This window comes from Allobosea sp. CRIB-10 (genome assembly GCF_900112185.1).
In the GTDB taxonomy this organism is placed as follows: Bacteria; Pseudomonadota; Alphaproteobacteria; order Rhizobiales; family Beijerinckiaceae; genus Allobosea.
Map to the genome: position 1 here is coordinate 1 of NZ_FOKP01000017.1, position 55008 is coordinate 55008.

58 protein-coding genes and 1 pseudogene (1 of these 59 only partly in view) are annotated in these 55008 nt (G+C 67.5%); 30 read left to right on the plus strand and 29 right to left on the minus strand.

The features are described from left to right. The 3 genes and pseudogenes from BMZ69_RS31250 to BMZ69_RS19700 form a co-directional block, all read left to right on the plus strand. Positions 1–82: pseudogene (locus tag BMZ69_RS31250) on the plus strand (IS5/IS1182 family transposase); the annotation flags it as partial. Between the two features lie 256 nt (positions 83–338). Further along, positions 339–983: an acyl-homoserine-lactone synthase gene (locus BMZ69_RS19695; protein ID WP_175506887.1), complete on the plus strand. Its 645-nt coding sequence runs from the start codon at positions 339–341 to the stop codon at positions 981–983. Further along, on the plus strand, positions 976–1263 hold the full coding sequence (locus BMZ69_RS19700; RefSeq protein WP_092159771.1) for a hypothetical protein: 288 nt from the start codon (positions 976–978) through the stop codon (positions 1261–1263). Before BMZ69_RS19695 ends, BMZ69_RS19700 begins: the two co-directional genes overlap by 8 nt. Positions 1264–1365: 102 nt before the next feature. Here BMZ69_RS19700 and BMZ69_RS19705 read toward each other — a convergent pair whose 3' ends face one another. The 17 genes from BMZ69_RS19705 to hslV form a co-directional block, all read right to left on the minus strand. Continuing rightward, positions 1366–1785 (minus strand): helix-turn-helix domain-containing protein, encoded by a 420-nt coding sequence (locus BMZ69_RS19705; RefSeq protein ID WP_092159773.1) that lies wholly within the window; start codon positions 1783–1785, stop codon positions 1366–1368. 103 nt (positions 1786–1888) lie between these two features. Then, positions 1889–3487 carry an apolipoprotein N-acyltransferase gene (gene lnt, locus BMZ69_RS19710; RefSeq protein WP_092159775.1) on the minus strand — a complete coding sequence of 533 codons (1599 nt, stop codon included), beginning with the start codon at positions 3485–3487 and terminating at the stop codon, positions 1889–1891. Next, entirely contained in the window at positions 3484–4479 is a 996-nt protein-coding gene (locus BMZ69_RS19715; protein WP_092159777.1) for a hemolysin family protein, read from the minus strand. Before BMZ69_RS19715 ends, lnt begins: the two co-directional genes overlap by 4 nt. After that, positions 4476–4955: an rRNA maturation RNase YbeY gene (gene ybeY, locus BMZ69_RS19720; protein WP_244543444.1), complete on the minus strand. Its 480-nt coding sequence runs from the start codon at positions 4953–4955 to the stop codon at positions 4476–4478. Before ybeY ends, BMZ69_RS19715 begins: the two co-directional genes overlap by 4 nt. A 116-nt stretch (positions 4956–5071) precedes the next feature. Next, positions 5072–6163, minus strand: coding sequence for a PhoH family protein (locus tag BMZ69_RS19725; RefSeq protein ID WP_244543454.1), 1092 nt, complete (start codon positions 6161–6163; stop codon positions 5072–5074). Between the two features lie 156 nt (positions 6164–6319). Beyond that, positions 6320–7675, minus strand: a complete 1356-nt coding sequence (miaB, locus tag BMZ69_RS19730; protein ID WP_092159783.1) for a tRNA (N6-isopentenyl adenosine(37)-C2)-methylthiotransferase MiaB — start codon at positions 7673–7675, stop codon at positions 6320–6322. A gap of 126 nt (positions 7676–7801) precedes the next feature. Beyond that, positions 7802–8599 carry a lysophospholipid acyltransferase family protein gene (locus tag BMZ69_RS19735; protein ID WP_092159785.1) on the minus strand — a complete coding sequence of 266 codons (798 nt, stop codon included), beginning with the start codon at positions 8597–8599 and terminating at the stop codon, positions 7802–7804. Positions 8600–8685: 86 nt separating this feature from the next. Continuing rightward, positions 8686–9183 (minus strand): GNAT family N-acetyltransferase, encoded by a 498-nt coding sequence (locus tag BMZ69_RS19740; protein WP_092159787.1) that lies wholly within the window; start codon positions 9181–9183, stop codon positions 8686–8688. Between the two features lie 189 nt (positions 9184–9372). Next, positions 9373–10056 carry a tRNA (adenosine(37)-N6)-threonylcarbamoyltransferase complex dimerization subunit type 1 TsaB gene (gene tsaB / locus BMZ69_RS19745; RefSeq protein WP_092159789.1) on the minus strand — a complete coding sequence of 228 codons (684 nt, stop codon included), beginning with the start codon at positions 10054–10056 and terminating at the stop codon, positions 9373–9375. Between the two features lie 34 nt (positions 10057–10090). Then, a complete protein-coding gene (locus BMZ69_RS19750) occupies positions 10091–10657 on the minus strand; it encodes a NifU family protein (protein WP_092159791.1) in 567 nt (188 codons plus the stop codon). A gap of 93 nt (positions 10658–10750) precedes the next feature. After that, positions 10751–11245, minus strand: a complete 495-nt coding sequence (locus BMZ69_RS19755; RefSeq protein ID WP_092159793.1) for a universal stress protein — start codon at positions 11243–11245, stop codon at positions 10751–10753. Positions 11246–11331: 86 nt separating this feature from the next. Beyond that, on the minus strand, positions 11332–12393 hold the full coding sequence (trpS, locus tag BMZ69_RS19760) for a tryptophan--tRNA ligase (RefSeq protein ID WP_092159795.1): 1062 nt from the start codon (positions 12391–12393) through the stop codon (positions 11332–11334). Between the two features lie 51 nt (positions 12394–12444). Next, entirely contained in the window at positions 12445–14028 is a 1584-nt protein-coding gene (gene murJ / locus BMZ69_RS19765) for a murein biosynthesis integral membrane protein MurJ (protein WP_175506888.1), read from the minus strand. Between the two features lie 7 nt (positions 14029–14035). Continuing rightward, complete coding sequence (locus tag BMZ69_RS19770) at positions 14036–14254, minus strand: hypothetical protein (RefSeq protein WP_092159799.1); 219 nt, start codon at positions 14252–14254, stop codon at positions 14036–14038. A gap of 177 nt (positions 14255–14431) precedes the next feature. Then, positions 14432–15739, minus strand: coding sequence for an ATP-dependent protease ATPase subunit HslU (gene hslU, locus BMZ69_RS19775; RefSeq protein WP_092159801.1), 1308 nt, complete (start codon positions 15737–15739; stop codon positions 14432–14434). After that, on the minus strand, positions 15739–16239 hold the full coding sequence (locus BMZ69_RS19780; protein ID WP_092159803.1) for a GNAT family N-acetyltransferase: 501 nt from the start codon (positions 16237–16239) through the stop codon (positions 15739–15741). The genes hslU and BMZ69_RS19780 overlap by 1 nt, the downstream gene beginning before the upstream one ends. Beyond that, a complete protein-coding gene (gene hslV, locus BMZ69_RS19785) occupies positions 16236–16805 on the minus strand; it encodes an ATP-dependent protease subunit HslV (RefSeq protein ID WP_175506889.1) in 570 nt (189 codons plus the stop codon). The genes BMZ69_RS19780 and hslV overlap by 4 nt, the downstream gene beginning before the upstream one ends. Before the next feature lie 42 nt (positions 16806–16847). On the opposite strand from hslV, the gene BMZ69_RS19790 reads away from it, so the two are divergent. Genes BMZ69_RS19790 through hisH form a run of 4 tightly spaced genes read left to right on the plus strand, consistent with a single transcriptional unit; the run spans position 16848 to position 19091 of the window. Then, complete coding sequence (locus BMZ69_RS19790) at positions 16848–17294, plus strand: hypothetical protein (protein WP_092159807.1); 447 nt, start codon at positions 16848–16850, stop codon at positions 17292–17294. 58 nt (positions 17295–17352) lie between these two features. Further along, a complete protein-coding gene (hisB, locus tag BMZ69_RS19795; protein WP_092159809.1) occupies positions 17353–17940 on the plus strand; it encodes an imidazoleglycerol-phosphate dehydratase HisB in 588 nt (195 codons plus the stop codon). 12 nt (positions 17941–17952) lie between these two features. After that, a complete protein-coding gene (locus tag BMZ69_RS19800; protein ID WP_092159811.1) occupies positions 17953–18438 on the plus strand; it encodes a DUF2628 domain-containing protein in 486 nt (161 codons plus the stop codon). Next, on the plus strand, positions 18435–19091 hold the full coding sequence (gene hisH / locus BMZ69_RS19805; protein WP_092159813.1) for an imidazole glycerol phosphate synthase subunit HisH: 657 nt from the start codon (positions 18435–18437) through the stop codon (positions 19089–19091). The genes BMZ69_RS19800 and hisH overlap by 4 nt, the downstream gene beginning before the upstream one ends. Here hisH and BMZ69_RS19810 read toward each other — a convergent pair whose 3' ends face one another. Further along, positions 19092–19364: a hypothetical protein gene (locus BMZ69_RS19810; RefSeq protein WP_092159815.1), complete on the minus strand. Its 273-nt coding sequence runs from the start codon at positions 19362–19364 to the stop codon at positions 19092–19094. It lies immediately after the preceding gene. A 288-nt stretch (positions 19365–19652) separates the two neighbouring features. On the opposite strand from BMZ69_RS19810, the gene hisA reads away from it, so the two are divergent. The 8 genes from hisA (at position 19653) to BMZ69_RS19850 (ending at position 25358) form a co-directional block, all read left to right on the plus strand. Next, the gene (gene hisA, locus BMZ69_RS19815; protein WP_092159817.1) at positions 19653–20399 is read left to right on the plus strand and encodes a 1-(5-phosphoribosyl)-5-[(5-phosphoribosylamino)methylideneamino]imidazole-4-carboxamide isomerase; all 747 of its coding nucleotides are present in this window, start codon (positions 19653–19655) and stop codon (positions 20397–20399) included. Continuing rightward, a complete protein-coding gene (gene hisF, locus BMZ69_RS19820) occupies positions 20396–21160 on the plus strand; it encodes an imidazole glycerol phosphate synthase subunit HisF (protein WP_092159819.1) in 765 nt (254 codons plus the stop codon). The genes hisA and hisF overlap by 4 nt, the downstream gene beginning before the upstream one ends. A 5-nt stretch (positions 21161–21165) precedes the next feature. Next, positions 21166–21486 carry a phosphoribosyl-ATP diphosphatase gene (locus tag BMZ69_RS19825; protein WP_092159821.1) on the plus strand — a complete coding sequence of 107 codons (321 nt, stop codon included), beginning with the start codon at positions 21166–21168 and terminating at the stop codon, positions 21484–21486. Positions 21487–21539: 53 nt separating this feature from the next. Next, positions 21540–22514 carry a type I pantothenate kinase gene (coaA, locus tag BMZ69_RS19830; protein WP_092160041.1) on the plus strand — a complete coding sequence of 325 codons (975 nt, stop codon included), beginning with the start codon at positions 21540–21542 and terminating at the stop codon, positions 22512–22514. 33 nt (positions 22515–22547) lie between these two features. Next, positions 22548–23075 (plus strand): DUF1697 domain-containing protein, encoded by a 528-nt coding sequence (locus tag BMZ69_RS19835; RefSeq protein ID WP_092159823.1) that lies wholly within the window; start codon positions 22548–22550, stop codon positions 23073–23075. After that, a complete protein-coding gene (locus BMZ69_RS19840; RefSeq protein WP_092159825.1) occupies positions 23075–23524 on the plus strand; it encodes a YqaA family protein in 450 nt (149 codons plus the stop codon). Before BMZ69_RS19835 ends, BMZ69_RS19840 begins: the two co-directional genes overlap by 1 nt. Before the next feature lie 61 nt (positions 23525–23585). Further along, positions 23586–23936, plus strand: coding sequence for a RidA family protein (locus tag BMZ69_RS19845; RefSeq protein WP_092159827.1), 351 nt, complete (start codon positions 23586–23588; stop codon positions 23934–23936). 33 nt (positions 23937–23969) lie between these two features. Then, positions 23970–25358: a tetratricopeptide repeat protein gene (locus tag BMZ69_RS19850; RefSeq protein WP_092159829.1), complete on the plus strand. Its 1389-nt coding sequence runs from the start codon at positions 23970–23972 to the stop codon at positions 25356–25358. Here the strand turns inward: BMZ69_RS19850 and BMZ69_RS19855 are convergent, their stop codons facing one another. Then, positions 25359–26510: an aminotransferase gene (locus BMZ69_RS19855; protein WP_092159831.1), complete on the minus strand. Its 1152-nt coding sequence runs from the start codon at positions 26508–26510 to the stop codon at positions 25359–25361. It lies immediately after the preceding gene. Positions 26511–26769: 259 nt separating this feature from the next. Here BMZ69_RS19855 and BMZ69_RS19860 point away from each other — a divergent pair, with 259 nt between their 5' ends. The 3 genes from BMZ69_RS19860 (at position 26770) to BMZ69_RS19870 (ending at position 31021) form a co-directional block, all read left to right on the plus strand. Next, positions 26770–28248: a cobyric acid synthase gene (locus tag BMZ69_RS19860; protein WP_092159833.1), complete on the plus strand. Its 1479-nt coding sequence runs from the start codon at positions 26770–26772 to the stop codon at positions 28246–28248. 154 nt (positions 28249–28402) lie between these two features. After that, positions 28403–28999, plus strand: a complete 597-nt coding sequence (locus BMZ69_RS19865) for a TetR/AcrR family transcriptional regulator (protein WP_092159835.1) — start codon at positions 28403–28405, stop codon at positions 28997–28999. 54 nt (positions 29000–29053) lie between these two features. Continuing rightward, entirely contained in the window at positions 29054–31021 is a 1968-nt protein-coding gene (locus tag BMZ69_RS19870; RefSeq protein WP_092159837.1) for an SDR family NAD(P)-dependent oxidoreductase, read from the plus strand. Here BMZ69_RS19870 and BMZ69_RS19875 read toward each other — a convergent pair. Next, positions 30942–31874, minus strand: coding sequence for an NAD-dependent epimerase/dehydratase family protein (locus BMZ69_RS19875; RefSeq protein WP_092159839.1), 933 nt, complete (start codon positions 31872–31874; stop codon positions 30942–30944). The genes BMZ69_RS19870 and BMZ69_RS19875 overlap by 80 nt on opposite strands. Next, positions 31871–32890 carry an MraY family glycosyltransferase gene (locus BMZ69_RS19880; RefSeq protein ID WP_244543445.1) on the minus strand — a complete coding sequence of 340 codons (1020 nt, stop codon included), beginning with the start codon at positions 32888–32890 and terminating at the stop codon, positions 31871–31873. The genes BMZ69_RS19875 and BMZ69_RS19880 overlap by 4 nt, the downstream gene beginning before the upstream one ends. A gap of 80 nt (positions 32891–32970) precedes the next feature. Here BMZ69_RS19880 and mmcB point away from each other — a divergent pair, with 80 nt between their 5' ends. Both mmcB and BMZ69_RS19890 read left to right on the plus strand, forming a co-directional pair. After that, positions 32971–33435, plus strand: a complete 465-nt coding sequence (gene mmcB / locus BMZ69_RS19885; protein WP_092160045.1) for a DNA repair putative endonuclease MmcB — start codon at positions 32971–32973, stop codon at positions 33433–33435. A gap of 189 nt (positions 33436–33624) precedes the next feature. Further along, a complete protein-coding gene (locus BMZ69_RS19890) occupies positions 33625–33993 on the plus strand; it encodes a hypothetical protein (protein ID WP_139219118.1) in 369 nt (122 codons plus the stop codon). Between the two features lie 5 nt (positions 33994–33998). Here BMZ69_RS19890 and BMZ69_RS19895 read toward each other — a convergent pair whose 3' ends face one another. The 3 genes from BMZ69_RS19895 to BMZ69_RS19905 all read right to left on the minus strand — a co-directional run bounded on the left by BMZ69_RS19895 (position 33999) and on the right by BMZ69_RS19905 (position 36413). Next, entirely contained in the window at positions 33999–34412 is a 414-nt protein-coding gene (locus BMZ69_RS19895) for a group III truncated hemoglobin (protein ID WP_092159843.1), read from the minus strand. Then, positions 34409–34984 carry an ActR/PrrA/RegA family redox response regulator transcription factor gene (locus tag BMZ69_RS19900; protein WP_175506890.1) on the minus strand — a complete coding sequence of 192 codons (576 nt, stop codon included), beginning with the start codon at positions 34982–34984 and terminating at the stop codon, positions 34409–34411. The genes BMZ69_RS19895 and BMZ69_RS19900 overlap by 4 nt, the downstream gene beginning before the upstream one ends. A 79-nt stretch (positions 34985–35063) precedes the next feature. After that, positions 35064–36413 carry an ActS/PrrB/RegB family redox-sensitive histidine kinase gene (locus BMZ69_RS19905; protein WP_092160047.1) on the minus strand — a complete coding sequence of 450 codons (1350 nt, stop codon included), beginning with the start codon at positions 36411–36413 and terminating at the stop codon, positions 35064–35066. A gap of 184 nt (positions 36414–36597) precedes the next feature. Between BMZ69_RS19905 and phaZ the strand changes: the two genes are divergently transcribed. Beyond that, positions 36598–37899, plus strand: a complete 1302-nt coding sequence (gene phaZ, locus BMZ69_RS19910; protein ID WP_092159847.1) for a polyhydroxyalkanoate depolymerase — start codon at positions 36598–36600, stop codon at positions 37897–37899. A 50-nt stretch (positions 37900–37949) separates the two neighbouring features. Further along, positions 37950–38690, plus strand: a complete 741-nt coding sequence (locus tag BMZ69_RS19915) for a M48 family metallopeptidase (protein ID WP_092159849.1) — start codon at positions 37950–37952, stop codon at positions 38688–38690. Here the strand turns inward: BMZ69_RS19915 and BMZ69_RS19920 are convergent. The 3 genes from BMZ69_RS19920 to BMZ69_RS19930 form a co-directional block, all read right to left on the minus strand. Continuing rightward, entirely contained in the window at positions 38681–39697 is a 1017-nt protein-coding gene (locus BMZ69_RS19920) for an Lnb N-terminal periplasmic domain-containing protein (RefSeq protein ID WP_092159851.1), read from the minus strand. The two genes, BMZ69_RS19915 and BMZ69_RS19920, sit on opposite strands and share 10 nt — an antisense overlap. Before the next feature lie 35 nt (positions 39698–39732). Then, complete coding sequence (locus BMZ69_RS19925) at positions 39733–41343, minus strand: phosphoenolpyruvate carboxykinase (protein WP_092159853.1); 1611 nt, start codon at positions 41341–41343, stop codon at positions 39733–39735. 209 nt (positions 41344–41552) lie between these two features. Then, entirely contained in the window at positions 41553–42302 is a 750-nt protein-coding gene (locus BMZ69_RS19930) for a HugZ family pyridoxamine 5'-phosphate oxidase (protein ID WP_092159855.1), read from the minus strand. Between the two features lie 149 nt (positions 42303–42451). On the opposite strand from BMZ69_RS19930, the gene BMZ69_RS19935 reads away from it, so the two are divergent. The 8 genes from BMZ69_RS19935 (at position 42452) to tsaE (ending at position 53083) form a co-directional block, all read left to right on the plus strand. After that, positions 42452–43153 (plus strand): response regulator transcription factor, encoded by a 702-nt coding sequence (locus tag BMZ69_RS19935; protein ID WP_092159861.1) that lies wholly within the window; start codon positions 42452–42454, stop codon positions 43151–43153. Positions 43154–43217: 64 nt separating this feature from the next. Beyond that, the gene (locus BMZ69_RS19940) at positions 43218–45014 is read left to right on the plus strand and encodes a sensor histidine kinase (RefSeq protein WP_092159879.1); all 1797 of its coding nucleotides are present in this window, start codon (positions 43218–43220) and stop codon (positions 45012–45014) included. Then, positions 45011–45478 (plus strand): HPr kinase/phosphorylase, encoded by a 468-nt coding sequence (locus BMZ69_RS19945; protein ID WP_092159881.1) that lies wholly within the window; start codon positions 45011–45013, stop codon positions 45476–45478. Before BMZ69_RS19940 ends, BMZ69_RS19945 begins: the two co-directional genes overlap by 4 nt. A 633-nt stretch (positions 45479–46111) precedes the next feature. Further along, the gene (locus BMZ69_RS19955) at positions 46112–46513 is read left to right on the plus strand and encodes a PTS sugar transporter subunit IIA (protein WP_057189350.1); all 402 of its coding nucleotides are present in this window, start codon (positions 46112–46114) and stop codon (positions 46511–46513) included. A 17-nt stretch (positions 46514–46530) separates the two neighbouring features. Beyond that, entirely contained in the window at positions 46531–46863 is a 333-nt protein-coding gene (locus tag BMZ69_RS19960) for an HPr family phosphocarrier protein (protein ID WP_092160049.1), read from the plus strand. Positions 46864–47124: 261 nt separating this feature from the next. Next, positions 47125–48543 (plus strand): adenosylhomocysteinase, encoded by a 1419-nt coding sequence (ahcY, locus tag BMZ69_RS19965; protein ID WP_092160051.1) that lies wholly within the window; start codon positions 47125–47127, stop codon positions 48541–48543. Positions 48544–49028: 485 nt separating this feature from the next. Continuing rightward, complete coding sequence (locus BMZ69_RS19970) at positions 49029–51464, plus strand: sensor histidine kinase (protein WP_244543447.1); 2436 nt, start codon at positions 49029–49031, stop codon at positions 51462–51464. Continuing rightward, on the plus strand, positions 51461–53083 hold the full coding sequence (tsaE, locus tag BMZ69_RS19975; protein ID WP_092159887.1) for a tRNA (adenosine(37)-N6)-threonylcarbamoyltransferase complex ATPase subunit type 1 TsaE: 1623 nt from the start codon (positions 51461–51463) through the stop codon (positions 53081–53083). Before BMZ69_RS19970 ends, tsaE begins: the two co-directional genes overlap by 4 nt. 12 nt (positions 53084–53095) lie before the next feature. On the opposite strand, the gene BMZ69_RS19980 is transcribed toward tsaE, so the two are convergent. Continuing rightward, the gene (locus tag BMZ69_RS19980; RefSeq protein WP_092159889.1) at positions 53096–54319 is read right to left on the minus strand and encodes an SMP-30/gluconolactonase/LRE family protein; all 1224 of its coding nucleotides are present in this window, start codon (positions 54317–54319) and stop codon (positions 53096–53098) included. Between the two features lie 368 nt (positions 54320–54687). Continuing rightward, positions 54688–55008, minus strand: the final stretch of a protein-coding gene (gene hemW / locus BMZ69_RS19985; protein ID WP_244543448.1) for a radical SAM family heme chaperone HemW. The gene runs 882 nt beyond the window's last position; the window shows 321 of its 1203 coding nt (coding positions 883–1203); its start codon lies off the right edge, out of view; its stop codon occupies positions 54688–54690.

Below are 55008 nucleotides of genomic sequence, written 5' to 3' on the forward strand. Positions count from 1 at the left end.
CGCGACCCGCTACGACAAGCTCGCCAGGAACTATCTGGCCTCGCTCTGCCTCGCCGCTCTCGTCGCCTACTGGCTGCGTTGAGTCTCGACCATAGAGAGATGTCAGCGGCCTTGGAACAACGGCCGCCATGCCGGTTGCGGTGAGGTGAAACCCACCGACTGCGGCGTCGCATCGCGTGCCAATATCTCCAGGCGTGTCCCCTTCGAGGCCCGACCCCTTCTACGCTAGGAACAGCCATTCGATGCCGGCCGAAATCGGCCGCATCTTCCGGAATTCCGGAATATCCATGAAACCCGAAAGGAGCCAGCTTTCCCCCGTTGAGCGAGGGGAAGCGGCGATGATTCATGTTATCGATGCCGAAAACCGGCACCTCTACGGCGCCGAATTGGAGCAGCATTTCCGGATCCGGCACCAGATCTATGTCGGCGAGCGCAAATGGATGGCGCTCGAGCGACCCGATGGTCGCGAGGTCGATCAGTTCGACAATGAGGATGCGACCTATCTGCTGGCGCTCGAAAACGGGCGCGTGATCGGCGGCACGCGGCTTGTTCCGACGACATCTCCCCATCTGATGGCGGACGTTTTCCCGTTCCTGGCCGATGTCCGCGGCATCCAGCGCGGCAGCGATATCGTCGAATGGACGCGCATCTTCGTCGTTCCGGAGCGGCGTGGCAGCGACAGCAAGGTCCTGCATACGGTCCTAGCCGGCATGTTCGAGCATTGTCTGGCCCAGAACATCGCGGCGATCACCGTGGTGATGGAAACTTGGTGGATGCCGCGTTTTCTGGAGCTGGGCTGGGAGGTCCGGCCGCTCGGCCTGCCGACGATGATCGACGGCATGAACTGCGTCGGCACGATCATCACCGTGAGTGAGAGAGCTTATCGCCGCACTCTCGCCTTCAAGGATATCGAAGCGCCCGTCATCCTGTCGCGCCGCGCTGCAAGCAGGACCCCGGGCGAGCGGAGGATCTCGCATGGCTAGCCAGCATGACACCGGCAGCAGCCGGGACAAGATCGAATATGCGCTGGGCCTGCTCACCAACCTCTTGCGCAACCAGCCGGTGCACCAGGAATTGGTGGATGTCGCCTATCGCATGGACCTGCCGGATGAGCTCTGGCTCGCGATCCAGATCCTCTCCATGTCGGAGCCGGACCAGGTGAAGCTCAGGGACTTCCTGTTGGTGAATCCCAGTCCGCAATTGCAGCGGCTCAACCGGAGCACGCTCGTGCTGACCCAGGACGCGGCGCCGGCCCTCCACTGAGCCAACGCCAATCGAGGGAATCGCACTGTCTTTCCGGGCCCTTCGCTGCGCGAAGTCCCGGAAAGACGATGTGCCTCCGCGGGAGGCCGGCGATTCAGTGCATCACTGCTCGATGGTATCGATCGGGGCGTCGCCGAGCGACTCGACGAGATCGACGATGCGGCGGCGCACGCGCGGGCTCTTGATCCGTACGAACGCCTTGGTCAGTTGCACGCCTTCGCTCGTGGCGAGGAAGTCGGCGACATAGGTCGTGGCCGGTGCTTCGGCGAAGCCGTTCCCGATCGTGTCGTCGGTCGGGGCGCCGTCGAAGAAGAAGGCGACGGGCACGCCCAGCATTTTTGAAATCTGCTGCAGGCGGCTCGCGCTGATCCGATTGGTGCCCTTTTCGTATTTCTGGACCTGCTGGAAGGTGAGGCCGAGCGCCTCGCCCAGTTTCTCCTGGCTGACGCCGGCGAGCATGCGGCGCATGCGGACACGGCTGCCGACATGACGATCTATCGGATTTGGTACTTTTTTCAGCATGTTGGCCGGTCCCCTTTTTCTTTCCGTTCAGACCGTCGGCGGCCCGAAGGCCCGGTCTGACCGGCTGTTTGGCGGTCGCCCCGTAAGAAAGTTCCAAATGGGATCACCGTCGTCGCATTATTACTCCAGCGAGCAATAGGCTGGCAACTACACCCGCAAAGAAAAGGTCGCCGAAGCGGGAATAGGGCGTCGCGGCACCGGCACGGGGAAGGGAGGTGTCGAGCACGCCCGTTTCGCTGAGCGGCAGCGCCGCGCGGATTCGGCCGTAATGGTCGACGACCGCCGAGATGCCGGTATTGGCGACGCGCACCAGCGGCAGGCCTTCCTCGATGGCGCGCAGGCGCGCCTGGGCGAGGTGCTGATAGGGACCACTGGTCTGCCCGAACCAGCCGTCATTGGTGAGGTTGAGCATGAAGCCCGGCCGGGGGCCGCTCGGCATCGCCGCACCCGGGAAGATCACCTCGTAGCAGATCAGGCTCGCGGCGGGTGGCAGGCCGCGGATCGACAGGGGCGTGCGGCGATTGCCCGACGCGAAGCCACCGGGGACCGAGACGAACTCCGACAGACCGAGGGCGCGGATCAGCCGGTCGAGAAAGGGCGGCAGGTATTCGCCGAACGGGACGAGGTGCACCTTGTCGTAGCTGCCGGTGATCACGCCCTCGTCGTTCACCACCTGGATCGAGTTGTAGATCGGCGGCCGGCTCTCGCCCGGTAGCGTCTCGCCGGCGCGGGCCGCCCCCGTGATCAACGTCGTGTTCGGTGGCAGCAAGGCGGCGATCCGCGCCAGCGCCTGCGGCGTGCGCCCGAGCAGGAAGGGGAAGGCTGATTCCGGCCAGATCAGATGGGTCACATCCTGCACGCCTGAGGTCGACGGGCCGGTCGCCCGATCGCTCAGCGTCAGGTAGTGTGACAGGATCATCTCGCTGTTGCGTGGGCTGAACTTGGCGTCCTGGGGCAGGTTCGGTTGCATCAGCCGCAATTTCACCCCGTTCACCGCCGGAACCGGTTCGGCCGGCACGCGCCAGGCGCCGAAGCCGGCCATGACCGCCAGCAGAAGGGCGGCGAACACAGGTGCCCGCCAGCGTTCCGCATCGGTTTCGCCAGTGCAGAGCACGGCCGGTGCGGCGCCGATCGCGACCGCGAGTGCCGTCAGCCCATAGAGCCCGATCAGGCTGGCGCTCTGGGCCAGCCAGCTCGGTCCGGCCAGCATCATGCCGTAGACGTTCCAGGGAAAGCCGGTGAGGACATGGCCGCGCAGCCATTCGCTCAGTGCCAGCGCCGCGGCCAGGACGAGGATGCGCCCTGCCCCCATGGGCCAGATCGCCCGCGCCAGGGCAAAGCCCGCGGCCGGGAAGACGGCGAGGAAGGCCGGCAGGGCGACGACGCCGAGCGGCATCGCCCAGGCGAACTTGTCGGCCTCGACCAGGAAGGCGGCGCCGAGCCACCACAGCCCGGCGAGATGATAGCCGAAGCCCCACCACCAGCCGGCGCTTGCGGCCGCCCACAGACGTCCGCGAGCGGTCTGCGCGACCGAGCCGTCGATCAGCCAGACCGCGGCGGTCATCGGCACGACCATCAGAGGCCACAGGTCGAGCGGCGCCAGCGCCAGCGCCCCGCTCGCGCCACACAAGAGAGCGATCAGCCGGCGCGGCCAGCCCCAAGCGAGGATGACGCGGTCGGCCAGCACCGACAGCTTGGTCATGCGGCGTCCGGCGCGGCTGGCGGCTGCTCGGCCACTGCGGGGACGCGGCGATGGATGCGCAAGCGCTTGACCCGGCGCGGATCGGCGTCGAGCACCTCGAATTCGAGGTCCTCCGGCCCCTTGATCAGTTCGCCGCGCACCGGCACCCGGCCGGCCAGGGTCACGATCAGCCCGCCGAGCGTATCGACCTCCTCGGCGACCTCGGCGCTCGACAGGTCGATTCCCGTGGCTTCCTTCAACTCGTCGAGCGTGGCGCGGGCATCGGCGATATAGCGGTTCTCGCCGGCTGGAGCGATCGCAGGGGCTTCGTCGAGATCATGCTCGTCCTCGATGTCGCCGACGACGATCTCGACCAGGTCCTCGATCGAGATCAGCCCATCGGTGCCGCCATATTCGTCGATCACCAGGGCGATATGGGTGCGCGTCGCCTGCATCCGGACGAGAAGGTCGACCGCCGGCATGGAGGGCGGCACATAGAGCACCGGCCGCAGGATCTTGGCCTGGGCCAGCGTCATCGAGAGGTCGATGGCGCCAAGGCTCGGCCCGGTGCCAGCCTCGGCTTCGCCGCGCAGCTTCCGGCCCGGCTTGGCCCGGGCGGCGATGAAGTCGAGGAAGTCGCGGATATGGATCATCCCGCGGGGGTCGTCGAGCGACTCGCCATAGACCGGCAGGCGCGAATGGCCGGCGGTGCGGAACAGGGCGAGCAGGTCGCCGAGCGTCGCCTCCGAGGAGACCGCGATGACGTCGGCGCGCGGCACCATCACGTCGGCCACGCGGCGCTCGCGCAGGCTCAGCACGTTCGAGAGCATCGCCCGCTCTTGCGGGGAAAGGTCGGTGACCCCGCCGCCATCCTGCGCCAGCGCCTCGGTGATGTCCTCGCGGATCGAGCCGCCATGGCGCAGGCCGAGCCGGTCGAGGAACTGGCCGAGCCAGTGCGACAGGCCGCGGCCTGATGGTTCCGACGATGAGGTAGATCGTGTGTCGTCGCTCATGACGCTGGCGGGGGCTTCTTGGTCTTGGCCGCGGGGCGGGGCTGCATGGGTTCCGGCTCCGAGCCGGCATAGGGATCGGCGATGCCGAGCCGGGCGAGCGCCGCGGTCTCCAGCGCTTCCATGCGCTGCGCCTGATCCTCGGTCTCGTGATCCTCGCCGACGAGGTGCAGCAGGCCGTGGATCACGAGATGGCTGAGATGATCGCCGACGGATTTCTCTTCGGCCTGCGCCTCCCGGACGATCGTCTCGAAGGCGAGCACGATGTCGCCGATCACCGGGCTAGAGGCGATCCGCTGGGGCGGCGCGGCCGGGAAGGACAGGACATTGGTCGCCTTGTCGAAGCCGCGCCAGTCGCGGTTGACGATGCGGATGCGCTTGTCGTCGGTGAGCAGCAGGCTGAGCTCGGCGCCGGGCAGCGGCTTGACCGGCGCCAGCGCCAGTCCGACGTCGATGGCGGCGAGGATGCGCGGTCGCAAATCCTCGATCTCGCGCCACTTCCGCGATTGTATGCGAATATCGAGCGTGGGCCCGCTTGGGTCGGGCTCCGAAGTTTCGGTTCGCGGCGCTGAGCGCCGCGAACGAGGTCGGTCGGTCATCGCGGCCGCTCCCGCGACAGCATGCGCTTCAGCCCGTCGGCATCGCCCTCGACCGGCTGATCCGGCGCAGGCAGGGCGGCAAGCCGCGCCTCGCGCTCGTCGCGCTCCTTTCGGGAGGCGTCCTCATAGGCCATGACGATGCGGCGCACGAGCGCGTGGCGGACGACGTCGCCCTCCTCGAAGCGGGCATGGCCGACGCCCTCGACGCCCGAGAGCAGCCGCACCGCCTCGACCAGGCCGGAGCGCTGGCCCGGCGGCAGGTCGATCTGCGAGGGGTCGCCGGTAATGATCATGCGCGAGCCCTCGCCCAGGCGGGTGAGGAACATCTTCATCTGCACGGAGGTAGCGTTCTGCGCTTCGTCGAGCAGCACCACGGCATTGCTCAGCGTCCTCCCGCGCATGAAGGCGAGCGGCGCGATCTCGATCATGCCGGTCTGCAAAGCGCGCTCGACATGGCGCGCCTCCATGAAGTCGTTGAGCGCGTCGTAGATCGGCCGCAGATACGGATCGACCTTCTCGCGCATGTCGCCGGGCAGGAAGCCCAGGCGCTCGCCGGCCTCGACCGCCGGGCGCGACAGCACCATGCGCTCGACCACGCCCTGCTCGATCAGCGAGACGGCATGGCCGACCGCGAGCCAGGTCTTGCCGGTGCCGGCCGGGCCTTCGGCAAGGACGAGCTCATGGCGCTTGAGCTGGCGGAGGTATGCGTCCTGCGCCGCGTTGCGGGCCCGGACCGGGCCGCGCTTACGCGTCACCACCGCGTCGAATGCGGCTTTGCCGGCATTGTCGGAGGGGAAGAGCGAGCGCTGCGCATTGCTCTCTTCGATCGCACCGTCGACCTCGCCGAGATTGACGGCGGCGCCGGTCTTGGCGCGGGCATAGAGCGTGCGCAGGACGCGGCTCGCCTGCTCGGCGGTCTCGCGCGGCCCCTTGATGGTGACATGGTTGCCGTTCGGGGCGACGACGACGCCGAGACGCCGCTCCAGATGCGCCAGGTTCTGGTCGTAATGACCGAAGACCAGGCTGGCGGTCTGGTTGTTGTCGAAGGTGAGTTCGACTTCCGCGCCGGGCAGGCCGTCGCGCGTCAGCGCCTCGTCGCGGCGGCCGCCGCGCTCGGCTCTCGGATTGAATTGATCGGCCTGGGCCAATGCCATTGTCTCCACTGGGAATGAGTCGGACAGGCGCAGTCAAAAACCTTCACCACAACGCCGACGCCATCTTGACGCTACGCACCCCAACCGTCTTCAGGCAGCCAGATCCGGCTGCTCGACCGCGTGGCCGAACAGCGAATTCGAGCCGGCGCGTTCGATCTCGACCAGGACGCGATCGCCGATCCGGTGCGTCGCGCTCTCGATCTGGACCGCCTGCATATAGGGCGTCTTGCCGGCGAGCTGGCCGGGATGCCGGCCGGTCCGCTCGAGCAGCACCTCGACGGTGCGCCCCACCATGGCGTGATTGAACTCCTGCCGGTGCTGCTCGACCAGGGCCTGCAGCCGATGGAGCCGCTCGTCCATCACCGCGAGCGGGACCTGCTCGGAGAGCTCGGCCGCCGGCGTGCCGGGGCGCGGCGAATATTTGAACGAATAGGCCGAGGCGAAGCGGATATCGGCGATCAGCCGCAGCGTCTCCTCGAAATCGGCATCGCTCTCGCCTGGGAAGCCGACGATGAAGTCCGAGGACAACGCGATGTCGGGTCGCGCGGCGCGGATCCGGTCGATCAGCCGGCGATATTCGTCGCCAGTGTGCTTGCGGTTCATCGCCGAGAGGATGCGATCCGATCCGGCCTGCACCGGCAGATGCAGGAACGGCATCACCTGCGGCAGGTCGCGATGGGCTGCGATCAGCTCATCGTCCATGTCGCGCGGGTGACTCGTGGTGTAGCGGATGCGGGCTATGCCCGGCACCTCGGCGATCCGGTGCATCAATTGCGCCAGGGTCCAGACCCGGCCATCCGGCCCCTCGCCGTGATAGGCGTTGACGTTCTGGCCGAGCAGCGAGACGTCCTGCACGCCGGCCTGCGCCAGCCGCTCGACCTCGGCGATCACCTGCGCGACCGGGCGCGAGAATTCGGCGCCGCGCGTATAGGGCACGACGCAGAAGGCGCAGAATTTGTCGCAGCCTTCCTGCACGGTGACGAAGGCCGAGATGCCGCGGGCGACGATCGCTGCCGGCTTCGGCGCCGGCAGATGGCCGAATTTGTCCTCGGGCGGCAATTCGGTGTCGACGACGCGGCCACGCTTCGCCTGGGCGAGCAGCTCGGGCAGGCGGTGATAGGTCTGCGGGCCGATGACGAGGTCGACGGCCGGCTGGCGCCGCTGGATCTCGGCGCCCTCCGCCTGCGCGACGCAGCCGGCGACGACGAGCGTGGTCTCGCGCCCGTCCGCCTTGCGCTCGCGCTTCAGGTCGCGCAGCTTGCCGAGCTCGGTATAGACCTTGTGGGCCGCCCGCTCGCGGATATGGCAGGTGTTGAGCAGGATGAGGTCGGCGTCGTCAGGCGTCGCAGTCTCGACATAGCCCTGCTGGCCGAGGACGTCGGCCATGCGCTGGCCGTCATAGACGTTCATCTGGCAGCCATAGGACTTGATGTGGACTTTCTTCATCAACGCTGATCCGGCCTCAACCGCGTCTCCTTATCCCAATCGCCTCGTGGATGGGAATCATATCGCCGCCAGCAGTCACCACGCAATATCCGGGCCGCAACACTCCGCAGCCGATGCGAATCTGGCTCAGCCGCGTGACCGGCCGGTGACGGCCTCCTGCCTTGCGCGCCGGATCGAGATCTCGGCGAGGCGCGTCGCCTCCTTGCGCGAGAGCTTGCGGCCCATCCGGATCGGCTCGCCCCAGGCGAGCTCGACGTCGATGGCGCCGGAATTGATCATCGCCTGCAAATGCGGCGCGAGTTCGGTGTCGCCATACCAGGCCAGCGCCGAGCGCTCGGCCCGCCCGCCGCGCAGGCCGTGGAAGCCGGTATAGGTGATGCAGAGCGGATAGACCGTCGTCTCGGACTCGTCCGCGCCGCGCACGGCTTCGTGAGCGGCGCCGAGCAAGGAAGAGCGCAGCGGCACGATACGCGTGCCGTCGCCGGTCGTGCCCTCGGCGAAGAGCACCACCGATTGCCCGTCCTGCAGCCGCTTGCCCATCTCGCTGGCGACGCCGGCGGTGGCGCCGCGCCGCATCCGGTCGATGAAGACGGTGCGCTGCAGCGTCGAGAGCCAGCCGATCACCGGCCAGGTCGCGACCTCGGCCTTGGCGACGAAGGAGAGCGGCCCCGTCGTGCCGATGACGGGGATGTCGAGCCAGGAGATGTGGTTGGCGACGATCAGCCCGCCCTCTCCCGGCCGGGGAGCCTCGCCCCGAGCGGTGATTCGCACGCCGAAGCTGCGGCAGACCAGCTTCTGGAACAGCCGGGTGAAATAGAACGGCCGCCCGAAACGCATTGCGACGAGCTGAGGCGGGATCAGGACGAGCGTGCCGAGGACGAGCAGCGCGAGCCGCGCCATGGCGCCGGGACGGAGGCCTTTCATGCTGGGCCGTTCATTCTCTGAGTTGGCGCCCCGGTTTGCGATCCCGGCTATAATCGGGCTTGTCGCAGGCGTCTACGTCGCTCGGTTCAACCGAGATCGCGCCGCATCACCAGGGCCGCGACGCGAGTTCCGTCGGCCTTGGCGTAATAGCCTTCTCGGCGCCCAACGATCTCGAAGCCGAGCCGGTTGTAGAGCCCGATCGCCGCCACATTACCCTCCTCGACCTCGAGGAAGAGCCGCGCCGCCCCACGCGCCGCCAATTGCGCCATATGCGCGCAGAGCAGGCTCTGCCCGAGGCCGGACCGCCGCCTTCCGCCAGCGACGACGATGCTGAGGATCTCCGCCTCGTCCGCGGCCACCCGCGACATCACGAAGCCGCAGGGCTCGCTGGCGCTGCCGAGGAAGACGCCATCGCTGACGACCGCCCGGTCGGCGAGCAGCGCCGCGCATTCGCCGGGCTCCCACAGCCTTGCGAAGCCGCCCTGGTGATGCAGGGCTGCGACCTGGCGGGCATGGCGGACGTCGAGCGGGCCGGTGCGGGCAGGGCCGTCCTTCCGTCCGAGCAGGGAATGCAGCCAGCTCATCGTTCGTGTGCACCGCCGTCATTCCGCGGCGATCCGTCAGGATCGAGCCCGGAACCCATGAACACCGGATTTGCAGAATGGAGCATGACGGATGCAGCGCGATCTGGATCGAAGGCCGTGTTCATGGGTTCCGGGCCCGCCGCTGCACGACGCCCCGGAATGACGGAGGAGGTTCCGATACGGGCCATGTCAGCGCCGCGGCAGCCGGGCGCGGTCCTGCGGCGTCGTTTCCGGCGCCTTGAGATAGAGCGGGCGCGGCGGCGCGCTGTCGGGGTCGGCGATCATGCCGAGCCGCGCCACCCAGATCACGTCCGGCGCCTTGGCGTCGTCGACCACGAGCGCGTCGAGCCCGATCGCCCAGGCCTCGTTGGCGACGGCGAGCGCGGCCGAGCCGACCAGCGAGACCGGCCCGGCGCCAATGGCGCGGGCGGCGTCGCGATGGTTGACCTGGCGCACCGAGACGAGCTGCTTGCCCTGCGCGTTCAGAGCCTGGAACCAGACCTGGCCGTGCTTGGCATCGACCGCGGCGGCGACAACGCGCCCGCCCTCGCGGCCGATGAAGGGCGCGGCGCTGGCGGCCAGCGTCGAGACGCCGATCGCCGGGATGCCGGCGGCGAGCGCGATCGCCCTCGCCGCACTGATGCCGACGCGCAGGCCGGTATAGCTGCCGGGGCCGATGGTCACGGCGACGCGGTCAAGCGAGGAGAAGCCGCCCTCGACCTTGGCCATGACGCGCTCGATCATCGGCATCAGCGCCTCGGCATGGCCGCGCTCCATCGCGGTCTGCTCGATCGCGAAGGGAATGGGCTCGCTGCTGTCGAGCACGCAAGCCGAGCAGGCGCCGAGCGCGGTGTCTATCGCGAGAATGCGCATCGGGCTTAGGTCCGGTCTGCGATGCGGGCGGCGATCAAACCGCCTCGACCTCGCGCACCTGCGGCAGGAAATGGCGCAGAAGGTTCTGGATGCCGTGCTTCAGCGTCGCGGTCGAGGACGGGCAGCCCGAGCAGGAACCCTTCATCGCGAGATAGACCGTGCCGTCCTTGTAGCCGCGGAAGGTGATGTCGCCGCCATCGCCGGCCACCGCCGGGCGGATGCGGGTCTCGAGCAGCTCCTTGATCGTGTCGACCGTCGCGGCGTCTTCCTCAGCGAAGAACTCGTCCTCGCTCTCGGCGAGCTCGTCGACCGGGGCGCCATCGCTCATCAGCGGCGCACCCGACATGTAATGTTCCATGATCGCGCCGAGGATGGCGGGCTTGAGGTGCGGCCATTCGCCCTCGGCCTTGGTCACGGTGATGAAGTCCGAGCCGAAGAACACGGCCGAGACGCCCTTGACGCCGAACAGGCGGGTGGCGAGCGGCGAGCGCTCGGCCAGAGCGGGATCGCGCAATTCGATCGGTCCTTGCGGCGAGACGCTGCGTCCGGGCAGGAACTTCAAGGTGGCGGGGTTGGGCGTGGCTTCGGTCTGGATGAACATGGCTTTGTCTCCGGCGCCGGCGGGTCAAGGCCGCCGTTCCTGATCCCGATATAGGCCGGACGCTGGAATCATTCCAGCAGCTGGGCGCCCCGATCAGGCCAGCGCGTCGATTTCCTCGTCGTCGAGGTGGCCGGGCACGATCGCGACCGGGATCGGGAAGCTGCCGGCCCCCTTGCCGGCGAGCGCGCTGACCAGCGGGCCCGGCCCGTCGCGGCCGGTTCCGGCGGCGAGGACCAGCAGCGAGATATCCTCGTCGGCCTCGATCAATTTGACCATCTCGTCGGCCTTGACGCCGGTGCGCACGACCTTTTCGGGTTCGAGCCCGGCGAGCGAGCGCACGGAGGCGGCGGCCGCGTCGATCAGCTCCTGCGCCTCGGCCTCGGCGTCGGCCTGCACCATGTCGCCGACGCCGAGCCAGGTCTCGTCGGGGGGCGGAGTGACTACGCCGAGCAGCACGATCGAGGCGCCGAGGCGGGCGCAGCGCCGTGCCGCAAAGCGCACCGCCTTGGCGCACTCCTCGCTATCGTCGACGACAGCGAGGAATTTCGGGCGATGGCCCGTCTCATAGGACCGCCGTCTCTTGACCATTGCTGCTGCCTGCCGCCGTTTCAGGACATGTCATGGTGACAGGCGTCGCAAGGTCAGCGCAAGCCTCCCTCGCGGCACCTGCCGGATCAGCGCCGGCGCACGAAGCCGGTGATGTCCTTGACATCCAGCATGATCGGCGCGGCGATCGCGGCAGCGCGGTCGGCGCCGTCGCTGAGGATGGCGTCGATATGGCTGGGATCGGCGAGCAGGCGGCGCATCTCGCCGGCGATCGGCGCGAGCTTGCCGACCGCGAGCTCGACCAGCGCCGCCTTGAAGCCGGAGAACTGGCTGCCGCCGAACTGCCCGAGCACCTGCGCCTTGCTCTCGCCGGAGAGCCCGGCATAGATCCCGACCAGGTTCTCGGCCTCCGGCCGGCCCTCCAGACCCTTCTCCTCGGAGGGCAGCGCTTCGGGATCGGTCTTCGCCTTGCGGATCTTCTGCGCGATCATCTCGGCATCATCGGTCAGGTTGATGCGCGAATAGTCCGACGGGTCCGATTTCGACATCTTCTTGGTGCCGTCGCGCAGGCTCATCACCCGCGGCGCCGGCCCCTGGATCATCGGCTCGGGCAGCGGGAAATAGCCGAGATCGCCGGTGCCGAGGTTGAGCTCGGCGATGCGCTCGGCGAAGTCGTTGTTGAACTTCTGGGCGATGTCGCGGGTCAGTTCGAGATGCTGCTTCTGGTCCTCGCCGACCGGGACATGGGTCGCCTTGTAGAGCAGGATGTCGGCCGCCATCAGCACGGGATAGTCGTAGAGCCCGACCGAGGCGTTCTCGCGGTCCTTGCCGGCCTTCTCCTTGAACTGGGTCATGCGGTTGAGCCAGCCGAGGCGCGCGATCGTGTTGAACACCCAGGCGAGCTCGGCATGGCCGGAGACCTGGCTCTGGTTGAAGATGATGCTCGTCTTGGGATCGACGCCGGCGGCGATATAGGCGGCCGCGACCTCGCGTGTGGCGCGGGTCAATTCGACCGGGCCGCCCCAGACGTCGAGCCCCTGCGTGATCGCGTGCATGTCGACGACGCAATAGATGCAGTCATGGGTCTTCTGCATCGCGACCCAGTTCACCAGCGCGCCGAGATAATTGCCGAGATGGAGCGTCGAGGTCGGCTGCATGCCGGAGAAGACGCGGGGAGAGAAAGCGGCCATGGGGCGCTCCGTCGTCAGGGCGGAAAAGTCTTGAGTCGGGGGTCGATCCGCTCAGGAACGCGGCGTTCTGACGGAAGCGCCGCGAAGGCGCAAGAGCCGCGGCGGCAGAACCGCGTCGAAGGCGCCGAGCAGGAAGCCGGCGACGGCGTAAACAGCAGCACCTGTGCAGCACAGCAAGGCCAGGGCGCCGGCGCGCCACAGCCCCGGCTGGCTCGGGTTCAGCGCAGAGAGGAGCGGCCTGATCATGGCCTCGAGCGCAGCCACCATGAGCACCGCGGCGATGACGATGGCGAGGATCGTCCTGGCATCGGCCCAGCGCGGCCGCCACAAGCCAGCACGCAGCATATGCAAGCCAAGCAGTCCGGCTTGGACTATGAAGGCGAGGCTCGCTGCGAGCGCGCCGATCATCGCCGCATCACGCCAGCCGAGCAGGGCGTAGCCGGCGAACGCTGCGACAGCGACCGCGGCAAAGCCGGCAATCAGCGGCAAACGTGGCTGCCGGCGCACGAAATAGACCTGTCCCAAGACCTTGGCGGCGAGTGCGAAGGGCAGGCCGCAGGCGAAGGCGGCCAGTGCCGCAGCAGTGCGCTCGCGATCGGCGGCGTTGAACTGCCCGTTCTCGAACAGCACCGAGACGATCGGCTCGGCCAGCACATAGAGGGCCGCCGCGGCCGGGATCGCAAGCGCCAGCCCGAGCGCCAGCGCCCGGCCGAGCAGGGCGTCGTGGTCCGCCTGCGAGATCTCGCCTGCCATGGCCGAGAGCACGACCGTGCCCATGGCGACGCCGAAGAAGGAGAGCGGCAGCTGGAAGACCCGGTCGGCATAATACAGCGCCGAGACCGAGCCGGGCTCGGTCGAGGCGATCTGCGTCGAGATCAGGAGCACGAGTTGCGCCGCCGAGGCGGCGAGCAAGGTCGCGCCGCCCGTCCTGACCAGCTGCGTCATGTCCGGCGACCAGCGCAGGCCGGGCTGCGGCAGCCCGATGCCATGCAGGCGCCACAGGATCATGGCGAGATGGGCAAGGCCTGTGAGGCTGAGGCAGGCGGCGAGCAATGTCGCGCTGGCATGGCTGTTACCGCCGCGAAACAGCGCGAACAGCAAGGCCGCGAGCAGGATCGCGTTCATCAGGGCAGGCGCCAGCGCCGCCACGGTGAAGCGCCCCTCGGCGTTGAGCAGTGCCGCAAGCAGGGCTGCGAGCGTGGTCAGCAGCACGAAGGGCAGCATCAGCCGCGTGTAGAACGCGGCGAGCGCCAGCGTTTGTGGCTCGTCGGCGAAGCCGCCGGCCAGTCCGAGCACGACCCAGGGCGCGAAGATCTCGGCCAGAACGACGAAGCAGATCAACAGGAGCCCGAGCTGGCTCGCGGCCGCGCCGGCGAAGCGTTTCGCGTGATCCTCGCCGCGTTCGGCCTTGATCGCGAGATAGAGCGGCACGAAGGGCGCGTTCAAACCGCCTTCGCCGAGCACGCGCCGGACCAGATTGGGCAGGCGCAGCGCCGCCAGGAAGGCATCCGCCACCGGACCGGCGCCGAGCAGGCGCGCGATCAGTACGTCGCGGGCAAAGCCAAGCAGGCGCGACAGGATCGTCGCGGCGCCGACGACGAGCGAATCGCGGGCGAGGCGGGAGGACGTAGCCACAGGACGCTCAGTGTTCGTTGCGTGCAATGACCTCCGCCGCTGTCAGCGGCGTGTAGCCAGCATCAGAGGCGGCGAATGCGCGCTGGAGCTCTGCCCTGATCTGCTCGAAGGAATGGCGCCCGGGCTGCCTCACATCGCGGATAACAGTCTCATCGGTGTCGGCCGCGCCGGCATTCGTTGCGCCAGGCACATTGTGCTGATCAGTTGTGGCGGTGATACGCGGCATGGCTTGCTCCATCGTCTTGACGAAGCACGAAACGAAGTCGCGAGCCAGTGCGCAGGATCGAGAATATTGCCGGACGGACTAAGTCGTCATTGCGAGCGTCAGCGAAGCAATCCAGGGCGGCCGCGCGCCACGCCCCCTGGATTGCTTCGTCTCTGCGCTCCTCGCAATGACGACCTTTCACAGAATGAACCGGCTCAGATCGGCGTTCTTGGCGAGGTCGCCGATGCGTGCTTCGACATAAGCCGCGTCGATCGTCACGCTCTCGCCGCCGCGGTCGGTCGCAGTGAACGAGATCTCGTCGAGGATGCGCTCGATCACGGTCTGGAGCCGGCGGGCGCCGATGTTCTCGACCGTCGAATTGACCTCGACCGCGATGCGCGCGATCGCCGCGACCGCGTCGGAGGTGAAGTCGATCGTGACCTGCTCGGTCGCCAGCATCGCCACCGACTGCTTGATCAGGCTGGCCTCGGTCTCTGTCAGGATGCGTTTGAAGTCCTCGACGTCGAGCGGCGAGAGCTCGACCCGGATCGGCAGACGTCCCTGCAGTTCCGGCAGGAGGTCCGACGGCTTCGAGACGTGAAAGGCACCCGACGCGATGAACAGGATGTGGTCGCTCTTCACCGGCCCGTGCTTGGTCGCGACGGTCGTGCCCTCGATCAGCGGCAGCAGGTCGCGCTGCACGCCTTCGCGCGAGACGTCGGCGCCGCCGCGGCCCTCGCGGGCGCAGATCTTGTCGATCTCGTCGAGGAAGACGATGCCGTTGTTCTCGACCTCGCGGATCGCCGCCTGGACGATCGCGTCCTGGTCGATCAGCTTGTCGCTTTCCTCGGCGAGCAGCGGCGCGTAGGCGTCCTTGACCAGCACGCGCTTGGGCTTGCCGCGCTGGCCGAAAGCCTTGCCCAACATGTCGGAGAGGTTGATCGCGCCGATCGAGGCGCCGGGCAAGCCGGGCACTTCGAACATCGGCGCGCCCGAGGCGGCCGAGGCGATCTCGACCTCGATCTCCTTGTCGTCGAGTTCGTTGTTGCGCAGCTTGCGGCGGAACGAGTCGCGCGTCGTCGCGCTCGCCGTCGGGCCGACCAGGGCGTCGAGCACGCGCTCCTCCGCCGCGACATGCGCCTTGGCCTCGACATCCTTGCGCCGGCTTTCGCGCACCAGGCCGATCGCGACCTCGACCAGGTCGCGCACGATCGATTCGACGTCGCGGCCGACATAGCCGACCTCGGTGAACTTGGTCGCCTCGACCTTGAGGAACGGCGCATTCGCCAATTTGGCGAGGCGGCGGGCGATCTCGGTCTTGCCGCAGCCGGTCGGCCCGATCATCAGGATGTTCTTGGGCGCGACCTCCTCGCGCAGCGGCCCTTCCAATTGCTGCCGGCGCCAGCGATTGCGCAGCGCGATCGCGACGGCGCGCTTGGCGTCCTTCTGGCCGACGATGAAACGGTCGAGCTCGGAGACGATCTCGCGGGGGGAAAACGACGTCATCAAACAGGTTCCTGGAACATGATCAGCGCGGGGCCGTCGCCGGTCTCGCGGACTTCTAGGGGCGTAAAGCCCGCCTTCTCATAGGCGCGGATCGCGGCGAGATTCTCCGGATCGGGATCGATCACCACCCGCGGCGCGCCTTGCGCCAGCAAATGCCGGGTGAAAGCGCCGATGAAACGGGTGCCGTGGCCCTGACCGAGCATGTCGGCCTCGCCGATGAACTGGTCGATGCCGCGCGTGCCCGCCGGCTGGTCCTGCAGCGGATAGTCCGGCCAAAGGGACGGGTCCCAGCTCTGCTGATGGGCGAAGGGCCGCCCGTCATGGCTGACGATCAGCGCCTCCATGCTGGGATCGCCGAAGATGCGCGCGATCTCGGCTAGTTCCTCGTCGGGATCGCCCCACCAGCGCCGGACATGGTCCTGTTCGAGCCAGCGCGCCAGCATTGGGAAATCGTCTGGTGTCGCGGGAGCGAAGGCGTAGCCGTCGGCGACGAAATTCATGCGGTCTCCAGGCTCTCGATGACCAGGCTGTGATTGGTGTAGACGCAGATGTCGCCGGCGATCTTCATCGCCTTGCGCACGATGACCTCGGCATCGGCCTCGCCGTCGACCAACGCGCGGGCCGCCGCGAGCGCATAATTGCCGCCGGAGCCGATCGCCATCACCGAGCCGTGCTCGGAGGGCTCCGGCTCGAGCACGTCGCCGGTGCCGGAGATCAGCAGCGAGACCTCCTTGTCGGCGACGAGCAGCATGGCTTCGAGCCGACGCAGATAACGGTCGGTGCGCCAGTCCTTGGCGAGCTCGACGCAGGCGCGCAGGAGCTGCGTCGGGAACTGCTCCAGCTTGGCTTCCAGCCGCTCGAACAAGGTGAAGGCGTCGGCGGTCGCGCCGGCGAAGCCCGCGATCACCGCGCCCTTGGCGAGGCGGCGCACTTTCTTGGCGTTGCCCTTCATGATCGTCGGGCCGAGCGAGACCTGGCCGTCGCCGCCGATCACGACCCGGCCGCCCTTGCGCACCATCAGGATGGTGGTCGCGTGCATCACGGGGGCGTTGCTAGTCTCTGACATTGCGATTCGGTCTCGGATGAACGGTCAACAGGAACCGCCAAGATGTTCAGGCTGAAGCCCGGTATCAAGAGCGACCCGGTGAAACGCTGGAATCTCTCCGAACGCGTCTTCTTCGCCTGCGGCGCCTGCCACATCCTCGCCTACGCCTTTCTGGACGCCTATCCGGAGCACGGTTTCCATGCCGTCTGGATCAGGCCGGCCGAGAGCTTCACCGGCAACCACGTCTTCGTCACGAATGGCCGGACGGCCTTCGATTTTCACGGCTATCGCTGCGAAGAGGCCCTGGTCGCGCATCATTGGGCCAAGGGCCGGCTCTGGTGGCCAGGCTGGGACGGGACGCTGGTGCCCCTGCCCCAGGATGTGTTGGTCAGCGAAGCGAAATCGAAGACTTATGACGGGCTCTGGCTGCGCGAGCCCGGCCAGTTCCTGCACGACGCCTTGCCGCGGGCGCGCGCCTTCCTGCGCCGCTTTGGTCCGCCGCCGGGATAGCGATCCGCGTCCGCGCCTGCTAAAGCGGGCACGGTTTTCAGGCGTTACAGAGGTCAGCATGCGTTCGGGCGAAGTGAAGCGCCGCACCAACGAGACCGACATCGCGGTCAAGCTCGTGCTCGACGGCACGGGCAAGGCCGAGATTGCGACCGGTATCGGCTTCTTCGACCATATGCTCGATCTCTTCGCCCGCCATTCGCTGATCGACACCACCGTCAAGGTGAAGGGCGACACCCATATCGACGACCACCATTCGGTCGAGGATGCCGGCATCGCGCTCGGCGAGGCCTTGAAGCAGGGGCTCGGCGACAAGAAGGGCATCCGCCGCTATGCCGATGTCCACCTGCCGATGGACGAGACGCTGACCCGCGTCGCGGTCGACGTCTCCGGCCGGCCCTTCCTGATCTTCCGGACGCAGTTCAGGGCGGAGAAGATCGGCACCTTCGACACCGAGCTGGTGCGCGAGTTCTTCCAGGCCTTCGCCATCAATGCCGGGCTGACCCTGCATGTCGAGACGCTCTATGGCGACAATGCCCACCATATCGCCGAGAGCTGCTTCAAGGGGCTGGCGCGGGCGCTGCGCCAGGCGCTGGAGGTCGATCCGCGCGAGGGTGGCCGTGTGCCCTCGACCAAGGGCGCTTTGTAGGGGATCGCTGCCATGGCGTTCTATCAGGCTCTGATCCCGCCGCCGGGCGCCGGTGGCCTGCGCGAGGAGGTCGAGCAGGCTCGTCTCCTGCCCGAGAGCTTCACCTTTGCGGCCCTGATCTTCGGCGGTGTCTGGCTGCTGTTCAAACGGCTCTGGCTCGCGTTCATCCTCTATGCGCTGGTCTGGGGCGGGCTGGTTTATCTGCAGCGTCAGGTCGGCTTCTCCTTTCTCGCGGTGATGCTGTCGCATACCGCCCTTGCGGTCTTTCTCGGCTTCGAGGGCCAGAACCTGATCGCCCGCAAGCTGTTGCGGCAGGGCTGGCGGCTGGTCGACGTGATCGAGGCGCCGGATCTCTCCAGCGCCGAGCGTCGCTTCTTCGAGCGGGCTCTGCCGGCCGGCGCGTCGCCGCGCGTCGTCGAGGCGGCTCCCGCTTCCGCGCGCTTCGCGCCGAGCTCAGCGCCGGTGATCGGCCTCTTCCCCGAGGCGAACGGACGATGAGCCAGACCGTCACCATCGTCGATTACGGCTCGGGCAACTTGCACTCGGCCGCAAAAGCCTTCGAGCGCGCTGCCAATGAGGCCGGCATCGCCGCGACCATCCGTGTCACCAGCGATCCCGCCGAGGTCCGCGCCGCCGACCGCATCGTGCTGCCCGGCGTCGGCGCCTTCGCCGATTGCCGGCGCGGGCTCGATGCCGTCTCCGGCATGGTCGAGGCGCTGGAGGAGACCGTCCGGGGCAAGGGCCGGCCCTTCCTCGGTATTTGCGTCGGCATGCAGCTCATGGCGAGCCGCGGCCTCGAATACGTCACCACCGAGGGCCTGAACTGGATTGCCGGCGACGTCGCGCTGATCCGGCCGCAAGATGATTCCCTGAAGATCCCGCATATGGGCTGGAACACGCTGCACCCGCAGGACGAGCACCCGCTGCTCGCCGGCATCGAGACCGGCCCCTCCGGCTGGCACGCCTATTTCGTCCACTCCTATGCGCTGACGGCCGCAAAGCCTGAGGAGGTGCTGGCGCTGACCGATTATGGCGGCCCTGTCACCGCGATCGTCGCGAGGGACAATATCGCCGGCACGCAGTTCCACCCCGAGAAGAGCCAGAAGCTCGGCCTCAAGCTGATCGGTAATTTCCTGAGGTGGGCGCCGTAGCTAGCCAAACAGCTCGCCCTGATCCGGATCGCGCCTGACAACATGCAGCTTCGCGACATGAGGGTCTGTATTGGTGCGAGCGGCAAGCGATGGCAAATCTCTCCTGAAGCGATTCAATGCCTCAAGTCGAGATCCTGGAAATTTTTCTTCAGTCAAAATTTCGTATATACGACGGGGGTCGATATCAAACTGTGCAGAAATGCGTTTGATATACTCGCCTTTCCACTTCAAAAGCCAAATTTCTACAGCATCTTCATTCGTCAAAAGCGCCATTTTGGCCTCGCGAAGAACGCGAGGGCACCTTGACCATGGAGCAGAATTTTGATTCGATGAGATTGCACATCTGCTGCATCCCGTGGTGCCCACAAATCATTACGGGTCGGAAAGCCGGGTCTGACCACCCGGCTTTCCTTTTGATCGATTCGGAGTCTTCCCGCGGTCCGGCCGAAAGTCAAACAAAACAAATCCGGAACATCAGCTGTAACCAATTGATATATAGCTAGTTCCCTTTTTGTTCTGATTTGCTGGCGAGTTGTCCCCGTTGTCCCCAAAGGCAAGCTATTGATCCTCTTTCCCGCCATCGACCTCAAGGAAGGTCGCTGCGTCCGCCTGAAGCAGGGCGACATGGACCAGGCGACGATCTTCAACGACGATCCCGCCGCCCAGGCCGCGACCTTCGAGGCCCAAGGCTTCGAGTGGCTGCACGTCGTCGATCTCGACGGCGCCTTCGCCGGCAAGCCGATGAACGCGGCCGCCGTCGAGGCGATCCTGCAGGGCGTCCGCTTCCCGGTGCAGCTCGGCGGCGGCATCCGTGACATGAAGACGGTCGAGGGCTGGCTTTCGAAGGGCATCGCCCGCGTCATCATCGGCACGGCCGCGGTGCGCGATCCCGGCTTCGTCCGCGAGGCGGCGAAAGCCTTTCCGGGCAAGGTCGCGGTCGGTATCGATGCGCGCGACGGTTTCGTCGCCGTGGAGGGCTGGGCCGAGACCTCGGCCTTGGCCGCCGACGATCTCGGCCGCCGCTTCGAGGACGCCGGCGTCGCCGCGATCGTCTACACCGACATCGCCCGCGACGGCATGCTCCAGGGCATCAACTGGGACGGCACGATCGCGCTGGCCCATGCGCTGACGATCCCGGTGATCGCCTCGGGCGGGCTCGCCTCCATGGCCGATATCGAGCGCCTCTGCGCGCCCGACGCCGCGATCCTCGAAGGCGCGATCACCGGCCGTGCCCTCTATGACGGCCGGATCGACCCGGCCGCGGCGCTGGCTCGGTTGGCCAAGGCGGACAAGGGAGCGGCGGCATGACCCTGAAGACCCGCATCATCCCCTGCCTCGACGTCAAGGACGGCCGCGTCGTCAAGGGCGTCAAATTCGTCGATCTCGTCGATGCCGGCGATCCCGTCGAGGCGGCCAAGGCCTATGACGCGGCCGGTGCCGACGAGCTCTGCTTCCTCGACATCACCGCGAGCCATGAAGCGCGGGGCACCCTGCTCGACGTCGTCACCCGCACGGCCGAGGCCTGCTTCATGCCGCTGACGGTCGGCGGCGGCGTGCGCAAGGTCGAGGACATCCGCGCTTTGCTGCTGGCCGGCGCCGACAAGGTCGCGATCAACACGGCGGCGGTGACCAATCGCCCCTTCGTCAAGGAAGCGGCGGAAAAATTCGGCGACCAGTGCATCGTCGTCGCCATCGACGCCAAGCAGGTCACGCCCGGACGCTGGGAAATCTTCACCCATGGCGGGCGCAACGCCACCGGCATCGACGCGATCGCCTTCGCCCGCGAGGTCGTCTCGCTCGGTGCCGGCGAATTGCTGGTGACCTCGATGGACCGTGACGGCACCAAATCGGGCTACGATATCGGCCTGACCCAGCGCATTGCCGATGCCGTCTCGGTGCCGGTGATCGCCTCCGGCGGCGTCGGCGATCTCGACGATCTCGTCGCCGGCGTCCGCGACGGCCATGCCTCGGCCGTGCTCGCCGCCTCGATCTTCCATTTCGGCACTTACAGCATCCCGCAGGCCAAGGCGCATATGGCCGCTGCCGGCCTCGCGATGCGGCTGGACTGACGAAGATGGCCGATTTCACTCTCGCCGATCTCGAACGCATCGTCGCTGAGCGCGCGGGCGCCGCGCCGGAGGAATCCTGGACGGCCAAGCTTTTGGCCGCCGGTCCCGAGCGCGCCGCCAAGAAGCTCGGCGAGGAGGCGGTCGAGGCCGTGATCGCCGCCGTGAAGGGCGATCGCGACGAACTGATCGCCGAGAGCGCCGATCTGCTTTATCATCTTTTGGTCGTGCTCAGGTCCCGCGATGTTGCATTGCGGGACGTCTTGAGCCAGCTTGAGGCCCGTACTGCGCGCTCCGGCCTGGCCGAGAAGGCAGCGCGGCCCCGTTAGAAATCGAGGCGAGTGTCGCGTTGAACCTCGAAGCCTGGAAGACGGGGGGCATCATGGACCAGCGTCCGATCGCGGCGCCATCCGCCCCCGATCTGGTCTCGCCCTATCGCACGTTCTCGCGTGACGAGTGGGCGCATCTGCGCGCCGACACGCCGCTGACGCTCTCCGTCGACGATCTCACCAGGCTGCAATCGATCAACGACCCGATCTCGCTCGACGAGATCGTCGCGATCTATTTGCCGCTCTCGCGCCTGCTCTCGCTCTACGTCGCCGCGACGCAAGGGCTGTTCAAGGCGACGCAGCGCTTCCTGATGGCCGAGGCCGAGGCCAAGGTCCCCTATGTCATCGGCGTCGCCGGCTCGGTCGCGGTCGGCAAGTCGACGACGGCGCGCGTGCTCCAGGCGCTGCTCTCGCGCTGGCCGAACACGCCGAAGGTCGAACTCGTCACCACCGACGGCTTCCTGCTGCCGAATGCCGAGCTCGAGCGCCGCGGCCTGATGCAGCGCAAGGGCTTCCCGGAGAGCTATGACAGCGCCGCGATCCTGCGCTTCCTCTCCGAGGTCAAGGCCGGCAAGCGCGCCGTCAGCGCCCCCGTCTATTCGCATCTGGTCTATGACGTCGTGCCCGGAGAGCAGGTCACGGTCGAGCGGCCGGACATCCTGATCCTCGAAGGGCTCAACGTCCTGCAGGCGAGCCGCCTGCCGAGGGACGGCACCATCATCCCCTTCGTCTCCGACTTCTTCGACTTCTCGGTCTATCTCGACGCCGACGAGAACGACCTGCACCGCTGGTACGTCAACCGCTTCATGACGCTACGCCAGACCGCCTTCCGCGATCCGCGTTCCTTCTTCCGCAAATATGCCGAGATCGGCGAGGACGAGGCGCTCTCGATCGCCGAGAAGCTCTGGACCGGCATCAACCTGCCCAATCTGCGCGAGAACATCGTGCCGACCCGCCAGCGCGCCAGCCTGATCCTGACCAAGGGCGCCAGCCACCGCATCCAGCAGGTCTCGCTCCGGCGGCTGTAGCGCGAGGCCAAAGCCGCTGCGTCTGAAATCGCGATGACGACCTATGTCGCCCTGCTGCACTCGATCGTGCTCAGCCCCGGCAAGCGCGTGGTCATGGCGGACCTGAAGACGATGGCGGTGGAGCTCGGCTTTCGTGATCCGCGTACCTGGGTCGCCACCGGCAATCTCATCTTCGAGGGCGAGGATGTGCCCCTCACGGCGATCGAAAGCCGGTTGGAGGCTGGCTTTCGCGCCCGTTTCGGCAAGCATGTCGACATCATCCTGCGCAAGGCTGAGGCTTGGAAGCGGCTCGCCGCCCACAATCCCTTCCCGAACGGGAAGGGCCCCGATATCGGCATCCGCGTCATGCGAAAGCCGCTCGGCACCGACGCTTTGTCCATGCTCCGCGGGATCGCCGCGCCTGGCATTACGCTGGCCCTTGCTGACGGCGATCTCTGGATCGATTTCGGCGGCAAGCCGGAGGAGACGAGGCTGCTCTCGCATCTGACGACAAAAAAACTCGGCATCGGCACGCTGCGCAACGCCAACACGATCAAGGCGCTCGCCGCGATGCTGGACTGATGCCGCTCGATTTCGCCTCCCTCGGCCTGATGGCCGGCGCGGCCTTCGTCGCTGCGACGCTGCTGCCTGCGCAGTCGGAGGCCGTCTTCGTTGGCCTGCTGGCGGCGAAATCGGTCGATCCGGCGCTGCTCTTCATCGTCGCCTCCATCGCCAACACGGCCGGCTCGGTCGTCAACTGGTGGCTCGGCCGATTGATCGCGACGGGCGGCGTCGAGCGCCTCCCGGCGCGATTGCGGCCCGATCCCGTGCGCTTCGCCAAGGCGCAGGCCTGGTTCGCCCGTTTCGGTTGGCCGTCGCTGCTCTTCGCCTGGCTGCCGATCGGCGGCGACCCGCTGACCTTCGTCGCCGGTTCGCTGAACTATCCGCTGCTGCGCTTCATCCTGCTGGTGTTCATCGGCAAGGCGGCGCGCTATGCCTTGCTCTGGGCGGGCTGGGCCGCCGCTGCATAAGCATTTGCGCGGATTCCGGTCTCGGGCTACCAGCGAGGCCCCTTTTGATGGAGACCAGATCATGAGCATCAAGCGCATCGCCCCCGGCCCGCGCATGTCGAAGGCCGTCGTGCATGGCAACACGGTCTATCTCGCAGGTCAGGTCGCCGACAAGGCGGCCGGCAAGAGCGTCGGCGAGCAGACCAAGGACATCCTCTCGATCATCGACGGCCTCCTGGCGGAGGCCGGCACCGACAAGTCGAAGCTGCTGATGGTCAACATCTGGCTCTCGGACATGTCGACCTTCGCCGAGATGAACGCCGTCTGGGACGGCTGGGTCTCGGCCGGCAACACGCCGGGCCGCGCTACCGTGGAGGCCAAGCTCGCCGGCCCGCAATACACCGTCGAGATCGCGGTCATCGCCGCGATCTGATCGCGTTCACGCAGGGGTGGCGGGCTTACAAACGTGAATCCGGAACTCGCCACCATCCTGGCCCGTGTCTCGCAGCGCGAGGGCGTTCCCCCCGCGCTGCTGCTCGGTGTGCTCGCCTCGATGGGCGACGCTTCCGGCAAGCCCGACTTCACCCGCATCGAGAACAATCTGGCGCGCCGCGCCGGCGATTTCCGCAGCCTGCAGGCTAGGCTCGCCAAGCCGTCCGGCGACGATCCCGAGCGCGACCGGCTTCAGGGACAGGCGGTGCAGGCGCTGGCCGATGGCAAGCTCGCCGAAGCCGACCGTCTGCTCGCCTTGGCCGAACAGCGCAATCTCGATGGCGCGGTCGCTCCTGACAAGTTGTCGCGCGACCGCTTGCTCGCCGCCGCCGCCGGCCGCGCCGATCGTGGCGCGGTGGCGATGCTGCACCTCAATCCGCAAGCCTATCGCGATGCCGCCGAGCGCTATGCAGAGGCGGCGCTGATCGCCGATTCGGCCGAAGCTGGCAGCGGGCTCACCTATGCCTGGATGCAGGCCGATGCGCTGGCCCGGCGCGGTGCCGATTTCGCCGACAAGTCGGCCTTCGTCGCCTCGATCGGCCAGTTGCAGGGCCTGCTCGCCAAGCTCGACAATTTCGACCAGACCGTGCCCTGGGCCGAGACCCAGCTTCGGCTGGCACGCTCGCTCACCGGCCTGTCGCATTTCGATGGCGGCGGTGCTTTGCTCCGGCAGGCGGTCGAGATCTACCGCACGACCCTGGATGATCTGCAGCGCGCCAAGGCGCCGCGCCTCTGGACCACGCTGCAGACCCGGCTCGGCGAGGCCCTGGCCCGGCTCGGCGAGATCGAGGACGATGCCGGCCTGCTCGACGAGGGCGTCGCCGCCTTTCGCGCTGGGCTCTCCGGGATGACGCGCGCCGACATGCCGCGCGAATGGGGCCGGCTGCAATGGGAGCTCGGCAAGGCCCATGTCGCGCTCGGCCTGCGCGCCAGCGGCGTCTCCGCCTTCGAGGCGGCGGTGAACTGCTTCAAGCTGGTGCTCCACGACCGGCCGCGCGAGAGCGCCCCGCTCGAATGGGCCGAGGTGCAGGACCGGATCGGCGCCGCGCTGGTCGGGCTCGCCGGCTATTACAACGAGCCGGTCGTGCTGGAGGAGGCGATCGCCGCCTACGACGCGGCGCTGGAGGTCAGACGCCGCGAGATCGTGCCCTCGCTCTGGGCGCAGAGCGCCGCCAACCGGGCCGAGGCGCGGCTGGAGCTGTCCGAGCGTATCCGCGACCGCGCCGAGGCCGAAAGGGCGACCACCGAGCTCGTCATGGCGATCGAGACGCTGCGCAGCCTGGGCCTCGCCGCCGACGCAAAGCGCCGCGAGCCGAGGCTGCGGCGGGCCGCAACCCTGGTCGAGGCTCTTCGGAAGGCTTGATCAGCCTTTCACGCGCAAGGCGGTGAGCCGCTCCAGCGCCTTGTCCAACGTCGCATCATGCTTGGCGAAGCAGAAGCGCACGACATTGCGCACCGCTCCTTCCGCATAGAAGGCACTGACCGGGATCGCGGCGACGCCGTGCTCGGCAACCAGCCGCTGGCAGAAGGCGACATCGTCGCTCTGCCCGAGCGGGCCGATATCGACATTGAGGAAATAGGTGCCGGCGCTCGGCAGCACGCTGAACCCGAGGTCGCGCAGGCCGCCAGCGAAGCGATCGCGCGAGCGCTGGAAATCGGTTCGCATCCCCTCGAAATAGGCGTCGTCCTTGCCGAGGCCGTAGGCGACCGCCGCCTGCAGGTTCGGCGGCGTCGTGAAGGTGAGGAACTGGTGCGCCTTGGCCAGCACGCGCATCAGCTCCGGCGCCGCCATCACCATCCCGACCTTCCAGCCGGTCAGCGAGAAGATCTTGCCGGCCGAGGAGATCTTGACCGTGCGCTCGCGCATGCCCGGCCGGCTCATCAGCGGCTGATGGCGGTGGCCGTCGAAGACGACATGCTCCCAGACGTCGTCGCAGATCGCGACGGCATCGTGCCGGATGCAGAACGAGGCGAGCAGATCGAGATCGGCCGCGCTGAAATTGGTCGCGGTCGGGTTGAGCGGGTTGTTGAACAGCACCGCCTTGGTCTTCGGCGAGAAGGCCTTCGCCAGCGCCTCCTCGCTCAGTCCGAAATGCGGCGGCGTCAGCGTCACGAATTTCGGGGTGCCGCCGGCGCGGCGCACCAGCGGCAGATAGGCGTCGTACATCGGCTCGAACAGCACGACCTCGTCACCGGGCGAGACGATCGCCATCAGCGCGCCGGCGATCGCCTCGGTCGCGCCGGAGGTGATCATCACCTCGGCCTCCGGATCGAGCTCCAGGCCCTGCCAATGCCGGAAATGCGTCGCCGTCGCCTGGCGCAGCTCCGGCAGGCCCATCATCGGCGGATACTGGTTCCAGCCCTCGACCACCGCCTGCGCCGCCTTGCGGCGGACATCCTCCGGGCCAGGATCGTCGGGAAAGCCCTGGCCAAGATTGACGGCCTGGTGCTCGCGCGCGAGCCGCGACATGGTTTCGAAGATGGTGGTCGGGAGGGCGGAGAAGATCGGATTCATCGCGGCTTGCTTCGGTCGGGAAGGCGGCAGGGAAGCTCGGATCCCGCCCATAACACGCGCAACGCCGGCGCGCATCGGCCGGGAAAAGCGGCAGATTATGCGGACTGATGAATATTGACATTCGTCAGAAGTCAGTATTCTCTATGCCTCAGCCGGTTCACGCCAGCACTCCACGGTTTCTTCGCCCCTTTGGAGCCGTGGGACGCTGACGTGGATCGGTGAGCTTTTTCTGGGGCTGGAAGCGGGCTAGGCAGGCTCCATGCGTCCTTCCCATCGCACTCCCGCCCTGATGGTGCTCGGCACCGGCTCCAATGTCGGCAAGTCGCTCATCGTCGCCGGCCTCTGCCGCCTCTTTGCCGATCGCGGCCTGAAGGTGCGGCCGTTCAAGCCGCAGAACATGTCGAACAACGCCGCTGCGACCGCACATGGCGAGATCGGCCGGGCCCAGGCGCTGCAGGCGCGCGCCGCCCGGATCGCGGCGCATGTCGACATGAACCCGGTGCTGCTCAAGCCCGAGAGCGAGCGCGGCAGCCAGATCATCCTGCAAGGTCGTGTCGCCGGCCATCTCTCCTCCGGCGATTTCAGCCGCCGCGGCGACTTCCTGCCCAAAGTGCTGGAAAGCTTCGAGCGTCTCAGCGACGGCGCCGACCTTGTCCTGGTCGAGGGCGCGGGTTCGCCGGCCGAGACCAATCTGCGCGCCCGCGACATCGCCAATCTCGGTTTTTCCCGCGCTGCCGGTGTTCCGGCCGTGCTGATCGGCGACATCGATCGCGGCGGCGTCATCGCCAGCCTGGTCGGCAGCCATGCCGTGCTGGATGCCGAGGATCGGGCGATGATCCGTGGCTTCGCCATCAACCGTTTCCGCGGCGATGTCGGCCTGTTCACGCCGGCACTCGCCACGATCACCCGGGCGACGGGCTGGCCGAGCCTGGGCGTTGTGCCCTGGTTCGCCGATGCCGCGCGCCTGCCCGCCGAGGACGCTCTCGATCTGGCGCATGGCCTGCCGGCACGCCCCGGTGCGCTGAAGATCGTCGTTCCCGTCCTGCCGGGCATCGCCAATTTCGACGATCTCGACCCGCTCAAGCTCGAACCCGGCGTCGAGCTTGTCTTTGTCGGCCCCGGCGCAGCCCTGCCCGGCGACGCCGCCCTGGTGATCCTGCCGGGCTCGAAGACGACATTGCGCGATCTCGCCAGGCTGCGGGAAGAGGGCTGGGACATCGACATCCTCGCCCATCACCGGCGTGGCGGCCATGTCCTCGGCCTCTGCGGCGGCTACCAGATGCTCGGCAGGACCGTGCGCGATCCGCTCGGCCTCGAAGGGCCTGCCGCCGCGGCGCCCGGTCTCGGGTTGCTCGAGATCGAGACCGAGCTCACGCCCGACAAGACCGTCAGGGAGGTTGCGGTCGAGCATCCGGCCAGCGGCACGACCGGCCGCGCCTATGAGATCCATCTCGGCGTCAGTGAGGGGCGCGACCGGGCACGCGCGCCTTTCCGCGTCGACGGACAGGCCGAAGGCGCTCGTAGCCCCGACGGAAAGGTCGTCGGGACCTATCTCCATGGCGTCCTGACTTCGGACCGGTTGCGCCGCGCCTTTCTGGCCGATCTCGCCGAAGGGCCGCTCGCGGAAGGCGAAGCCTACGAGCCCGCGGTCGAAGCGACGCTCGACCGGCTGGCCGGGCATCTGGAGCGCTACCTCGATATCGGAACGCTTCTGGAGCTGGCGCGGTCGCGATCCTGACATCGAGCCCGCGTCACGCGAAAAACTGTCAGGATGGCGCAAATAAAGCTTTGCGGATCAATTTGTTGACGACTGACGAAATTCGTCATAGTCAACGATGGCGTCCGCAGACGGCCTATGGGAACAAGTTGTCAGACCGGGAAGTTGCCCTGGCATGAGCACAGTAGAGCGCGATACACGGCACGAGATCATCGACGTCGCCGAGCGGTTCTTCCGCCAGATCGGCTACCAGAAGACCACTGTCGCCGATATCGCCAAGTCGCTGCGCATGAGCCCGGCGAATGTCTATCGGTTCTTCGACTCCAAGAAGGCGATCAACGAGGCGGTTGCCGAACGCTCGATGAGCGAGCTCGAGTCGACGGTCGCTGCCATCGCCGCCGAGAAGCGCCCTGCGGCCGAGCGCCTGCGCGACATCCTCGCCGCGACCTGCCGGATCAATTCGGCCCGCTATCTCGACAATCACCGCCTGCACGAGATGGTCGCCTGCGCGATGGAGGAGAGCTGGGACGTCGTCCGCGGCCATATCGAACGCTATGATGCGATCCTGCGCGCCGTCGTCGCCGACGGCATCGCCAGGGGCGAGTTCACCGCCCGCGATCCGATCACCGCGACCCATTGCGTCCGCATGGCGATGATGCGCTTCCATCACCCGCTCCTGCTCGGCCAATGCGCCGAATTGCCCGGCCCGAATGTCGAGGAGATGATCGACTTCGTGCTGGCCGGCCTGGGTGCCGGCCGCGCCGCGGCCTGAGTCTCTCCGGTTCGCGTTGACAAGGCGCTGGCGGAGCGGGATACCCCGCGGCGCATGCTGAACCTCTCCAAACAGAGCACCAAGAAGCTCGCCATCATCGTCCACGACCTGGCGATGACGGCGCTCGCGATCGTGTTCGTCTTCGCCGTCCGCTTCGACGGCTGGCTGTTCGAGGAGCGGATGCGGCAATTGCCGTCGATCCTGCCCTTCCTCGTCGCCTATGCCGGGGTGGTCTACTGGTTCTTCCAGCTCTACCGCTCGAAATGGCGCTTCGCCTCGCTGCCGGACCTCTCTAACATCGTCCGGGCGGTGACGGTGCTGACCATGACCTTGCTGGTCGTGGACTATGTCCTCGTTGCACCGAATCTTTACGGCTATTTCTTCTTCGGCAAGATCACCCTCGTTCTCTATTGGCTGGTGCAGATCGCGCTGCTCGGCGGCCCGCGGCTGGCCTATCGCTATCTCAGATACTCGCGTTCCAAGCACCATGCGGCGCGTGAGGCGACCTTGCCGGCCCTGCTGCTAGGCCGCGCGGTCGACATCGAGATGGTGATTCGCGCCATGGAATCGGGCGCGATGGGCAAAATGCGGCCGGCGGGCATCCTCTCGCCGCGGTCCGACGATCTCGGCCAGTCCATCAGAGGCGTGCCGGTGCTCGGCCTGCTCTCCCAGATCGAGACGGTCGCGACCGATGCCGGCGAGCGGGGTGAACCATTCCGCCGCATTGTCGCGACGCCGAGCGCCCTGACGGCCGAGGCCGAGCCCGACAAATGGCTCGCCCTGACGCGCAAGCTCGCCATTCCGATCTCACGTCTCGACACGCTCGGCGAGGGGCTGCGCGGCAGCGAACTCGCCCCGCTCGAGATCGAGGACCTGCTGGTGCGGCCCTCGGTCAAGATCGATCGCGAGCGGCTCGAAAGCTTCCTCAAGGGCAAGCGCGTCATCGTCACAGGCGGCGGCGGTTCGATAGGCTCGGAGATCTGCCTGCGTTGCGCCGCCTTCGGCGCGGCTGAGCTGCTGGTCGTCGAGAATTCCGAGCCGGCACTGTTCCATGTCACCGAGGCCTTGGCAGCCCAGGAGCTGCCGATCCGCGTTACCGGCGCGCTCGCCGATGTCCGCGACGCAGCCCGCCTCGATCCGCTGTTCAGGGCTTTCGCGCCGGATATCGTCATCCATGCCGCCGCGCTGAAGCACGTGCCCTATCTCGAAGCCGACTGGGGCGAAGGCATCAAGACCAACATCTTCGGCTCGGTCGTCGCCATGGAAGCAGCGATCGCCGCCGGCGCCGGCATCTTCGTGATGATCTCGACCGACAAGGCGATCGAGCCGGTCTCGATGCTCGGCGCGACCAAGCGCTTCGCCGAGATGTACGCCCAGGCGCGCGACGCCGAATTCGCCAATGGCAATCGCGGCACGCGCCTGGTCGCGGTGCGCTTCGGCAATGTCCTCGGCTCGGTCGGCTCGGTGGTGCCGAAATTCAAGGCGCAGATCGAGCGTGGCGGCCCGGTCACCGTGACCAGCCCGGAGATGATCCGCTATTTCATGACCATCCGCGAGGCCTGCGACCTCGTGCTGACCGCCGCTTCGCATGCGCCCGAGCATGAGGCTCAGGACGAGCGCGCCGCCGTCTACGTGTTGAAGATGGGCCAGCCGCTCAAGATCATCGACCTCGCCGAGCGCATGATTCGCCTCGCCGGCTACGAGCCCGGCGTCGACATCGAGATTGCCGTGACCGGGGTCCGGCCGGGCGAGCGCCTCAACGAGATCCTCTTCGCCAAGGACGAGCCGATGGCCGAGACCGGGCTCGACGGCGTCATGGCGGCCAAGCCGATCTTCGCCGGCCGCGCCCGCATGCAGGGTTGGCTCGGCGATCTCGAGCGGGCGCTGGCGGCGCAGGACAGGCTCGGCGCCGAGGCGGTGCTGGAGGCGGCGATCCCCGATTTCAGCCGGCGTCGGCCCAGTTCGCCGCCAGCCGCGCCAACGCAGTCTTCGTCTCCGCGGGCGGCTGCCAGCCAGCCCTGAGCAGCGCGGCCGGCGAGGCGACGAGCCCGTTCGCCAGCCGTTCATAGGCGCCGCTGCGGCCGGCGAGCCGCGCCGTCAGCGCCAGCAGCGATGCCGGGATCGGGATCAGCCCCGGCCCGCGCCCCAAGCCCGCGCGCATCGCGGCGAGCATGTCGGCAACCGACAGGGGTTCCGGATCCGAAACGATATAGCTGCGCCTGGTCGGGCAGGCCTGCGTCAAGGCGAAGGCGACTGCTTCGGCAAGATTCTCGATCGCGAGCAGCGAGCGTTTGGCAGAGAGCCCGCCGAGCGGCAGCGGCACGGGCAGCCGCGCCAGCTTCAGCAGCGCCGCCATATTGGCCTTCACGCCGGGGCCGTAGACCAGCACCGGCCGCAGTGCCACCCAGTCGAGGTCTAGCCCGGCGAGCCCCTGTTCGGCTGCTAGCTTGGAGCGGCCATAGGCGTCGGTCGGCGCAGGCGCGTCCGCTTCCGACAGCGGACGCAACGCGATTGGACCGCTCTGCGCCCGGATCGAGGACAGCAAGACGAGGCGCCGCACGCCTGCCGCCTGCGCGGCCTGGGCCAGCGCCAGCGTCGCCTGCGTGTTGACCCGTTGATAGCGCTCCTCGGGGATGTCGCCATCGGCATGGGCGAGCCCGGCGCTGTGCACGACGTGGTCGACGCCGTCGAGCAGTGGCCGCCAGTCGACGAAAGCAGCGAGGTCGCCGATCAAGACGTGCTCGACACCGGCGCTGGCAGGCGCCGTGCCCCGGCCCACAGTCCGCACCTGGTAGCCACGCGCGACGAGGTCATCAAGCAGGTGCCGGCCGACGAAGCCGCTCGCGCCGGTCAGCAGAATGCGCTCGCCCTTCACGATTGCGTCCGCTTGCGCGAGAAGCGACGGAGCAGCAGCCCTGTCAGCACGAGCGCCGCCAGCAGGCAGCCGAGCTTCGCGGGGAGTGCCGGCACGGCGATGCTGACCGCCGCGAGCGCGATCAGGCAAAGATTGAGCAGGGCGACCTGCGTGACGATCTCGATGACCTTGAAGCCGTTGTCGGTCGCCTGCTGGTAGAAATGTGAGCGATGCGCCTGCCAGACCTTCTCGCCGCGGGCGAGGCGGCGCAGCAGCGTGATCGTCGAATCCATGACGTGGTAGAGCGGCAGGATCAGCGCCGCGGTCAGCGCGCCGGTGCCGGCGAGGCGATAGAGCAGATAGGCACCGAGCAATCCGAGCGGCAGTGCCCCGACATCACCCAGGAAGATGCGCGCCACCGGTTTGTTGAGCGGCGCGAAACCGATGAGGCCGCCGAGCAGCGCCGCGGCGAGCAGGCCGGTGGCGGGATCGACGATGCCATAACCGGCGGCGAGCGCGATCGCGGCGGAGAGCGGCACCAGCCCGGCGAGGGTGATCCAGTCGATCCCGTCCATGAAGTTGACGAGATTGACGAACCAGGCCCCGGCGATCAGGGCAAGACCGCGCTCGGCCCAGAGCGGCAGCGTCTCCGGCAGCAGCCGCATGTCAGGCGCGGTGTGGAACACGACGATGCCGACGCAGAGAAACTGCAGCGGCAGGCGCAGGGCCGGCGAGAGCGGACGGATATCGTCCCAGGCGCCGACGACGGCGAGCAAGGTGGATGCGGCCATCACCAGGACGAGGCCCTGCCGGGCGCTCGCATCCAAGGGAATGAAGACCAGCGCGAGCCCCAGCGCCAGGAAGGCGCCGGCGAGCACGGCGATGCCACCGCCCTGCGGCGTCGGCGTGCGGTGGCTGGAGCGGGCGTTCGGCCGCGCCAGCGCATAGCGCATCATCAGGGGCCGCAGGGCCAGGCACAGCGCGAAGGCGAGGCCGGCGGCAAGCGCGATCAGCAGGAGGGGGATGAAGCGTTCCAAGGCGGGCGGACCATAGCCAACCCGGGCCGCGTCGCAAGCAGCTCTTGCATCGGCGAGCACAAAAAGAGAACATGCCGGGCATGGCCATCGCCCTGTCCGCCCTCAATCCGCCGCCCGCCCGGCCGGAGATCACCCGCGCCGTCTGTCGCGGCGCCTCGCGCCATCTACGCGAGCGCGGCTATGCCATCGTCAAGGAGATGACCTTCGCCAATGGCCGGCGCGGCGACATCGTCGCGCTTTCGCCATCCGGCGAACTGCTGGTGGTCGAAGTAAAATCGGGGATCGAGGATTATCGCGTCGACGGCAAATGGCCGGACTATCGCGACTATTGCGACGGCTTCCTCTTTGCGGTCGCGCCTGAATTCCCGCTGGAGATCCTGCCCGAGGATGTCGGCCTGATCGTCGCCGACGCCTTCGGCGGCGAGCTGTTGCGCGAGCCGCCGCGCCATCAGCTGGCGCCGGCGCGCCGGAAGATGCTGACCATCGCCTTCGCCAGGCTGGCGGCTGGGCGTCTCTCCGGCATCGAGGATCCGGAGCTGGGTTGAGCGCAGCGTCTTTCCGCGTGACCGGGTTACCGCATCGGGGCACGTGACCTTGGGTAAGATCTGAGCTAGCAGGTTCGGGCTCGCCGGCCGTTTGCAGGTATCGGAATGATGTATAAGCTCATGGTTTCGGCCGCTGCCCTCAGCTTTCTTGCTGTCGGGGCCGCCTCTGCGGAGACGCCCGAGACGATTGTGCGCGGCATATATGCCGGCGGCCTGACGCAGAGCTCGATCGGGCGGCTGCGCGCGCCCGAGAATCGCGCCCGCTATTTCCAGCCCGGCCTTGTCAGATTGTTCGCTGCCGATGACAAGACCGAGAACCTTTGCATCGATTTTGCCATTACGAGCAGCGGAAACGATTACGACGACAAGGAAATCGCGCGCACGCTACGGATCGAGACCAAGGCTGGCGACAACCGCGCCGCAGTGGACGTCCGTTTCCGGAACTTCGGCGAGCCCAACCATATCCGCTACGACTTCGTGCGTGTCGGCGAACTCTGGAAGATCGGCGACATCGCCTCGCTGAGCCATCGCTGGCGCTTGTCGAAACTCCGGTGTTGAGTAGCTCAGCCGGAGGTGCTGCGCTCCGGCAGGGCCAGCGCCTTCGGGCCGATGTTCAGGCTGATCTGCAGGCTGTCGGCAATGCGATGGGCGCGATCGATGAACAGGAACCTGGCCGGGCCGGTGCAGAGTTCGGTGACCGTCGCCTCGAATAACGCAAGCCAGCGCTCGAAATGCTGCATCTCGAGCGGAAGCGGCATATGGACCTGATGCGGCTTGCCGCGATACCGCCCGCTCATCAGCGTCACCGAGGACCAGAAATCGCCCAGCTTGGAAAGATGCGGCCCCCAGTCGTCGCCGAGCTTGGCGAGAAAGATCGGGCCGATCAGCGGGTCCCGGCGTACGCGGCCATAGAAGGTGTCGACCAGCTCGGCGATCAGCTCTTCGGTGATGCGCTCGGGGAGCGCAGCTCCGCTCATCGCGGCGCGCGCTTGGCCAGGATGCGCTGCAAGGTGCGCCGATGCATGCCGAGCCGGCGAGCCGTCTCCGAGACATTGCGGCTGCACAGCTCGTAGACGCGCTGGATGTGCTCCCAGCGCACGCGATCGGCCGACATCGGGTTCTCCGGCGGCACCGGCCGGGCGTTCGGACCGGCGGCCAGCGCCGAATGGATCTCGTCGGCATCGGCCGGCTTGGCCAGGAAATCGTAGGCGCCGAGCTTCACGGCGCTGACCGCGGTCGCGATATTGCCGTAGCCGGTCAGGACGACGCCGCGCGCATCCGGGCGCTTCTCCTTGAGGCGGGCGATCACGTCGAGGCCGTTGCCGTCGCCAAGACGCAGGTCGATCACCGCATAGGCCGGTGCCGCCTCCTCGACCGCCGCGATCCCCGCCTGCACGGACTCGGCGGTCCGCACCGAATAGCCGCGGCCTTCCATGGCGCGGGCGAGGCGGGTCAGGAACGGCTTGTCGTCGTCGACGAGCAGGAGGGACATGTCCCTGCCGGCCGTATCGGTGAGCTCGCCTGTCGTCGGCGCCGTGTCCATCGCCATCATCTCCTGCCGGGTGGGTGGCTGCCCGGCTCACTATCCATTCTACCGATTGCGCGACGCGCTGAAACGCCGCAACGCCTCATTCTGTCGCATATGGGGCCAAAAGCTCCGGGTTTGAAGGCCCGGCGGGGCGATCATCGCGCTCGAAGACGGCGCGCAGCCAGGTGATTCGGATGTTGGCCCCGGTCGCCGGCAGCGGCAGATTGGAGAATTCCAGAGTCGCGCCGCTGCGCTCCAGCAGTGTCTTGGCGATGAACAGGCCGAGGCCGAGGCCGCCGCCGGCGCGCGATTCCTTGGCATGCGAGCGCGAGAGATAGGGGTCGCCCGCCCGCATCAGCACCTCCGGCGGAAAACCCGGCCCGTCATCGGCGATGGTGAGCATGACGGCGCCCTCGGTCCATTGCGCCGTGATCGTCACCTTTGAGCGGGCGAAATCGACGGCGTTGTCGACGATGTTGCCGAGCCCGTAGATCATGCCGGGATTGCGCCGGCAGATCGGCTCGGGCTTGTCGCCGGTGAGAGCGATCTCGAAGGGCACGCCGAAAGGCCGCTGCGGCCCGGCCGCCTCCTCGATCAGCAGCCTGAGCGAGAGCTGGTCGAGCGGGCCGGCATCGTCGTCCTGCAGCGAGGCGAGCTTGCCGAGAATGCCGCGGCAGCGCTCGACCTGCTCGCGCAATAGGGTGATGTCCTCGGCCATCTCGCCCTCCGGCGGGGCGAGCCGCGAGAGCTCGCGGGCGACCAGCGCGATCGTCGCGAGCGGCGTGCCGAGCTCGTGCGCGGCCGCGGCGGCGAGCCCGTCGAGCTGCGAGAGATGCTGCTCGCGTGCCAGCACCAGCTCGGTCGCGGCCAGCGCCTCCGAGAGGTCGCGCGCTTCCTTGGCGACGCGCCAGGCATAGATGCCGGTGAAGCCGAGGCCGAGCAGCAGCGCGATCCAGTTGCCGACCTGATACTGCCACGGGAGCACCGGCCGCTCCGCTCCCGCCCAGGGCAGGGGCCAGTGGACGAAGACGAGCAATGTCGCCAGCCCGGCGGCGAGCAGGCCAAGCGCCAGCGTGTGCCGCGGCGGCAGCGCCGTCGCCGAGATCATCACCGGCGCCAGGAACAGGATCGCGAACGGGTTCTGCAAGCCGCCTGTGAGGTAGAGCAGGGCCGCGAGCTGCAGGATGTCGAAGCCGAGCAGCGCCGTCGCGGCGCCCTCGCGCAGCCGGTGGCTGAGCGGGAAGCGGATGCGCAGGGCGATGTTGAGCCAGGCCGAGACGGCGATGGCGAGGAAGCACCAGCCGAAGGGCAAGGAGAAGCCGAGCCCGAAATGCACGCCGGCGACGGCGACGCTCTGGCCGGCGATCGCCAGCCAGCGCAGGCGCACCAGCGTGTCGAGTCGCAGATGGCGCGGCGCGCCTCCGGGAGCGGATGGAACGAGGTCGGCGATCGTCACGGCGCGCAATCTTCGCAAAGCGCCTGGCGAATGAGGAGTACGAAACTGTGGCTAATCGGCATCACAAGGAAATCTTAGCCCTTTGGACGATTGAATCAGAACAAATTCTACTTAGGCTCCGTTCCCTTGTTGCGCTGCATCGTGGGATGCGGCGCTGCGAAAGAGCGAAAGGGCCGCCATGTCGTTCGCCTACCACGCCTATGAGGCGGTTCATATGATGGTCAGCCCGGCGCGGGCCATGTCCGACGCCATGCAGCTCGCCTTCAAGAATCCGGCGAACCCGCTGACCTACACCCCGTTCGGCCGCACGATCGCCGCCTCCTGCGAATTGTTCGAGCGCACCACCCGCCGCTACGGCAAGCCGGCTTTCGGCCTCGACACCACCACGATGAACGGCGTCAAGGTCGGGGTCGAGGAGCGCGCCGTCTGGCAGCGTCCTTTCTGCAACCTGATCTATTTCGACCGTAAGATCGAAGGTCGCCGCAAACCGCAGCCCAAGGTTTTGCTCGTCGCGCCGATGTCGGGCCACTACGCCACGCTGCTGCGCGGCACGGTCGAGGCTTTGCTGCCCGATCATGAGGTCTACATCACCGACTGGATCGATGCCCGCCTCGTGCCGCTCTCGGCCGGCCGCTTCGATCTCGACGACTACATCGACTACGTCATCGCCATGCTGCAGAAGCTCGGCCCCGACACCCATGTCATGGCGGTGTGCCAGCCTTCCGTGCCGGTGCTCGCGGCGATCGCGCGCATGGAAGCGGAGGGCGATCCCTCCTCGCCGCGCTCGATGACGCTGATGGGCGGGCCGATCGACACGCGCCGCTCGCCGACCGCGGTCAACCAGCTCGCCATGGAGCGCGGCACCGACTGGTTCCGCCGCAACTGCATCACCCGCGTGCCGTTCCCGCATCTGGGCGCCTTCCGCGAGGTCTATCCCGGCTTCATGCAGCTGTCGGGTTTCATGGCGATGAACTTCGATCGCCACCTCACCGCGCATTACGACATGTACAAGCACCTGATCGCCGGCGACGGCGATTCGGCCGAGAAGCACCGCGACTTCTATGACGAATATCTCGCGGTCATGGACCTGACCGCCGAGTTCTACCTGCAGACCGTCGACACCGTCTTCGTGAAGCACGCTCTGCCCAAGGGCGAGATGATGCATCGCGACAAGCCGGTCGATCTCACCGCGATCCGCAGTGTCGCGCTGATGACGGTCGAGGGCGAGAACGACGACATCTCCGGCGTCGGCCAGACCAGGGCGACGCATGATCTGTGCGTCAACATCCCCGACGACATGCGAGTCGAATACCTGCAGAAGGGCGTCGGCCATTACGGCGTCTTCAACGGCTCGCGCTTCCGCTCGGAGATCGCGCCGCGCATCGCCGACTTCATGCTCACCCTCGACATGAAGGCGGCCAAGGAGCGTCGCAACGAGACAGCTGAGACGGCCCGCAAGGCGCTGAAGGTCGCGGGCTGAGTTCAGCCCACCCCTTCCGCTCCCGCCGCGAATCCCGCACAATCGCCGGGATGCGGTTTTCCCTGTTCAGGCGCCAGCCCGATCCCGACCGGATCGAGGTCGCCTATGCCGGCACGCTCTACCCGGTCACCGTCAGGCGGCGCGCGACGGCGCGTCGCCTGACCCTGCGCGTCTCGCAGGCGACCGGCGAGATCACGCTCACCCTGCCCGAGCGCGTCGACTTCACCACCGGCCGCGTCTTCGCCGAGAAGCATGGCGGCTGGATCGCGGCGCGCCTCGCCAAGCGCCCGCAGGGGGTGCCCTTCGAGCCCGGCGCTGTCGTGCCGTTGCGCGGTGTCCCGCACCGCATCGTGCACTGGACCAAGGTGCGCGGGCTGACCCGCGCCACGATCTCGGCCGAAGGCGAGCCGATCATCGCGGTCTGCGGCGAGGCGGCCCATGTCGCGCGCCGGGTCAGCGATTTCCTGCGCCGGGAGGCCCTGGCCGATCTCGAGAAGGCGGTACGCACCCATACCGCCGTGCTCGGCATTCCCGCCCGCAAGATCACCTTGCGTGACACCACCAGCCGCTGGGGCTCATGCTCCTCGAAGGGGCATCTCAGCTTCTCCTGGCGCCTGATCCTGGCGCCGGCGCTGGTGCTCGACTATCTCGCCGCCCATGAGGTCGCGCATCTCAAGGAGATGAACCACTCGCACCGCTTCTGGGCGCTGACGCACAAGCTCTGCCCGCGCACCGAGGAGGCGGAGGCCTGGCTCAAGCGCCATGGCGCGGGCTTGCATGGCTACGGCTGAGGACGCGCAGTCGGTACGCCCTCGCGGATGACGCGGGAGAAATCCGGGCTGTCGGGTTTGAGGCTGCGCGCCTTCTCGCCGATATGGCTCAGCTTCACCAGCTCGTCGAGCGGCATGTCCTGGCGCACCGAGCCGATGTCGCGGAGATAGCCGGGCAGGTAGCCCGAGAGCAGCACGCGCGGGTCGAGCGGCAGCGAGAACTTCCAGGCGGGCGCGACCTGCCCGACGAGATGATAGACTACGGTCGTGCAGTTGGTCGTCAGCGTGTTGTACCAGCGCGGCTCCTGCGCCAGCTGGTTGATGTCCTTGGCGTAGGCCAGCAGCAGGTCGCGCGCCTGGGCTGGCGAGGCGTTGAGCCGGAACAGGCGGGTATCCTCGCCGCGCGCCTGGGTCCTGAGGCCGATCAGGTCGCGCTCGTCGGCGACGACATAGGCCATCTCGTAATTGCGGAAGAAGCCGGCCAGCGCCGACCATTCCTCGCCCTGCTCACGCCTGATCTCGATCGAGATCGTCAGCGGCTCGCTGCCGTCGAAGGGGAAGCTGAGCAGCAGATGCGCGATCGCCTCGCCCGACCAGTAGGACAGGAAGAGGTCGGCGCCCTGGATACGCAAGAGATCGTAGCTGCGGGTTTCCCAGCGCTGGTCGTAGTCGCTCTCTGTCCGCCAGGTGAAATGGCGCAGATTGGTCACGGTCAGGCGTCCATCGGCCACGCTCATCTGCGGCAGGCGCGCCAGCTCGGGGATCCAGTTCCGCTCATGTGACGGCTTCAGCCCGGCCCACCAGCCGAGCAGGCCGACGAAGAGCACGGCGAAGGCCAGCGGCAGGCGCGGCGCACCGCTCCAGATGCCGATGGCACCGGCGAGTGCAGCAAGGCCGAAGCCGACCGCACCGGCGATGCCGAGCGCACCGGGCAGGCGGAAGATCAGAAGCCCAACGCCCCAGGCGGCCGTGCCGAGGACCACGAGCGTCAGCAGAATCTGCAGGAGAACGAAAAAGAGGCGGCTCATCGCCGCCTCTCATAGCACGCAGACATGCATTGCGTTCAAGCCGCGAGTGAACTCGTCGGCGCAGCGGCTTTCACCGCATCGTCGACATGCGGCTCGAACTTCGCGAAGTTCTCGGCGAACATGCCGATCAGCTTCTTCGCGGTGTCGGCGAAGGCGGCCTTATCCTGCCAGGTCTTCACCGGGTAGAGGATGTGCGGCTCGACGCCGGGCACCGACGTGGGAACGGCGAAGCCGAAATAGGGGTCGCGGCGGAAATCGGCGCGGTTGAGCGAGCCGTCCAGCGCCGCCGTCAGCAGGCGCCGGGTGACGCGGATCGGCATGCGCCGGCCGGTGCCGTAGCCGCCGCCGGTCCAGCCGGTGTTCACCAGCCAGCAATCGACATGGTGCTTGGCGATGAAGTCGCGCAGCAGATTGGCGTATTCCGACGGGTGGCGCGGCAGGAAGGGCGAGCCGAAGCAGGTCGAGAACTCCGGCTGCACGCCGACGAGCCCGCGCTCGGTGCCGGCGACCTTGGCGGTATAGCCGGAGAGGAAGTGGTACATCGCCTCGGCCGGGGTCAGCTTGGCGATCGGCGGCATCACGCCGAAGGCGTCGGCGGTCAGCATCACGATGTTCTTCGGCGTGCCGGCGCGGCCCGAGCGCGAGGCGTTCGGGATGAAGTCGAGCGGATAGGCCGAGCGGGTGTTCTCGGTCTTGCTCTCGTTGTCGAAATCGACCTCGCGCGAGATCGGATCCATCACGATGTTCTCGAGCACCGTGCCGAAGCGCTGCGAGGCCGCATAGATCTGCGGCTCGGCCTCGGCCGAGAGCCGGATCGTCTTGGCGTAGCAGCCGCCCTCGAAATTGAAGATGCCCTCCTTCGACCAGCCATGCTCGTCATCGCCGATCAGGGTGCGGTCGGGATCGGCCGAGAGCGTGGTCTTGCCGGTGCCGGAGAGGCCGAAGAAGATCGCCGGATCGTCCTTGGAGCCGACATTGGCCGAGCAATGCATCGGCACCACGCCCTTGGCCGGCAGCGTGTAGTTCAGATAGGTGAAGACCGATTTCTTCATCTCGCCGGCATAGGCGGAGCCGCCGATCAGCACGATCTTGCGCGAGAAATCGATCGCGATCACCGTCTCGCTGCGGCAGCCATGGCGCTTCGGATCGGCCCGGAAGCTCGGCAGGTCGACGATCGTCAGCTCGGGCACGTAACCCGCGATCTCGCCGGCCTCGGGCCGGATCAAGAGGTTGCGGATGAACAACGAGTGCCAGGCCATCTCGGTGAAGACCCGGGCCTTGACGCGGTGGGCCGGGTCGGCGCCGCCATAGAGGTCCTGTGCGAACAGCTCCTTGCCTTCGGCATGCTTGATGAAGTCGCCGAGCAGCGTCTCGAACTGTTCCGAGGAGATCGCGCCGTTGTTCTCCCACCAGACCGTCTTCTCGGTCTGCGCATCCTTGACGACGAACTTGTCCTTGGGCGAGCGGCCGGTGTGGGTGCCGGTGTCGGCGCAGAGCGCGCCGCCGCGGGCGAGCTGGGATTCGCCGCGCCGCAGGGACTCTTCATAAAGGCGTGCCGCCTCGAAGTTCCAGTAGACGGCCTTGAGCCCCCGGAAGCCGAAGCTGTCGGCGCCACTGTTCGGGTTGACGTGACCGATGGTCTCCACTGGCAATTCCTCCTGCCGAGAAGCCGCCGCCTGACAATGCCGGCGCCGTGATTGAGAGCGGGGTGGACCCCACTATGGGCCCGATGGGCCGGTACAGTGGAGGGCTCTTTAGGCGGATGATGACGCCGGCTCAAGTCATCAGGATCAACTGCGCCCGGGTCGCTGCGATCTAAATCGTTTAAAATTTCAGCTGTGGTGAATCGCCGCGCTCAGGCCGCCTCGCGCGCCTTTCCGGCGAGGGTGACGAGGGTCTTGCGGAGCGCATCTGGCGTGGTTACCGGCTCGTCGAAGGGCAGGCGCAGCGCCTTATCGCCGAGCATCAGGTCGGCGCCGTCGGGATCGACGCCGGAGAGGCGCCAGCTGCCCTCCTCGCCGCCGAGCAGCCTGGTGGCGTAGAGCCCGATCGCCTCGGCATGGTCCTCGTTCATATGGTCGACCGCGCCTTCCTCCGCCTCGACCAGCGCTTCGGCCTGCGAGCAGTCGCTGAGGACATCCGCGGCTTCGAGTTCATAGGCCCGGCCGAAACCGCCGTTCAGGCTGGCGCGCTGGAGCCTGAGCGCGAAGAAGGAGAAATCGGGAAAATCGACGTAAAGCGAGGCCTTTGGCTGGCGCGCCAGGAAACGACGGCGCACGCGCCGGCCGAAACCTGAGTCGCGCTCGACCTTTTCGGCGCTGGCCAGCAGCGTGATCCTGGCATGGGCGAGCGGGTCGCCCTTGCCACCGGGCGCGATCAGCAGCGAGCAGCGCGGATCGGCGATCAGGTTGCCCGTGTGGCCGGAGAGCGAGGACACCAGGATCAGCGGCGTGCCGTCGACATCGGTGGCGAGGCTGGTCAGGCTGGCGAAGGGGTGTCCCTCCGGCGTCAATGTCGCCAGGGAGGCCGAGCGCGCGCTGCGCAGCAGGCCGCGCGCCAATCCGCGTGCGCTGGCATCTGTCGGCCTGATCGGGTCGGTCGCCATGGCACTTTTCGCTATCTTGCGGGTTTTCTGGGGCGAGACGTAGCGAAACCGCCTTGGCTTGGCTAGATTGCAGCCATGCTTTGGCCGTTCTCGCGCGAGAGTGGACCCTGTTGATTGCAACGCCAAGAGACAAAGAGCCGGAACAGCTTATGCCAACCATTGCGCTGGTCGACGACGACCGCAACATCCTGACCTCGGTTTCGATCGCGTTGGAGGCCGAGGGCTATCGCATCCAGACCTACACGGACGGCGCCTCGGCCCTGGACGGGTTGAAGCAGAATCCGCCCGACCTCGCCATCTTCGACATCAAGATGCCGCGCATGGACGGGATGGAGCTGCTGCGCCGCCTGCGCCAGAAGTCCGACCTGCCGGTGATCTTCCTGACCTCGAAGGACGAGGAGATCGACGAGCTCTTCGGCCTGAAGATGGGCGCCGACGACTTCATTCGGAAGCCGTTCTCGCAGCGCCTGCTGGTCGAGCGCGTCAAAGCGATCCTGCGCCGGGCCGGCGCGCGCGACGTCACCACCGCCGTCCGCACCGAGGACGCCAAGGCGCTGGAGCGCGGCCTGCTGCGCATGGATCCGGAGCGGCACACCTGCACCTGGAAGGGCGAGCCGGTGACGCTGACGGTCACCGAATTTCTGATCCTGCAGTCGCTGGCGCAGCGTCCGGGCGTGGTCAAGAGCCGCAATGCGCTGATGGACGCAGCCTATGACGACGAGGTCTATGTCGACGACCGCACCATCGACAGCCACATCAAGCGCCTGCGCAAGAAGTTCAACCAGGTCGATGTCGAGTTCGACATGATCGAGACGCTCTACGGCGTCGGCTACCGCTTCAAGGAAGCCTGAGAAGCATCCCGGCGCGCGCTGTGACGACGTTTGCGCGCACGCCGGGACAGGGTAAGAGCCGCTCATGGCGACGATCGAACAGGAACGGGCTCGCACCGGCGGGCCGCGGACGGGGCTGACGCTGCGCCGTCGCGCTGCCCTGCTTGGCCGTCGCCTGCTGCGCGCCATCTCCGGGCGGGCGGCCTCGAGCCTGACCCGGCGCATCGTCGTCCTCAACCTCGCCGGCCTCGTCGCGCTCCTCGTCGGCTTCCTCTATCTCAACCAGTTCCGCGAGGGCCTGATCGAGGCGCGGGTGCAGAGCCTTTTGACGCAGGGCGAGATCATCGCCGGCGCCATCGCCGCCTCCGCCACGGTCGAGACCGACACGATCGCGATCGACCCCGACAAGCTGCTGCAGATGCAGGCCGGCGAGAGCGGCGCCATCGCCGAGGACCCGCTCGACTTCTCGATCAATCCGGAGAAGGTCGCCCCGCTGCTTCGCCGGCTGGTGACGCCGACCAAGACGCGTGCCCGCATCTACGACAGGGACGGGATGCTGACGCTGGATTCGCGCAATCTCTATTCGCGCGGCGACATCCTGCGGCTCGACCTGCCGCGCATCGGCGAGAGCGACGAGCCGCCGCTGCTCGAGCGAACCTGGAACATGTTCCGCAACCGGCTCGGGCGGGCCGATCTGCCGGCCTATGACGATTTCGCCAATGCCAACGGCAAATCCTACACCGAGGTCGCCCGTGCGCTGGCGGGCTCGCCGGCGAGCGTGGTCCGGGTCAACACCCGTGGCGAGACGATCGTCTCGGTGGCGGTGCCGGTCCAGCGCTTCCGGGCCGTGCGCGGCGCGCTGCTGCTCTCGACGCAAGGGGGAGACATCGACGCCGTCATCGCCTCCGAACGCTACGCCATCTTCCAGGTCTTCGCGGTCGCCGCCGGCGTGATGATCATCCTGTCGGTACTGCTCGCCGGCACGATCGCCGAGCCGATCCGCAAGCTCGCCGATGCTGCCCAGCGCGTCCGCCGCGGCGTCAAGGCGCGCGAGGAGATCCCGGATTTTTCCAGCCGTCACGACGAGATCGGCCATCTCTCCGGCTCGTTCCGCGAGATGACGCAGGCGCTCTACAACCGCATGGAGGCGATCGAGCGCTTCGCCGCCGATGTCGCCCATGAATTGAAGAACCCGTTGACCTCGCTGCGCAGCGCGGTCGAGACCTTGCCGCTGGCCAAGAGCGAGGAGTCGCGCGGGCGCCTGCTTGCCGTCATCCGCCACGACGTGAAGCGGCTCGACCGGCTGATCACCGACATCTCCGACGCCTCGCGCCTCGATGCCGAACTTGCCCGCGACGACGCCGTCGCGCTGGATGTCGCCCAACTCGTCGAGGCCGTGGTCTCGGTTCAGAACCAGATCCGCCGCGAGGGCCAGCCGGTCGTCGAGCTCACTGTCGACCGGCGTGGCGGCCAGCGCCCGGGTGCCGATCCCTTCCGCGTGCTGGGCCACGATTCCCGCCTCGGCCAGGTTTTCGTCAACCTGATCGAGAACGCCCGCTCCTTCTCGCCGGCCGACAAGCCGGTCAGGGTCAAGCTCTCGCGGGTCGCAGGCGACGTGCTGATAACCATCGAGGATGACGGCCCGGGCATCCCGCCGCATGCATTGGAGCGGATCTTCGAGCGCTTCTACACCGACCGGCCCGAGAGCGGTTTCGGCCAGAATTCGGGCCTCGGTCTCTCGATCTCGCGCCAGATCGTCGAAGCCCATCGCGGCTCGATCAGGGCTGAGAACCGTTACGCCTCTGAGCAGTCGGAAGGCGAGGACATGCGGCTCGGCGCGCGTTTCGTCGTGCGCCTGCCCGCGGCCGAGCAGCCGGCATGACCGCTTCGCCTCCGCTTCGCCTGCATGCCAGCGCCGTCGTGATCGGCGAGGCCGGCATCCTGATCCGTGGCCCGTCGGGCGCCGGCAAGTCGAGCCTGGCGCTGGCGCTGATCGCGCTCGCGACGTCGCAAGGCCGCTTCGCCCGGCTGGTCGCCGACGACCGGACAGAGGTCACCGTTCGTGCCGGCCGCCTCCTCGCCGCGCCGGTGCCGCCGATCGAGGGGATGATCGAGCGCCGCGGCCTCGGCCTGACCCCCGAGCCGCATCTTTCGACCGCGGTGATCCGGCTGGTGATCGATTGCGGCACCGAGCCCGAGCGCATGCCGGAACCGGAAGCGCTGGTCGAGAGCATCGCCGGGATCACCCTGCCGCGGCTGGCGCTGCTACCAAGGGCGGGTGACGAGCGTCTCATCCTGGCAGCGCTCACGCTGTTCGTTGATGGCTATGCAGGAATAGAGCGTTAGCCATACGACCTGTTCCCATGTTTGGAGAACGTTGCGTATGCTAGCGTCGCCTCGACTGGGAGGCGGTTATGTCGGCACTTCGAGGCGTTGGGGGAGCATACAGGCTAATCATACTCTTGATACTGTTGTGCTTTGCGGCGCCTTTCTCGTGGTTCGCCGCCAGCTTTACCGGGCTTATCGCGGCATTGATAATCTCGCCCATGATCGTTTTGGCAGTCTTCATCGACGCCAAACTGCTTCTGTTCGTTCCGCTTCTTCTTGCGGCCCCAACCTCTCTACTGGTCCTGCCGGTTGTTGGCTTATGCGTGCCTCACGACGGGTGGCGTGGCTTGGCTCTCACCTTGTCGGGAGCGGCGAGTGGAGCCGTTACGATTGTTCTGATTGAGAGTTTCGTTGTCACGGTGCCTCCGACGAACGGGCACCCACTCCTTGTCATCGGGACCATTGCTGGAACGGTGGGCGGCATTGTTTTCGCCGCGGCCTTGGGCGACGCCGGTTAGGCTGTCGCGCTTTCGGCCTTCGCAGCGATCCGGATTCGACAAGTTCGAGACAAGCGCCTTGCCTATCCTTCGCACCTGCCGCATAAACCGCGACCTTGTCCGGGCGCCGTTGGGCGCTCTTCGGTGGGACTGAATGATCGGACTCGTGCTTGTCACGCATGGGCACCTGGCGACGGAATTCCGCGCCGCGCTCGAGCATGTCGTTGGCCCGCAAGCCAACCTGGCCACCATCGCCATCGCCCCCGATGACGATATGGAGGGGCGTCGGCGCGACATCATCGCGGCGGTGGAGCAGGTCGAGACCGGCAAGGGCGTCATCGTCCTGACCGACATGTTCGGCGGCACGCCCTCCAACCTCGCCATCTCGGTGATGGAGCCGGGCCGTATCGACGTCGTCGCCGGCATCAACCTGCCGATGCTGATCAAGCTCGCCAGCGTGCGCGAGGAGAAGACCCTCGACGAAGCCGTCAGCAGCGCGCAGGATGCGGGGCGGAAATACATCACGGTGGCCAGCCGCGTGCTCGCGGGCAAATGAGGTTCGGCGTGCAAGGCATGCGCGAAGACGAGATCCGCGACGACGACTGCGACTGCGCCGAGGTCGAGATTCCGGCCGGCGCCGTCTATGGCGAGTTCCAGATCGTCAACAAGAAGGGCCTGCACGCCCGCGCCACCGCGAAATTCGTGCAATGCGCCAGCCAGTTCGACGCCGACATCACCGTCTCCCGCTGTGGCGAGACCGTCGGCGCCACCTCGATCATGGGCATCCTGACGCTCGGCGCCGGCATCGGCTCGACCATCACCGTGGTCGCCAAGGGCGCCGACGCCAGGGATGCGCTGCAGGCGCTGGGCGCGCTCGTCGCCGACAGGTTCGGCGAGGGCGAATAGGCGTCGAGGTGGAGCGCGCTCTCGGCGCTGTCCGCTTCTGTCGACCTTATCGTCATGCTCGTTGCCCTGATCGGCTTTTTCCGAATGCTCATGACCGGGCGCCTCTCGATCCGTCGGATCCGGGCCAAGGGATGGTGGCCGCAGGAGGGCCCCGGGCTAGGGTGCGCCGCGCTCCTTTCGGCGGATATAAAGACATCTTTATATCTTTGATTGCCTTCTGGCGACGGCCCTGCTAGAGAGCGCGCCGTCATTCAAAGTTCGATCGATTGGAGCGTCCCCGTGTCGAAGCAGGATTACGTCGTCAAGGACATCAGCCTCGCGGATTACGGCCGCAAGGAAATCAACATGGCCCAGGACGAGATGCCGGGCCTGATGGCGATCCGTGCCGAGCACGCCGGCAAGGCTCCGCTCAAGGGCGCCCGCATCGCCGGCTGCCTGCACATGACCATCCAGACCGCCGTGCTGATCGAGACCCTCAAGGAGCTCGGCGCGGACGTGCGCTGGTCGTCCTGCAACATCTTCTCGACCCAGGACCATGCCGCCGCGGCGATCGCCGCCACCGGCACCCCGGTCTTCGCCATCAAGGGCGAGACCCTGGAGGAGTATTGGGAGTACGTGCTGCGCACCGCGACCTGGGGCGATGGCGGCACGCCGAACATGATCCTCGACGATGGCGGCGACCTGACCATGCTGATCATCCTCGGCGCCGAGGCCGAGGCCGGCAACGCCGCCTTCCTCGACAAGCCGGGCAATGAGGAAGAGACGATCTTCTTCGCGCTGATCAAGCGCGAGCTGAAGGCCAATCCGGGCTGGTTCACCAAGACCCGCGCCGCGATCAAGGGCGTCTCCGAGGAGACCACCACCGGCGTGCACCGCCTCTACGAGCTCGCCAAGGCGGGCCGCCTGCCGTTCCCGGCGATCAACGTCAACGACAGCGTCACCAAGTCGAAATTCGACAACCTCTATGGCTGCCGCGAGTCGCTGGTCGACGCCATCCGCCGCGGCACCGACGTGATGATGTCGGGCAAGGTCGCGGTCGTCGCCGGCTATGGCGACGTCGGCAAGGGCTCGGCCGCCTCGCTGCGCCAGGCCGGCTGCCGCGTCCTCGTCACCGAGATCGACCCGATCTGCGCCCTGCAGGCGGCGATGGAGGGCTATGAGGTCGTCACCATGGAAGACGCCGCTCCGCGCGCCGACATCTTCTGCACCGCGACCGGCAATCTCGACGTCATCACCGTCGACCACATGCGCGCGATGAAGCACCGCGCCATCGTCTGCAACATCGGCCACTTCGACTCGGAGATTCAGGTCGCCGGCCTGAAGAACTTCAAGTGGGACAACGTCAAGCCGCAGGTCGACGAGATCGAGTTCCCCGACGGCAAGCGCATCATCCTGCTCTCGGAAGGCCGCCTGGTGAATCTCGGCAACGCGACCGGCCACCCGTCCTTCGTGATGTCCTGCTCGTTCTCGAACCAGACGCTGGCCCAGATCGAGCTCTGGAACCATCACGCCAAGTACGAGAACAAGGTCTACACCCTGCCCAAGCACCTCGACGAGAAGGTCGCGGCGCTCCATCTCGCCAAGGTCGGCGCCAAGCTGACCAAGCTCAACGACGCCCAGGCGAAGTATATCGGCGTCTCGCAGGCCGGCCCGTTCAAGCCGGAGCTCTATCGCTACTGACGCCATCGCCCGGCCGCCTCCGACCGGGCGATGCGAAATTGCGCCATCGGAAACCTCGTTCCCGGTCCCGGCGCCCCTCTTTCAGAAGCCCGGCCTCGTGCCGGGCTTTTTCGCATTCAGGGCCAATCATCGCCCTTCACACTACTAATAGATGTGTTGCTTCGGTCGGCATCAACTTGTTGATGCCGCTCCATTGGTTTCGCATATGGTCGCCGCCATTCGGCCTTTACCGTCGATTAAGCACTTCCTGCCGGAGTCGTGCGGTGATTACAGTGGCACTGATTCGGGCGGCCGGCAGGCTTCACGCATGGCGTCCGGTTTCGTGCAGCGGTGGCTTTGCGGGTTGCGGGCGTGGGTCCTTCAGGGGAGCCATGGCCGATTGTCGCGTTGGCGACACCCCGCTGATTGCGGCCGGAAGATTGGCCTGGGACAGGACGGACGCGAGAATGAGACGGGCAAGGCAGGTCGGGCGGGAGACGAACGGAGTGGTCCGCTTCCTCCTGCCCGGGCTTGCCGGCGCAGCGCCGGCTCCCGCTCTCGCCCAGGCCGAGGCGCTGCTGCCCCTGCGGCCCGATTGGCTCAGTGCCGGCGGTCTCTCGCTGATCTTCGTCGGGCTCGTCGTCTTCGCCACCACCACCTCGATCCTCTATGTCCGCGAGCGCTCGCGCTGGACCCGCCGGGAAGGCGAGCTCGCCGCCGGCCTGGAAGCCGCGCGTGGCCATCAGGAGCGGCTCGGCGCCCTGCTCGCGAGCGATCGTCAGGTCGTGCTGAGCTGGGACGGGCCGAAAGCGAGCCCCGCGGTCGAGGGTGACAGCGGCTTCCTCGGTATCGGCGGCTCCGCCCCGGCGCTGGCTTACGGGACCTGGGCGCCGCCGGCCGAGGCCAAGCGCCTCGAGCTCGCGACCGAGGCGCTCAAGGAGCGCGGTGAGGCCTTCGCCTTCACCTTCAAGGCCAAGGCTGGGCGCTTCGTCGACGCCGAGGGCCGGCCCGTCGCCGGCCGCGCCGTGATCCGCCTGCGCGAGGTCGGCGGCGAGCGGGCCCGGGCCCTGGCGCTGGAGGACGAGCTCGGCAAGCTCGCCAGCGACCATGCCGCGCTCACGACCTTGCTCGCGGGCGTGCCGCAGCCGGTCTGGATGCGCGGCACCGATGGCCGCCTGAGCTGGGTCAACGCCGCCTATGCCCGTGCCGTCGAGGCCGCCGACAGCCAGCAGGCGGTCACGGCCGGGCTCGAGCTGTTCGATCGCAGCGAGCGCGAAGCCGCCGCCAAGGCCCGCAAGGACGGCCGCGTCTTCCAGCTGCGCGCGCCCGTCGTCATGGCCGGCCAGCGCCGCATCGTCGATGTCATGGAGACGCCGACGCCCTCCGGCTATGCCGGCATCGCCACCGATATGAGCGAGCTGGAGGCGGTTCGCGCCGACCTTCAGCGCCAGATGGACGCGCATGTGCGCACGCTCGACCGGTTGAAGACCGGCGTCGCCGTCTTCGACGCCTCGCAGCGCCTGGTCTATCGCAATAGTGGCTATGAGGCGCTTTGGTCGCTCGATCCGGGCTTCCTCGATTCGAGCCCCGGCGATGGCGAGATCCTCGACCGCCTGCGCACCGAGCGCCGCCTGCCCGAGCTCGGCGACTACCGCACCTGGAAGGCCCAGGTCCACGCCGCCTATACCGCGACGCGCGCCAGCGAGGACTGGTGGTACCTGCCCGACGGGCGCACCGTCCATGTCGTCGCCAGCCCGAACCCGCAGGGCGGCGTCACCTATCTCTTCGACGACGAGACCGAGCGCTTCACCCTGGAATCGCGCTTCAACGCGCTCTCGCGCACCCAGCGCGAGACGCTCGATTCATTGCGCGAGGGCGTCGCCGTGTTCGGCTCGGACGGGCGCCTCAAGCTCTCCAACCCCGCTTTCGCCCAGCTCTGGAAGCTCTCGCCCGAGCGCGCCGCGGCCGCGCCGCATATCGACGAGGTCGTGACCCTGAGCCGCCCGCTCTTCCCGGACGACGCGGTCTGGACCGAGATCCGCAGCGCCGTCGCCGGCGTGCGCGATGCCCGCGAGGACTATCGCTGCCATATGGAGCGCCGCGACGGCACGGTGCTCGACTGCACCGCTGCTCCCTTGCCGGACGGGGCGACGCTGATCACCTTCGCCGACGTCACCGCCGGCGTGAATGTCGAGCGGGCGCTGACCGAGCGCAACGAGGCGCTGGAGCGTGTCTCGCGGCTGCGCGAGGAATTCGTCCACCACGTCTCCTACGAACTGCGCTCGCCGCTGACCAACATCATCGGCTTCGCGCAATTGCTCGGGGAGGAGACGGTCGGCGCGCTCAACGAGAAGCAGCGCGACTATACCGGTCACATCGTCCGCTCCTCCGGCGCACTGCTCGCCATCATCAACGACATCCTCGACCTCGCCTCGATCGACAACGGCGCGCTCGCCCTCGATCTCGAGGAGGTCGACGTTGCCAAGAGCATCGCCCAGGCCGCGACCGGGCTGCAGGACCGCCTGGCCGACAGCAAGCTCAAGCTGCAGGTCGACATCGCCCCGCAGACCGGGCCGCTGCGTGCCGATCCCAAGCGCCTGCGCCAGATCCTGTTCAACCTGCTCTCCAACGCCATCGGCTTCTCGCAGCCCGGCCAGACCATCCGCGTCAGCGCCGGCCGGGTCGGCGGCGAGATCCGCATCACCGTCGCCGATGAGGGCCGCGGCATCCCGGACGAGGTCAAGGAGAAGGTGTTCGACCGTTTCGAGAGCCACTCGCTGGGCTCGCGCCATCGCGGCGTCGGGCTCGGCCTGTCGATGGTCCGCTCGATCGTCGAACTGCATGGCGGCCGCGTCGAGCTCGATTCGGCGCTGGGCAAGGGCACGCGCGTCACCGCCGTCTTCCCGCCCGAGGGCATGCGCATCTCGGACGCCGCCGAATGAGCGACGAAGCCGCCCGGACGGGCACGCATACCGTCGTCCTGCCGGACGAGGCCGCGACGGTGCGGCTGGCGCAGGACATCGCCGATATCCTCAAGACCGGCGACATCGTCGCCCTCTCCGGCCATCTCGGCGCCGGCAAGTCGCTGCTGGCGCGGGCCATGTTGCGTCGGCTCGCCGGCGATCCGACGCTGGAGGCGCCGAGCCCGACCTTCACGCTGGTGCAGAGCTATGACAGCCCGCGCGGGCTCCTGCTCCATGCCGATCTCTACCGCGTCCGCAGCCCCGACGAGCTCGACGATATCGGCCTGATCGAGGACCTCGATCTCGCGATGACCATCGTCGAGTGGCCGGACCGGGCCGGCGGGCGCCTCCCGGCGGGCCGGCGGCTCGACATCGTGCTGGAGGTCGATCCCGATAATCCCGAAACGGGCCGGATCGCGACGCTCTCCGGCGGCGTGCTCTGGCGCCAGCGGCTTTCGCTCGCCATCGGCGCCCGCCGCCTGATCGACGAGGCCGGCTGGAGCGAGGCCAAGCGCGAATTCATGCTCGGCGACGCCTCCAGCCGCGCCTATGAGCGCCTGATCAGGCCGTCGGGCGAGACCGCGATCCTGATGATCTCGCCGCCGCGCCCGGACGGGCCTGCGATCCGCCAGGGCAAGCCCTACAGCGCCATCGCCCATCTCGCCGAGACCGTCGACGCCTTCGTCGCCATGGACAAGGCTCTGCGCTCGCTTGGCCTCTCGGCCCCGGACATCCTGGCGCAGGATCTCGTCACAGGCCTGTTGATCATCGAGGACCTCGGCGCCGAGCCGGTCGTCGGCGCCGACGGGCCGATCCCCGAGCGCTACGAGGCGGCCGCCCGCCTGCTCGCCGAACTGCACCGGCATGCCCTGCCGACGATCCTGCCGGTGGCGGAAGGGCGCGACCATGTCCTGCCCGACTATGATCGCGAGGCGCTCGCCATCGAGACCGAGCTGGTGCTCGACTGGTATGCTCCGCACATCGCCGGCGTCACCTTGCCGGCGGTCACCCGGGCCGAGTTCAGCCGCATCTGGGAGAAGCTCTTCGACGAGCTCTTCGAGACGCCGGCGACCTGGACCTTGCGCGACTATCATTCGCCCAACCTGCTCTGGCTGGCCGATCGCGTCGGCCATGCAAGGCTCGGCCTGATCGATTTCCAGGATTCGGTGCTCGGCCACCCCGCCTATGACCTGGTCTCGCTCGGCCAGGACGCCCGCGTCGATGTGCCGGCGGCGCTGGAATTGCGCCTGCTCGCCGCCTATGCCGGGGCGCGGCGCGGCACCGATCCGGGCTTCGACGTGCCGGGCTTCGCCCGCGCCTATGCGATCCTCGGCGCCCAGCGCAACACCAAGATCGCCGGCATCTTCGCGAGGCTCGACCGGCGCGACGGCAAGCCAGGCTATCTCAAGCATCTGCCGCGGATCGAGGCCTATCTGCGCCGCAACCTCGAGCAGCCGGCATTGGCCGAGCTGAAGGCCTGGTACGAGACCTATCTGCCCAAGCTTTATGCCGGGCAGGAGAAGCCGGAAGCAAAGGTCGAGGCCGATCCCACCCCCACGGAACAGGACCGGCCCGAGCTCAAGCAGGATGAGGTCTGAGCCGGGCGCCTGTCAGCCCGGCCCGGCGCCCTGCGTACCCAGATAGACCGCATAGATCGACTGGCTCGCCGCCATGAACAGCCGGTTGCGCTTGGGCCCGCCGAAGCAGACATTGCCGCAGACCTCCGGCAGCCGGATGCGGCCGATCAGCTTGCCCTCCGGGTTGAAGCAGAGCACGCCATTGTAGCCGACGGCGCGGCCGGCATTGCTGGAGGCCCAGAGATTGCCCTGCACGTCGCAGCGCAACCCGTCCGGCCCGCATTTCACCCCGTCGACCATGCAGTCGGAGAACAATTTGCCGTTCGTGAGCTTGTTGTCGGCGCCGACATCGAAGACATGGATGTCGCCCTTGCCGCCGGGGCCGGTATCGCCCGGGCCCTTGCCGGTCGAGGCGATGTAGAGCTTCTTGTAGTCCGGCGAGAAGCAGAGGCCGTTCGGATCGGGGACCTGCTGCTCGGTGACGACCAGATCGACGCGGCCGCTGGGATCGATCCGATAGCAGTTCGTCGGCAATTCGCGCTTGTAGAAGCCGATCTCGGGTGGCTGGCCGAGCCGGGGATTGATCTTGCCGCTGGTGTTGCTCGGCCCGCCGGCCGCATCGGGCGCGCCCTCATAGAGCTGGCCGCCATAGGGCGGGTCGGTGAACCAGTAGCTGCCATCGGGATGCTGCACGACGTCATTGGGCGAATTCAGCCGCTTGCCGTCGAACTTGTCGGCGAGGATCGTCACCGAGCCGTCGAGCTCATAGCGCACGACGCGGCGGTTGAGATGCTCGCAGGAGAGCTGCCGGCCCTGGAAATCAAAGCTGTTGCCGTTGCTGTTGCCCGAGGGCGTGCGGAAGACGCTGACGCGGCCGTCATCCTCGAGCCAGCGCATCTGCCGGTTGTTGGGGATGTCGCTCCAGACGAGATAGCGCCCCTGTGCGTTCCAGGCCGGGCCTTCCGCCCAGAGTGCCCCGGTCCACAGCCGCTGGATCGCGGCGTTCGGCTGGGCCAGCCCTTCGAATGCGGGATCGACGGCGATGACGTCCGGGTCCCAGAAATAGGTGGTCGGCGCGCCGCCGCGGCTGAAATCGCGCGGCGGCGTGGTGATCGTGCTCGGCGGGCCGGGCCGGGCGGCGGGGGCCTGCGCCAACGCAGTATCGGCGGCGGCTACGAGCGCACCGGCACCCGCAACCTGCAACAGGCGGCGGCGTGACAAGGCGGGACGTGATTCATCGATTATGCGTGGCTGCATCGCTGACCTCCCTGGGTTGAACTTGTGCCGTTCTTACCCGGCCATCGGGAGCGCCGATTGCGGCGCCGACGTGGCGGCAGGCGACCACACCGTCATGGCGAACCCTGCCTCAACAGGGCTTCTCATCGATCTAAATCGGTTTAATGATACCGAGTCCGGGGCGGGGAACCGCGCCTGCCTCCCTCAGCCCTCATCCTTCAGCCCTCATCCTGAGGAGCGATCTCAAAGGATCGCGTCTGGAAGGATGCTCCAGATGGCTCCGGAGCCCCCTGGATCATCCTTCGAGACGCCGCTGACGCGGCTCCTCAGGATGAGGGCTGAAGGGGCAGATGGAACGGCTTCGGTAGGCTTGGCGCTGCGATCAGTCCTCAGGCCGCGAGGTCGGCAACGAGCGCGTCGAGCAATAGCGCGCCTTCCGGCGTCGCGGCGAGCCGGCCGTTAGCCTTGCGGGCGAGGAAGCCCTCGGCGATCAGGCTGCCGATGCGGTTGCCGTTGAGCTTGCGGCCGGCCAGCCCCTCGAACACGTCGGGATCGATGCCTTCGACGAGTCGCAGGCCCATCAGCAGGTATTCGTCGCCCTGCGCCTCGGCCGAGAGCTTCTCGTTCTCGACCAGCGCGTCGCCGTCGGCTTCGATCCGCTCCAGCCAGGTCTCGGGACGCCTCTCGGTCGATTGGGCATAGCGGCCATC

Coding starts and splice junctions, on each gene's coding strand:
- BMZ69_RS19695 (WP_175506887.1), top strand. CDS start 339: ATGATTCATGTTATCGATGCCGAAAACCGGCACCTCTACGGCGCCGAA.
- BMZ69_RS19700 (WP_092159771.1), top strand. CDS start 976: ATGGCTAGCCAGCATGACACCGGCAGCAGCCGGGACAAGATCGAATAT.
- BMZ69_RS19705 (WP_092159773.1), bottom strand. CDS start 1,785: ATGCTGAAAAAAGTACCAAATCCGATAGATCGTCATGTCGGCAGCCGT.
- lnt (WP_092159775.1), bottom strand. CDS start 3,487: ATGACCAAGCTGTCGGTGCTGGCCGACCGCGTCATCCTCGCTTGGGGC.
- BMZ69_RS19715 (WP_092159777.1), bottom strand. CDS start 4,479: ATGAGCGACGACACACGATCTACCTCATCGTCGGAACCATCAGGCCGC.
- miaB (WP_092159783.1), bottom strand. CDS start 7,675: ATGAAGAAAGTCCACATCAAGTCCTATGGCTGCCAGATGAACGTCTAT.
- BMZ69_RS19735 (WP_092159785.1), bottom strand. CDS start 8,599: ATGAAAGGCCTCCGTCCCGGCGCCATGGCGCGGCTCGCGCTGCTCGTC.
- BMZ69_RS19740 (WP_092159787.1), bottom strand. CDS start 9,183: ATGAGCTGGCTGCATTCCCTGCTCGGACGGAAGGACGGCCCTGCCCGC.
- tsaB (WP_092159789.1), bottom strand. CDS start 10,056: ATGCGCATTCTCGCGATAGACACCGCGCTCGGCGCCTGCTCGGCTTGC.
- BMZ69_RS19750 (WP_092159791.1), bottom strand. CDS start 10,657: ATGTTCATCCAGACCGAAGCCACGCCCAACCCCGCCACCTTGAAGTTC.
- BMZ69_RS19755 (WP_092159793.1), bottom strand. CDS start 11,245: ATGGTCAAGAGACGGCGGTCCTATGAGACGGGCCATCGCCCGAAATTC.
- trpS (WP_092159795.1), bottom strand. CDS start 12,393: ATGGCCGCTTTCTCTCCCCGCGTCTTCTCCGGCATGCAGCCGACCTCG.
- BMZ69_RS19770 (WP_092159799.1), bottom strand. CDS start 14,254: ATGCCGCGTATCACCGCCACAACTGATCAGCACAATGTGCCTGGCGCA.
- hslU (WP_092159801.1), bottom strand. CDS start 15,739: ATGACGTCGTTTTCCCCCCGCGAGATCGTCTCCGAGCTCGACCGTTTC.
- BMZ69_RS19780 (WP_092159803.1), bottom strand. CDS start 16,239: ATGAATTTCGTCGCCGACGGCTACGCCTTCGCTCCCGCGACACCAGAC.
- hslV (WP_175506889.1), bottom strand. CDS start 16,805: ATGTCAGAGACTAGCAACGCCCCCGTGATGCACGCGACCACCATCCTG.
- BMZ69_RS19790 (WP_092159807.1), top strand. CDS start 16,848: ATGTTCAGGCTGAAGCCCGGTATCAAGAGCGACCCGGTGAAACGCTGG.
- hisB (WP_092159809.1), top strand. CDS start 17,353: ATGCGTTCGGGCGAAGTGAAGCGCCGCACCAACGAGACCGACATCGCG.
- BMZ69_RS19800 (WP_092159811.1), top strand. CDS start 17,953: ATGGCGTTCTATCAGGCTCTGATCCCGCCGCCGGGCGCCGGTGGCCTG.
- hisH (WP_092159813.1), top strand. CDS start 18,435: ATGAGCCAGACCGTCACCATCGTCGATTACGGCTCGGGCAACTTGCAC.
- BMZ69_RS19810 (WP_092159815.1), bottom strand. CDS start 19,364: ATGGCGCTTTTGACGAATGAAGATGCTGTAGAAATTTGGCTTTTGAAG.
- hisF (WP_092159819.1), top strand. CDS start 20,396: ATGACCCTGAAGACCCGCATCATCCCCTGCCTCGACGTCAAGGACGGC.
- BMZ69_RS19825 (WP_092159821.1), top strand. CDS start 21,166: ATGGCCGATTTCACTCTCGCCGATCTCGAACGCATCGTCGCTGAGCGC.
- coaA (WP_092160041.1), top strand. CDS start 21,540: ATGGACCAGCGTCCGATCGCGGCGCCATCCGCCCCCGATCTGGTCTCG.
- BMZ69_RS19835 (WP_092159823.1), top strand. CDS start 22,548: ATGACGACCTATGTCGCCCTGCTGCACTCGATCGTGCTCAGCCCCGGC.
- BMZ69_RS19840 (WP_092159825.1), top strand. CDS start 23,075: ATGCCGCTCGATTTCGCCTCCCTCGGCCTGATGGCCGGCGCGGCCTTC.
- BMZ69_RS19845 (WP_092159827.1), top strand. CDS start 23,586: ATGAGCATCAAGCGCATCGCCCCCGGCCCGCGCATGTCGAAGGCCGTC.
- BMZ69_RS19855 (WP_092159831.1), bottom strand. CDS start 26,510: ATGAATCCGATCTTCTCCGCCCTCCCGACCACCATCTTCGAAACCATG.
- BMZ69_RS19860 (WP_092159833.1), top strand. CDS start 26,770: ATGCGTCCTTCCCATCGCACTCCCGCCCTGATGGTGCTCGGCACCGGC.
- BMZ69_RS19865 (WP_092159835.1), top strand. CDS start 28,403: ATGAGCACAGTAGAGCGCGATACACGGCACGAGATCATCGACGTCGCC.
- BMZ69_RS19870 (WP_092159837.1), top strand. CDS start 29,054: ATGCTGAACCTCTCCAAACAGAGCACCAAGAAGCTCGCCATCATCGTC.
- mmcB (WP_092160045.1), top strand. CDS start 32,971: ATGGCCATCGCCCTGTCCGCCCTCAATCCGCCGCCCGCCCGGCCGGAG.
- BMZ69_RS19895 (WP_092159843.1), bottom strand. CDS start 34,412: ATGAGCGGAGCTGCGCTCCCCGAGCGCATCACCGAAGAGCTGATCGCC.
- BMZ69_RS19900 (WP_175506890.1), bottom strand. CDS start 34,984: ATGGCGATGGACACGGCGCCGACGACAGGCGAGCTCACCGATACGGCC.
- phaZ (WP_092159847.1), top strand. CDS start 36,598: ATGTCGTTCGCCTACCACGCCTATGAGGCGGTTCATATGATGGTCAGC.
- BMZ69_RS19915 (WP_092159849.1), top strand. CDS start 37,950: ATGCGGTTTTCCCTGTTCAGGCGCCAGCCCGATCCCGACCGGATCGAG.
- BMZ69_RS19920 (WP_092159851.1), bottom strand. CDS start 39,697: ATGAGCCGCCTCTTTTTCGTTCTCCTGCAGATTCTGCTGACGCTCGTG.
- BMZ69_RS19930 (WP_092159855.1), bottom strand. CDS start 42,302: ATGGCGACCGACCCGATCAGGCCGACAGATGCCAGCGCACGCGGATTG.
- BMZ69_RS19935 (WP_092159861.1), top strand. CDS start 42,452: ATGCCAACCATTGCGCTGGTCGACGACGACCGCAACATCCTGACCTCG.
- BMZ69_RS19940 (WP_092159879.1), top strand. CDS start 43,218: ATGGCGACGATCGAACAGGAACGGGCTCGCACCGGCGGGCCGCGGACG.
- BMZ69_RS19945 (WP_092159881.1), top strand. CDS start 45,011: ATGACCGCTTCGCCTCCGCTTCGCCTGCATGCCAGCGCCGTCGTGATC.
- BMZ69_RS19955 (WP_057189350.1), top strand. CDS start 46,112: ATGATCGGACTCGTGCTTGTCACGCATGGGCACCTGGCGACGGAATTC.
- BMZ69_RS19960 (WP_092160049.1), top strand. CDS start 46,531: ATGCGCGAAGACGAGATCCGCGACGACGACTGCGACTGCGCCGAGGTC.
- tsaE (WP_092159887.1), top strand. CDS start 51,461: ATGAGCGACGAAGCCGCCCGGACGGGCACGCATACCGTCGTCCTGCCG.
- BMZ69_RS19980 (WP_092159889.1), bottom strand. CDS start 54,319: ATGCAGCCACGCATAATCGATGAATCACGTCCCGCCTTGTCACGCCGC.